Raw genomic sequence first — 49401 nt, forward strand, 5'->3', positions numbered from 1 at the left:
GTCATATTTGTTCTGCGCTCAGATCCGTCCGATCCAAGCGAAGCCGAATACTATGAGCCGCGCTTCAGCCAAACAAGTCTTAACTTCGACCAAATAAAATTCAAAGCGACGCTGCACAAGCTCCGCAAACGAGGAAAAGCCGCCCAAAGGCGGCTTTTCTGCTGTTCCCAACCCGTGGAACACCGCGGAACCGGCTTAGCCAGGCCGCTGGTGTTGCCCCCGGTCAGGGGGTGGAGAGCGACACGAAGTGCGCGAGCCTGGGGGCGAGCTTATTTCTTTTCGCGGTACTTGCGCAAAGCAGCAAGTTGAGCAGCCATCACGGCCAGTTCGGACTGGGCCATCGCGATGTCGATGTCCGTCTTCGCGTTTTTCAATGCTTCCTCGGCGGCAGCCTTGGCGACGTTCGCCTTCTCGTCGTCGAGGTCCTTGCCGCGAATCGCGGTGTCGGACAGCACGGTCACCGAGGTAGGCTGCACTTCGAGAATGCCGCCGGCAACGAAGACGAATTCCTCGCCGCCATCGGCCGTCTCGATGCGCACGGCGCCGGGGCGGATGCGCGTGATCAGCGGCGTGTGGCGCGGGTAGATGCCGAGCTCACCGACTTCGCCGGGGAGCGCGACGAACTTGGCCTCGCCGGAGAAGATGGACTCTTCGGCGCTGACCACGTCCACGTGAATGGTGCCTGCCATGGTGATTCCTTAAGCCTTAAGCGACCTTCTTGGCCTTCTCGAACGCTTCGTCGATGCCGCCAACCATGTAGAAAGCTTGTTCCGGCAGGTGGTCGGCTTCGCCGTTCACGATCATCTTGAAGCCGCGGATGGTCTCCGACAGCGGCACGTACTTGCCGGGCGAGCCCGTGAACACTTCCGCGACGTGGAAGGGCTGCGACAGGAATCGCTGGATCTTCCGAGCGCGGGCCACGGCCAGCTTGTCTTCCGGCGCCAGTTCGTCCATGCCCAGAATCGCGATGATGTCGCGCAGCTCCTTGTAGCGCTGCAGCGTACCTTGCACCGAACGCGCGACGTTGTAGTGCTCTTCACCAACGACGTTCGGGTCGAGCTGGCGGGAGGTCGAGTCCAGCGGGTCCACGGCAGGGTAGATACCGAGCGAAGCGATGTCACGCGACAACACGACGGTGGAGTCCAAGTGGGCAAAGGTCGTTGCGGGCGAAGGGTCGGTCAAGTCATCGGCCGGCACGTACACAGCCTGGATCGACGTGATCGAGCCGACCTTGGTCGACGTGATCCGCTCCTGCAGACGACCCATTTCTTCGGCCAGCGTCGGCTGGTAACCCACGGCGGAAGGCATGCGACCCAGCAGCGCGGACACTTCGGTACCGGCGAGCGTGTAGCGATAGATGTTGTCCACGAAGAACAGCACGTCACGGCCTTCGTCGCGGAACGACTCGGCGATGGTCAGGCCGGTCAACGCCACGCGCAGACGATTGCCCGGGGGCTCGTTCATCTGGCCGTAGACCATGGCCACTTTCGACTCGCCGAGGTTCTCCAGATTCACGACGCCGGAATCGGCCATCTCGTGATAGAAGTCGTTCCCTTCGCGGGTGCGCTCACCGACGCCGGCAAACACGGACAGACCCGAGTGCGCCTTTGCGATGTTGTTGATGAGCTCCATCATGTTCACGGTCTTGCCGACGCCGGCGCCACCGAACAGACCCACCTTGCCGCCCTTGGCGAATGGGCAGACCAGGTCGATCACCTTGATGCCGGTTTCGAGCAGGTCTTGCGAGGGCGAAAGTTCGTCGTAGGCGGGTGCCTTGCGGTGGATCGAAGCGGTGAGTTCCTGGCTCACTTCGCCGCGCTCGTCGATCGGGCGGCCCAGCACGTCCATGATCCGGCCCAACGTTGCCTTGCCGACGGGCACCGTGATCGGCGCGCCGGTGTTGGTCACGATCAGGCCGCGGCGCAGGCCGTCCGACGAGCCGAGCGCAATCGTGCGCACCACGCCGTCGCCGAGCTGCTGCTGCACTTCGAGGGTCAGTCCGCCGCCTTCGAACTTCAAGGCGTCGTACACCTTGGGCATGCGGTCACGCGGGAATTCCACGTCGACAACGGCGCCAATACATTGAACGATCTTGCCTTGAACTGCGTTTTCTTGAGCCATCATCTGCTCCGATAAAAATTTAAATCTGTTGAGGTCGAGCGACTGGCCGACTTAGACGCCAGCGGCCGCCGCGGCGCCCGAAACGATCTCCGACAGCTCTTTGGTGATGCCTGCCTGGCGGGTCTTGTTGTAGACCAGCTTGAGCTCGTTGATCACGTTGCCGGCGTTGTCCGTGGCGGACTTCATCGCAACCATCCGTGCCGACTGCTCCGAAGCCATGTTCTCGGCGACTGCCTGGTACACCAGCGATTCCACGTAGCGCACCAGAAGTTCGTCGATGACGCTCTGCGCATCGGGCTCGTAGATGTAGTCCCACGAATGCTGGCCCTTTTCGACCTTCAGCGAGTCCGCCGCGAGCGGCAGCAGCTGCTCGACCACGGACTCCTGGCGCATCGTGTTGATGAACTTGGTGTAGCAGAGATAGACGGCGCTGAGCTTGCCCTCGGCATAGGCGTCGAGCAACACCTTGACCGGGCCGATCAGCTTGTCAAGGTGTGGCGTGTCGCCCAGTTGGGTGACATGCGATACGACGCGCGCGCCGACGCGATTCAGAAAGCCGAGGCCCTTGTTGCCAATGGCGACCGCTTCGATCCCCACGCCTGCGGACTGCAACTCGCGCATCTTGGTGGTCAATGCACGCAACACGTTGGTGTTCATGCCGCCGCACAGACCCTTGTCCGTCGTGACCAGGATGAAGCCCGTCGCCTTCGTATCGTTCGTCTTCATGAACGCGTGCGTGTACTCCGGGTTCGCGTGGCCGAGGTTGGCCGCGATGTTGCGGATCTTCTCGCTGTAGGGGCGGGCGGCGCGCATGCGTTCCTGCGCCTTGCGCATCTTTGACGCGGCCACCATTTCCATGGCCTTGGTGATCTTCTTGGTGTTTTCCACCGATTTGATCTTGCCGCGGATTTCCTTACCAGCTGCCATTGGGACTCCTTGCGTCGCCGATCAGGCGAACGACTTCTTGAACGACGTGACGGCTGCGGTCAGCTCGGCCTCGGCATCCTTGTCGATCGCCTTGGCTTGTTCGATCTTGTCGAGCAGCGCGCCATGGCTGGACTTGAGGAACTGATGCAGGCCATGTTCAAACGGCAGCACCTTCTTCACCTCGAGGTCATCCATGAAGCCCTTGTTCACTGCGAACAGCGACGCGCCCATCAGCGAGATGGGCAGAGGGCTGTACTGCGCCTGCTTCAGCAGCTCGGTCACGCGTGCACCGCGGTCGAGCTGCTTGCGGGTCGCTTCGTCGAGGTCGGAAGCGAACTGCGCAAAGGCGGCGAGCTCGCGGTACTGCGCCAGATCAGTACGAATACCGCCGGACAGGCCCTTGATGACCTTGGTCTGCGCCGACGAACCCACGCGGGACACCGAGATACCGGCGTTGATGGCGGGGCGGATGCCGGCGTTGAACAGGTTCGTTTCCAGGAAGATCTGGCCGTCGGTGATCGAAATCACATTCGTCGGAACGAAGGCGGACACGTCGCCGGCTTGCGTTTCGATGATCGGCAGTGCGGTCAGCGAACCCGTCTTGCCCTTGACTTCACCCTTGGTGAAAGCTTCGACGTAGTCAGCGTTCACCCGAGCTGCGCGCTCGAGCAGACGGCTGTGAAGATAGAACACGTCGCCAGGGTAGGCTTCACGGCCTGGTGGGCGGCGCAGCAGCAGAGACACCTGGCGGTAAGCCACGGCTTGCTTGGACAGATCGTCATAGACGATCAGCGCGTCCTGGCCGCGATCGCGGAAGTATTCGCCCATCGTGCAGCCCGAATAGGCGGACACGTATTGCATGGCAGCCGATTCCGAAGCGGAGGCTGCGACGACGATGGTGTATTCCATCGCACCGGCTTGTTCCAGAGCGCGAACCACGTTCTTGATCGACGAAGCCTTCTGGCCGATCGCGACGTAGACGCAGGTCATGTTTTGACCCTTCTGGTTGATGATCGCGTCGATAGCCACTGCCGTCTTGCCGGTCTGGCGGTCGCCGATGATCAGCTCGCGCTGACCGCGGCCGATCGGCACCATCGAATCGATGGACTTCAGGCCGGACTGCATGGGCTGGTCGACCGACTTGCGGGCGATCACGCCTGGAGCGACCTTTTCGATCACGTCCGTCATCTTGGCGTTGATGGGACCCTTGCCGTCGATCGGCTGGCCCAGTGCATTCACCACACGGCCGATGAGTTCGGGTCCGACCGGCACTTCAAGAATGCGGCCCGTGCACTTGACGGTATCGCCTTCGGAAATGTGCTCGTACTCGCCCAAGATCACGGCGCCGACGGAGTCGCGCTCGAGGTTCAGCGCGAGGCCGTATGACGGCGTGCCGTCCGGCGTGGGTGGGAACTCGAGCATTTCGCCTTGCATCGCATCCGACAAGCCGTGCACGCGCACGATGCCGTCGGTCACGGACACCACGGTGCCTTCATTGCGAATGTTCGCGCTGACCCCGAGACCCTCGATGCGGCTCTTGATCAGTTCGGAAATTTCTGCGGGATTGAGTTGCATGACTCTTTCCTTCTTTCGTTAAGGGGGCTGGCGGCCTCAGGCTGCCAGCGCAACTTTCATTTGTTCAAGACGCGCTTTGACGGAGGTGTCGAGCACTTCGTCGCCGACCACCACGCGGACGCCGCCGATCAGCGACGGATCCTGCTGGACCGAGACCTGCAGCTTGCGGCCGAAGCGCTTTTCGAGCGCGGCAGACACGTTACCCAACGCGGCTGCATCAATGGGGAAGGCGCTGTACACCACCGCATCGGACGAACCGCTCTGCGCATTCGCCAGACTCCGGAACTGCTTGGCGATTTCGGGCAGCGCGGTGAAGCGTCCGTTCTCGAGCAGCGCCGTCAGGAAGTTGTGCGCGGCGGGCGGCAGCGGTGATCCGAAGGCACCGGAGACGACGCTCAATACCTGTTCTGCCGTGACCTTCGGGTTGTCGGCGAACTGCTGGAGCTCGGCGCTGGCGGCAATGGCCGCAACCTTCTCGAGCCAGGCGCCGGCGCCGGACAGGTCCGATGAGGACGCCTTGAAGAGCGCTTCGGCGTAAGGACGTGCAATGGTGGCGAGTTCTGCCATGGCTTCGATCAGAGTTCGGTCTGCAGGCGGGACAGCAAATCGGCATGGACAGCCGGGTTCACTTCCTTCCGCAGGATCTGCTCGGCGCCCTTGACGGCCAGTGCAGCCACTTGCTCGCGAAGGACTTCACGTGCCTTCATGGCTTGCTGCTCGGCTTCGACGCGAGCGGCCGCAACAATCTTGTTGCCTTCTTCCGTGGCACGGGCCTTGGCCTCTTCAACGATGGCCTGCGCACGACGTTCGGCATCTGCAAGGCGCTGCGCGGACTCGTTGCGAGCCTGCCCGAGTTCGGCTTCCACGCGCTTGTTGGCGGCAGTCAGCTCGGACTTGGCCTTGTCGGCTGCGGCAAGGCCTTCGGCGATCTTCTGGGCACGATCGTCCAGCGCCTTGGCGATAGGCGGCCACACAAATTTCATCGTGAACCCGACAAGAATCAGGAACACGATCATCTGGATGATCAGGGTACCGGTAATGCTCACTTTTCACCCTCTCTTTGGGAATGAATCCAACGCCATTCAGCGAAAGAACGACATGGGTTCGACGAGAAAGCCTGAATCCGATTACTTCGGCAGGTTGGCGATTTGCGAGAGGAACGGGTTGGCGGTAGCGAACCACAGCGCAATACCAGTACCAATGATGAACGCGGCGTCGATCAGACCGGCAAGCAGGAACATCTTGGTTTGGAGTTCGCCCATCAGCTCAGGTTGACGCGCAGCCGACTCGAGGTACTTGCTACCCATGATGCCGATACCGATACAAGCGCCAACAGCACCCAGACCGATGATCAGGCCGGCGGCCAGTGCGACAAAGCTAATAACTTCCATGATGACTCCTAGAGGACTTTGGTTGAAGAGAAAAGAAAAAAACGAGATCGAAAGCAGCGGCTCAGTGTTTATCGTGAGCCTGGCCCACATACACGAGCGTCAGCATCATGAACACGAAGGCCTGCAAGATGATGATCAGGATGTGGAAGATGGCCCAGGCAGTGCCCGCGATGATGTGGCCGATGGCCAGCAAAATGCCGGTTGCAGACAGGGTCCAGGCACCGCCCATCAAGGCGATCAGCAGGAAGATCAGTTCGCCGGCGTACATGTTGCCGAATAACCGCATGCCGTGCGAGACGGTCTTGGCGATGAACTCGATCATCTGCATCGCGAAGTTGAACGGATACAGCGCCCAGTGGTTGCCGAAGGGGGCCGTGAAGAGTTCGTGAACCCAGCCGCCCAGACCCTTGATCTTGATGTTGTAGTAGAGGCAGATGAGCAGCACCGAGACCGAGAGACCCATGGCCACCGAGAGATCAGCCGTCGGGACCACACGCAGGTAGGCGTGGTGCGGATCGCCACCGGCCACGCCGAAGATCTTGGCCCACAGGAACGGCAGCAGGTCGACGGGCAGCAGGTCCATCCCATTGAGCATGACGATCCACAGAAAGACCGTGAGCGCCAGCGGCGAGACGAACTTGCGGCTTTTCGCGTTGTGGACTATGCCCTTGGCTTGCTGGTCGACGACCTCGACCAGGATTTCGACCGCGGCCTGGAAGCGGCCCGGTACGCCCGAGGTGGCCTTGCGAGCCGCCAGCCACAGGAGCCAGCAGCCCAGCACGCCGAGCGCGATCGAAAAGAAAAGCGAATCGAAGTTGAAAACGGTGAAGTCGGCAACCCCTCCAGGTTTGGAGCTCTGAAGATGCGTCAAGTGGTGAACGATGTATTCACCAGCGGTTTGACCATGTTCCGCAGCGTTTTCAGCAGCCATCCGTTACTCGTCTCAAAGTTTCTGGCGCTTGGGGGCAAACATTACCGCCACCCACGCCGCCTTCATTGTCACCACCAGGCCGATCAGCATTGCTGGCCAGCTCAGCGCCACTACAAGTCTTGGCGCGGCGATCAGCATCGCCACCGTCAAGACCATCTTGACCATCTCCCACAAGAAGAATCCGAACACCGCAGTGCCCGCATTCAAGGAAGAAAACCTTCCGGTCAGTCCCCGCGCGAAAACCGCAGCAGGCACAACCACCGCCAGTGCGCCGTACCCGGCGGACCACCCCAGACTTAGCCTCCCTGTCAACCCCCAGGCGGCCAACGCCACCAGGAGCCCCGCCACGACTTGAATTGCGATCACGCGCCATGGCGAGATCGACGGCTTCTTGTCGCGAAGCCGTTGCGCCTCCTCGGCTGTCAACGGCTTGAAGTCGTCTTCTGAATCGAGGGTGTCCTCATGGACCCCTTTGGAGGCATCGCGGGCGATTGTTTTCATTTCGAATGAAGCCCGGATGACGACCCAGAATTTCTACAAAGCCATTGATTATAGGGAGAAAGCTACGGCTTCCCGCCAATTGACCGAGCATGCCGTGGAAATGATCCTTGCGCTCCGGTGTGGAATCGGGTCCGGGTTGGAAAGCCCGGATGAGCCCCCACCATAATTCGATATGCATCCGATCACCGACGCTCTTCCCGATTCAATGTGTTACCTCGACGGCAACTACACGCCGCTGCGCGATGCCAAAGTGAGCGTGCTGGATCGCGGCTTCATCTTCGGCGATGGCGTCTACGAAGTGGTGCCGGTCTACGGCGGTCAGCCGTTCTGTTTCGAAGAGCACATGGCCCGCCTCGATCGCTCGCTGGCCGAGCTGCAGATCAAGAATCCACTGACGGCGCGCCAGTGGCGCACCATTGCGATGCGGCTGATCGATGAGGCCCCGCCGACCGTCCGCAGCGGCATGCAGGGTATCTATATTCAGGTCACGCGTGGCGTCGCACCGCGCGACCATGCGATGCCGCAGGGGCTCACTCCCACAGTCTTCGTGATGGCCAATCCGATGAAGCCAGTGCCGGATTCAGTGCGCACCAAGGGCGTCGCCTGCGTGAGTGCACATGATTTCCGCTGGCAGAAGGCGCACATCAAGAGCACCAGCCTCCTTGGGGCCGTGCTGGCTCGGCAGATCAGCGTCGAAGCCGGCGCGGCGGAGACCATCATGTTTCGCGGCGAGTCGCTGAGCGAGGCGTCCTCGAGCAATGTCTGGGTCGTGAAGGACGGCGCGATCAGCGGTCCGCCCAAGGACGAGCTGGTGCTTGCAGGCATTCGCTACGGGCTGATCGAACGGCTGTGCGCCGATGCCGGCATTCCATTCAGCCTGCGCCGCATCGCGCGCGATGAAGTTTTCGGGGCCGACGAACTTCTGCTTTCGTCTGCCAGCAAGGAGATCCTGCCGGTCGTGACGCTCGATGGGCAAACGATTGGCGAAGGCCGGCCCGGACCCATCTACCAAGCCTTGCATGCCGGCTATCAGCAGGCCAAGGCACGCAGCAAGCAAGACACCGGAGTCGCAGCATGAGCACCATCCCACCCACTGACGGACCGACGGAAACCACAGCCGATGCGCGCAAGGACTCGTTGATCGAGTACCCGTCGAAGTTCCCGATCAAGGTCATGGGCGCGAAGGTCGACGGTTTCGTGCACGTGGTCACGAAGATCGCCGAACAGTTCGACCCGACCTTCGACGCGGCGACCGTCGAACTGCGCAACAGCAAGGCGGGCAATTACCTCGGCGTGACGATCACGGTCACCGCGACCAGCCGCGAGCAGCTCGATGATCTGTACCGGGCGCTTTCCAGTCATCCGATGGTGAAGGTAGTGCTCTGAGCGCTTACCGATGACCGCAGCGCTCCAAGTAACGGTGCTGGGACGCGTCGACTATGCCGCGACCTACAACGCGATGCAGAAGGCAACGCAGGCGCGGACAGCGGAAACGCCCGACCAACTGTGGATCTGTGAGCACGAGCCGGTCTACACGCAAGGTTTGGCCGGAAAGGCGGACCACGTATTGAGCCCTGGACCTGTTCCCGTCATGCAGACCGACCGAGGCGGGCAGGTGACTTACCACGGGCCCGGGCAAGTGGTGGCGTACCCGCTCATCGACCTGCGCCGCGCCGGCTACTACGTCAAGGAATACGTCTACCGGATCGAGGAATCGGTGATCCGCACGTTGGGCCATTTCGGCGTCACCGGCCACCGCGTCGGCGGCGCACCCGGCATCTACGTGCGGCTCGACGACCCGTATTCGCACGCAGCGCTGACCGGCCCCGTTCATCCGGGCGATCCATTTCGAGGTCTCGGCAAGATTGCCGCCCTGGGCATCAAGGTCAGCCGCCATTGCACCTACCACGGCGTCGCACTCAACATCGCGATGGACCTCGAACCCTTTTCCCGCATCAACCCTTGCGGGTACGCGGGGCTGAAAACCGTCGATCTTTCTACAATCGGCGTTCAAACAACCTGGGACGAAGCCGCGCAGGTGCTGGGCAGCAAGCTCAACATCTATCTCGCACCTTGAGCCCCGCCAAAGAGAAGCCATGAGCACACTCAATGTTGTCCGCGACGCGCAGAGCCCCGAGGACTACAACCCTCTCGCCAAGCAGAAAGCGGCGGCCAAGCTGTCGCGCATCCCCGTCAAGGTGGTCCAGGGCGAAGTGCTCAAGAAGCCGGAATGGATTCGCGTCAAGGCAGGCTCCCCCACGACACGCTTCTACGAGATCAAGCAGATCCTTCGCGAAAGCAACCTGCACACCGTCTGCGAAGAGGCTTCGTGCCCCAACATCGGCGAATGCTTCGGCAACGGCACGGCAACTTTCATGATCATGGGCGACAAGTGCACGCGGCGCTGCCCGTTTTGCGATGTCGGCCATGGCCGTCCCGACCCGCTCGACAAGGACGAGCCGCTCAACCTCGCCAAGACCATCGCAAAGCTGCGCCTCAAATATGTGGTGATCACCAGCGTGGACCGCGACGACCTGCGTGACGGCGGCAGCCAGCACTTCGTCGATTGCATCCGCAACATCCGCGAGCTTTCGCCACAGACGCAGATCGAGATCCTGGTGCCAGATTTTCGCGGCCGCGACGATCGTGCCCTCGAGATCCTCAAGGCCGCGCCGCCGGACGTCATGAATCACAATCTCGAGACGGCACCGCGCCTCTACAAGGAAGCGCGGCCTGGCAGCGACTACCAGTTCAGCCTCAACCTGCTCAAGAAGTTCAAGGCGCTGCATCCGGACGTGCCAACAAAGAGCGGCATCATGGTCGGGCTCGGAGAGACCGACGAAGAAATCCTGCAGGTGATGCGCGACATGCGCGCGCACAAGATCGACATGCTGACGATCGGGCAGTACCTCTCGCCCAGTAACAGCCACTTGCCGGTGCGTCGCTACGTGCATCCCGACACGTTCAAGATGTTTGAGGAAGAGGCCTACAAGATGGGCTTCAGCCATGCGGCTGTCGGCGCGATGGTGCGCAGCAGCTACCACGCGGACCAACAGGCGCATGCGGCGGCTTCGCACGCGGCAGACGCTCAGGTGCTGCCGCAAGCCTGATTCCGCAAAAAGGTGGGGCGGTGCTGCTAGCGCGAGCGGCTCAGGACCAGTTGCACCACTACCAGCACGATCGCGAGCAGCAACGCCGTCTCTACGCCCGCGAGCGGAACACTGAGGCCGAGCCCCACCGCGGCGAAGCGCCCGAAACCGCGCTCTCGGCACGCGGTCTGCCAACCGGAACACACCATTCGCCATCCCACCAGCGCGAGCGTGCCCGCGATCGCGGCGTGAGTCACATGGGCGAGCGCCGGCGAGGCGATCCACGCCAGCAGCAGCATGAACAAAGACGACAGCACCGCAGCCCACCGCGTCAGCGCGCCGGCTTCAATGTGAGCCGAGGTCCGATTGAAAGACCCGGAGCAAGCGAAACTGTTGGTGAAGGATGCGGACAGGTTCGAGCAACCCTGCGCCAACAATTCGCGGCGGCAGGCCCGGTGATCGGCCTCCGGCACCACGGAGCGAAGAATGATCACGGACTGAAGGCTTGCGACAATCGCGATGCCGGCCGCGCTCAGCACCAACTGCTTGAGGGTGTAGAGCTCGCCTGAATCGAACGCGGGCCGTCGAAGCACGTCCCATGTCAATTGCAGATGTCCCACTCGATCGAGGCGTGTCGGCTCCACGCCGATCAGGAGGTCCAGCACGCCACCTGTGATGGCGCCGAAGAGCATCGCGGCCACCAGCGACGGCATCCAGGGCCTGCGCCATCGCGCAAAGAACTGCCCCGCGCCAATGGACATCAGGGTCACGAATAACGCCCAAGGATTTGCATCTCCCCAACGCTGCAGATACAACCAGGGCATCGCCCAGGGCGGCAGATCGGGCGCGGACAGCAAGCCCATGGCGGGTGCGATCTGGCTGGCCAGCATGAGCATGCCGATCCCGATGTTGAGACCTGTCCCGGTGTATTGCGGCAGCAGCGCGAAGAAGCGACCGACACCACACCACGCGCCCGCGAGCTGCATCAACCCAACCATTGCAGTCAGCGTTGCTGCGAACCGGAGGTGGTCTGCACTGCCCGGCACGCCGAGCGGAAGGAGCGCGATGCCCAGCATCATGGCGACGGCCGTGTTCGGGCCGGACAGGAGCACGCCAGACGGCCCCAACAAAGAGGCGACGATGACCGGGATGATCGACGCGTAGATGCCCATTTCCGGTGGCAAGCCCGCGAGCATCGCAAACGCGATCCCTTGCGGCAGCATGATCAACGCCGACACCCATGCAGCCCGGACGTCGCTTCGAGCCGGGAAGTATTTGACGCAACCTTCGAGCACCAGCGGCTAGTTCGCAAGAAGGCCCGGCAACAGGCCCTTGCGGGGATCAGGCCAGCGTTCCTGCAGGCCCATCCACGCCGCAACGTCCAATGCTTCCTGGTCGGTCAGGTTCGCATTGCCGAGCGGCATGTTGGCCTTCAGGAAGCCGGCCAGCAGATCGGTGCGGTGCATTCCCGCACCTTTGTTGAAGCTGCCGAATCCCCACACAGGCGGCGCCGCGTAGGTGCCCTCACGGGCTTGGTAGCCCCGGCCTTCGCCTTGTTCACCATGGCAGCTCGCGCAGCGCTGCGCATACACCTGCTTACCCCGAAGCGGGTTCGGGTCGGAGCCCGTGCGCGGGATCGTCGGGAAACCTCGTCCCTCTTGTTCGACGCCCACGGGGCGATCGATCGCCAGCCATTGCAGATAGGCCATCAAGGCTCGCATCTCGTGGCTGTCCTGCGGAGGAGACAAACCGTTCATGCTGAAGCGGAAACACTGCTGAATGCGTTCTTCGAGAGTGACAACGCGATCGACCTTCGATACATAGGCCGGGTACATGCCGAACGCGGCCCACATGGGCGCCGCATCGGCTTTGCGTCCAGCATCGAGATGGCAACTCGCGCAGGTCAGGCGATTGCCGGTGTAGATGCGTGCCGCCTTCGGCGTTTGCGTGAAGACCCGGTAGCCCTGGTAGACAAGCTCTCCATGCTTGTCCGCGGGGAACTGCGCGCGGGCGCTCGGGTCTGCGACATCGGTCTCGACGTCGGCGCCCGGCTCGACCTCGGCGCGAGGCGCGCAGCCGGCCAGCGCCAGCGCAGCAGCAAGCCAAAGGACGACGCTTTTCATCCAAGCATCAGGGCTTGATGTAGGCGTAGCGTTCGGCGCCTTGAAGGCGAGTCAACTCGACCACCGCGGACGGGACGACCGCGACATTAGCGATGAGAGACGAAGCGGCCACGTTGTTCTTCTTCATCGACATACCGCATGCGACGAAATGCACGCCTTTGCCCTGCAGCTCAGCAATGGCGCTGCCGAAATCTCCCTGGCGATCGCGCTCGCCGCTGACGAGCGAGAAGATGCCCCGCCCATTGGCCAGGAGCGAGATATTGGCGTTGGGGGTGGCCGCCAACTGATTGTTGATGTTGTTGAGCGCCTTGCGCAGGGAGCCGACGTCATCCACGTGATAGACCACACGCAGACCCGCAGGAGCGATGTTCGTGGCAGGAGCGGCATGGGTCTCGGCAAACGCGACAGGAGCGGCGACAAACAGGCAGCCGGCGACGGCCGACAGAAGCAAAGCGCTATTCGATTTCATGAGAATTCCAGGTTCAGGATGAGAGGGACGTGCGAGGGGGCGCCCCCTGCGCCGTCCAGGCGTCGGAAATCCCCAGGGCGCAAAAAACGCCTGAGGTCGCGGAGGCAAACAAGATCGCGTTGCCGCTGCCCACAGCGTGCGGTTGCGCGAAACGCTGCAGAAAGTTCGCGAAGGGATCGCAGCAGAAGACATGGCCGATCTCGCCGATGTTCCGGCTGTGCAGCTTGTGCAGCGGCAAGCCCAGCAGTTGCATCACGCGCTTGAAGGCCGACAGGTTGGCATTCATGGGCAGAATGGCGTCGACGTCACCGGCAGACCAGCCAGATCGACACATCACGTCCGACACCATCCGATGCGCCAACAGGGGATAGTTGAGCACGTAGCGCTGGCCGAGTTCGGCGCTCTTGGCCGTGCCGCGGTAGTAGCGGCTGTCAATCGAATAGGCGATCTGCCCGATACGGTTGAGTGGGTTGTCGCGACGGACCAGCAGGGCCAGCGCGCCATCGCTCTGGATGGCATAGGCCCCGACATTCCGGTAGGGCTCGCCGACGACTTTGTCGGCGCCGACGATCAGCACGTTGTGCAGCGACCGGTGTCGCCACATCAAAGTCCGAATCAGCCGCACGGCGCACATGATCGACGCACAGTTCTGCTGCGAGATCGAATACCCAATTGCTTTGCCCAGCCCGAAGCGCTTCATGATCACTGCGGGGATGCTGGCCGGCGCTGCCATCGTGCTCATGGTCGCGGCATGGCAGAAGATGACCAGGTCGATGTCGCCCGGCACGAAGCCGCCGCCATCCAGCAGCTTCTGCACACCGGCGCAACTGAGTCCCTCGATGTCGAGTTCGGGTGCCACGCGGTAGTTCGCCAATCCGTTCGCGATCATCGTCGGCAGCAGTTTTCTCGCAGCAGGCCCTGCCGCCGCGGCCCATTCATCGAGATGCCTGCTGATAGGCGGCACGTAGCTGGCGCCGGCTGCGATGCCGAACTGCGGGATTGCAGGCGCATTGGCAGTCTTCAGATCGATCGTGTCAGGACGCAGCATGCGAACTCTCCGTTGTTCCCGGTACACCAGGCCAGGATCGGCCGATCGGTTTCGGCCCGCTGCTCCAAGGCCGACAGCCTCACCAGCAGATCGGCCGAAGCGATGTACTCGGCGCGCAAGCCCGAGGGCTTTTCATGGCGCAGAGCACTCAGGCCCGCGGATGCTTGGATTTGCCGTTCCAGGCTGGCGTCAGGGCAAATCGGCAACACCGCACCGAGTTCGTCCGCCGCAAGCCCCGCATGGCTCAGGCAGCCTGCAATGCGCTCAGCGCAAAAGCCTGCGAAGGTATCCAGTTCGCGCTGCGGCCATCTCTGGTGCGATCTGGACTCGGTGGCGAAATGATGAACCGCGACGTGATCCAGTCGCCAACCATCGCGCTTCTCGCGACTGACCACCACGGCGGCGGCCACGTCGCGCCAATGCATTTGCGAGGGCCGGTTGGGTGCCCGTCCATAAAGCAGTTTGTCGGACGCGATCACGAGCACGTTCGATATCGCCTCCGGGCCTTCGATCAGAGCCGCAGCCATGTCCAAGGCAATAAACACCCCGGTGTTGTGCGCCTGGGAAATCGAAAATGGGAAGGCGCTGCGCAACTGCAATTCGAACTGCACGTGTCCGACGCTGGAATCCGTCGGTTCCTCGTCCGACGTCGCGTGGCAGTAGATGATTCCGCCGACGCTCTCCTTGTCGACGTCATCGACCGCTCGACTTGAAACCTGCAGTGCCAACTCCACCGCGCTTTCCTGGCCGGTGCGCTGCCTGGCAAGCGGAATCACCGCAGCGGGGTAGCGCATGGACGACCTGGACAACAGACGTCGAACGACGCTCGGCGCATCGGTGCAGTCGCCCAGGTTGGCACGCCGCGTAATGAGCGCGCGGCGCAAGCCCATGCGCTCGTCGACTCGGCCTTCATGTGAAGCGATTGGGGAAAGATAGACCATGGCGCGCCAGGCATCAGCCGCCGAGGGCGGCCAGACATGCCCCCTCCGGCGAAATCGGTTCGACCCGAGTCCACGGGCCGACTTGCACGCTGCCGATCGCGTAGTAGCCGCTGAAGGCGAAGGAGCCGAGCGTGACGCACTCCGCATCCGTTGGCGCTTGCGCGCGCAGCCGTTCCATGAGGCCGATCCACGGGTCCGCGCCAAAACAATGGCCGTAGTCGGCGTACCGATTGGGCGCGAGGCGGCCCCCGACCGAACGCCTGGCGATGCCGTCGAGGCCATCGGGCATGAACGGCAGGAAGGTGGCGAGAGGCCCAGTGGTCTTCCGGTGGGCACGCAGCGCATGAAGCATGTCGGTAAAGCCATGGTTCGGAAGCGGCCCATCGCAAGTCGGCAGCATCAACCCAGGCGGGAGTTCCAATGCCAGCGTGGTGACGCCATAGCCGATCTTTCCGAGGGTGGCTTCGTACTCGCCCGAGAAGAGCTCGTGCAGATCAGCGTCCAGGATCGTGAGCGTCAAGTTCCGGCAATCCGTATGCAGCGCCGCAAACCGGATTGCATAGCCCCAGCCTGCGCACTGGTAGCCCTGCAGAAAGCCAGAGGGCGACCGGCCGCAGCGCTTCGCCACGGCATCGACAAAGCCATCACGGATGGCGTCCCATCCCGTGGCGATCTTGCTCAGCATCGAGGTGCTGATCAGGTGAATGCAGGAGTCATCGCTCACGCCGCCGCGTACTCGCGCCGCTTGCTCGCCAACTTCGTTACGCAGCCACGTCAGGCGTTCCTCGAACGATGCCCCGACGCCCAGCAACGGCGCGACCACGCGCGCATGCATCATGGCGTGCACCTTCACCAAGGCAAGTTCTTCCATCTTCTGCGTCATGCCGTGGGCGTCTCACCGAGATATTGCAAGCGCAGTCCGCTCAGTCGGTGGACGAAGGAGCAACGCGCGACGAAACGCGAGAACGCCGCCAGCCCCGCTTCTAGCGCGTCGGGTGCAAGCAGTGCAACAGACAGCGAATTGCGCCCGAGCTCGACCCCATCGGCCCGAATGTCATGCTGAACGACCGCGACGTTGCGACGACCGGATTCAAGTACGCTCGTCACCATGTCCGCCGGCCAATGCACCAGAAGAACATCAGGCGCCAAAAGGTCGGCTGGCAACGGGATGTTGAAGTCCGGCCCGTACAAGCGAACCAGAACACACCCCAAGTCAGGGACATGAGCCCGCAGGTCACCCACCACACCGGCCAGCACGGCGTTGCGTTCGCTCAAGGACATCAGCACCGGGGTGTCGCAGCGATGCTCGAACTCTGAGACGTGCGCATAGTCCCCTGCTTCCTTCATCGGCACGCACTGCAACTCCGATTTCTGGTAGTTGCCGGCGAAGGGCGAACGCGCATACACACCGCCGGCGCACCAGCCGCTCAGGGGTCCCAGGTCCGCCAGATGGCTCGTGATCTGGTTCATGTCGCGATGTAGTGCTGGGCCTGACGCAGGCTGAGAAATCCGGTCGGCGAATAGCTGTGATACGCGCCGCAATGGTCGAAGACGAGCATGTCGCCTGGGGCCGGCGATCCGTGGGACTGCAGGAGCCCGATCACATCGGCAGGGCTGCAACTGCTGCCCACTATCTTGTGCGTACGCATCGCGTTCGTGTCTTCGAAGGCGCCACCGGACAATCGCACCAGCACGGGCTGCCGGCGGCGCTTCACGAAATGCTCGGTCTGCGCGAGGCTGAAACACTGCGCCATCCCGCCATCGCACACGACGACTGGCTCGCCCTGCAGTTCCTTGGTAGCGACCACGCGCGCAACGAAGCGGCCGGCGCGAGAAAAGACGGAACGCCCGGCTTCGTGCAGCACGCGCACGCGTGTTTGCAGCTTCCGGACACTTTCGCGATAGCTGGGGAAATCGAGGCCGGTGTCGCGATCGGCTTGCCAGTCCGCGGGGAGACCGGCGCCGATCAGTGTCAACTGAAGATCCACTGCGGCGTACCTGTCGATGTGCTCGACAAGTGCCGTCAACCGCTTCACGACCACGTTGGCGCTGCGGGCAAAGCTATTCGATCCCGCGAATACGTGCAGCCCTATGACCTTGAGCTTGGTGCCGCCCTCCGACAGCCGCGCGAGTTCACGGTGCAGCGCGGCCACCTCCATGCCGAAGTGATCCGCCGCCGGACCTTGCTGTTCGAGCAGGCTGGCAGCGTTCACGCGCAGCACGATACCGAGCGGCGCGCGTTGCGCGGCCTTGCGCTCTTCGAGAACTTGCTCGATCAGTCGGATCTGGTGCGGGCTGTCCGCCACCAGTGTGGCTCGACAAGCCATTGCGGCAGCCGCCAGATGACTGTCCAGCGCTGGCGTGTTGACAAAGCGCGGGACACTCATCCGGCCCATCGTGAGGTTCAATTCGCCGATGGAGGCGACCTCTATCCCGCCATTGAGGGCATGGCTGCAACGAACCAGCAGATCGAGAACCGGGCAGGCCTTGAGCGAAACGACGACTTCAGTGCCCAGTTCTCGCTGCAGTTGATTCAGGTCATCGATCACGATGGACGGATCGAAGAGATAGCAAGGCGTCTCGAGTTTGGCCAGCTGGGCGGGGTCCAACGAGTTCAGCGCATTGCGGGCGAGGTCAGGCGTCATCACTCCTGCTCGCTCGCCCGAAGTGCCTGGGCACGAAACTGCGAATCGATCTCTCGCAAGGTCGTGTATTGCGTCAGCTCCATGGACTCCGCATCGATGGTGGTGCCATAGACCTGGTCGCAGATCATGATGAGCTCGACGACACGCATCGAGTCGAAGCCCAGTTCGCCGATGGCAACGTCGGGATCGATGGTGTCCCGCCCCATTGTTTCCTTGAGGTGACCGGCCAGCAGGCCGAGAGTGTCTTGTTCGATCATTTCGTCATTCCCTGAAAGTAAGTGGTCGCGGAGGCGATCGTGGATCCGGATCTATTGCTCGTGCCAGCGGAAGGTGAGCGACGCGACCAGCGCGAAGAGGCCGGTCCAGCCTGCCATCTCGGCCAGGCTGCGCAGATGCTGGCCGAAGTCGTCGCCCTGGATGAAGACATGGCGCAACACGTCCACCAGCAGTGCTGGCGGCAGGTGAGCCATCACCGCGCTGACCGCCGGGGGCATCGCATTCATGGGCATGGTCAGGTCGCACAGGAAGAGCAGCGCGATATAGACCAGGCCCGTGGTGAAGGTCGCGGCGGAGAGCGTCGCGAGGCGCGCACCCATGGCAGTGCCCAACGCGAGCAGCATGATCCCGCCGAAGAACATGACCACGCCGCCTCGAAGTACCTGGCCCGCGCCGAGCGACAGCGGAACATCGAAGAAAAAGTGCGCCCCCGCGACCAGCCCGCAGGAGGCCAGCATCAGCAGCAGCAAGCGCGACAGCAGCATGCCCAGCAAGAAGGTGAACGCATTCACCGGCATGCACGCGAGCATCTTGAAGCCGCTGCGCTCCCGGCGATACGCCAGCGAGTTGCAGATGGAGTTCATGCCGGCGGCAAGCATCGCCATCACCATCGTCCCTGTCAGGACGTAATGCACGAAGGACAGCGCCGGCAGCGCGCCGCGCGGATCGTCTCTGACTTCGATCAGCGGCGGATCGTCACGGACATCGCCCTCGAACTTGAGCGTCAGCGCGCGCATGACACGAACGACCAACTGCGCGGGCAATCCATCCTGTGCAAAGGTGACGTCGACCGGAACCGGCCGTCGATTCTCGACATACCGGCCGAAGCCTTCCGGAATGGTCACGCGAGACGCACGATCCGCCACCGGCGCTTCATCCTCTGCCATGCGCAGTTCGGCCGGTATCGATTCGCCACCGGAGAACGTGCGCCGCATCTCGCCGATGTATCGCCGGGAGAGCGTCGTGTCGTCCAGATCGACGATCTCGACGATCTGCTGCGGGAGATTTCCCTCGCGACCGAATGCGAACAACATCATGAACATGAAAAAGAACGGGAACAGGAAGATCCAGAACAAGGCGGAAGAATCTCTCGTCAGGATCTTCAGTTCGTGCACGATCAATCGGGGCAGCGTCCAGCTCATTCCGATGCCTTCGCGCAATAGCGCAACAGGTCGGCCAGGTGGCTGCGACCGACTTCGACGGCCAATGCGTCGGGATGGCTCATGAGGGCGTTCGCCAGATCCGCCAACGGCGTGGACGATGCCAGGCTCAGGGTCTGCTGCTCAATGACGGGCGGGCGCTCGACGTCAAAGTTGCATTGCACGTGCATTGAGAGCTGCCGCGCGCTTTGCGCGTCCTTGCATTGCACCGTCAACTTGAATGCGCCGACCAGATCGCGGCGCAGCGACTCGGTGGGTTGGTGACGCACGATGCCCTCGCGGCTCAACCAGGTGGTGTGCGAGGCAAGTGCGAGTTCTTCGACCGTGTGACAACACATCACGAGCGTGGTGTCCGGCATTTCGCTCAGCAGCTCGCGAAGCCGATGCGCGAACTGCGGATCCAGACCCGTGAATGGCTCGTCGAGAAAGAGGATGCGCGGCCCGTGCGCCAGGGCGAGGAATAACTCGACGCGCTGCGTTTCGCCCCTCGAGAGAAACTCGTACAGCCGCCGGGACAAAGCCGGAATACCCAGTGCATTCATCACACGCTCGGATGTCTTGGGATAGAGGTTTCGGTGCAGGGTGACGATTTCGCTCACGCGCGGTCGGCCGGGAAAGAACGCCCGCTGCAGCTGGACGCCCAGCTGTCGGCGCAGCAAGGGGCGGCGTTTCCACTGCTGGAGTGCAACGCCGAGCATGTCGCCCTCCGCCACGGCCGTCGCGCGAAGGCCGAGGATCGCTTCCATCAGGCTGGTCTTGCCCGCGCCGTTGCGGCCGATGATCGCGACCTTTTCGCCAGCCTGAACCCGCCAGTCGTCCACCTGCAGGTCGCGTTGCGGCAAGGGTACGGCGAGGCGGCGCACATGCAGATCCGAGGACAAGGTTGCGGTGCTCACACGCCCCCTCCGCTGTGCAAGTCTGCGCACAGCCTGCGCAGTTGCGGCCGGTCGATCTTTCCGTTGACCGAGCGCGGCAGCTCAGACAAAAGCACGAGCTGCGGCACCATGTAGGAAGGCAGGATTTTTCGGCACTGCGCTTCGAGGCTGCTCTTCAGATGCTCCAGCCCGCCGCTGTCGGCGGATGCGACGACAGCCGCATAGATCGCATCGCCCAAGTTGCCTGCGGGTACTCCCAACACGGCCACTTCGCGAACCTCTGGCAAGGCGATGATGAGGCTCTCTATTTCCGTCGGGCTTATGCGGTAGCCGCTCGACTTGATCATTTCGTCTCGCCGACCGACGAAGTAGAGGAATCCTTCGGCGTCACGTGTGACGATGTCACCCGACCAGACCGCGTATTCCGGAGTCAAGCCACTGCACAGGCGGCTGGGGACCGGACGAAAACGCTCGGCCGTCTGCGCCGGCGCGTTCCAGTAGCCCAGCGTGACCAGCGCCCCGCGATGCACCAGTTCGCCAGGTTCCCCGACTGCGCAAATTTCTCCCTCGGGATCCACCACGAGGATTTCAGCGCCCGGGATAGCCTTGCCGATGGAGCCGGCGCGGCGATCGACTTCCGAGGGGTCGAGATATGTTGACCTGAAGGCCTCCGTCAGCCCATACATGAGGAAGGGCCGCGCAGCAGGAAAGATCGCCCTCAACTGCGCCAGGAGGCTTGCGTTCATGTGCCCGCCCGTGTTGGCGAACAGACGAACGCAACGGGTATCGACCTGGTCCCAGTGGGCCTGCGTCAATAAGGACCAGAGCGGCGGTACTGCCGTGATCATCGTCACGCCCTGGCTGGCAACGAGCCGTGCAACGGCGGGTGCAAGCATCGGTGAGTGAAGCACAACGCGCGCGCCTGCAGCCAGCCCAGTGGTGAGTTGGCTCAAGCCAGCGTCGAAGCTGATCGGCAGCAGCGCCAGAACGACGTCGTCTTCCTTGGTGCCCAGATAGCTGTTGACCGCGCTGCATCCGGCGATCAAATTGCCGTGCGAAACCACGACGCCCTTCGGCTGGCCCGTCGAACCCGAGGTGTAGAGCAGCGCCGCTGGGTCCGTGGCGATGCTGGGATGCAGAGTCGCCTTTCCGTGCACGATCTTGGGCAGCGAGCCTGGCTGGTCGCAAAGGACCACGCGAATTTCGAGATCGTCGATGCTTCCGCCCAATTCTTCGTGGCGCGCGGTGGTGGTGAAAAGCAACTCGGCCATGCAGTCGACCAGCACGTGTCGCAGTTGCTGCTGCTTCAGTTTGGGATTGAGCGGCACGACGATGCCGCCCGCGTGCATGGCGGCCAGGATGAGCGCGCAGGCGTCGATCGACTTGTCCATGAACACAGCGACGCGGCCCTTGTCGCGCAACCCGAGCGCAATCATTGCGTGCGCGAAGTCCTCGACCCGCTGAGCCAGCGCGGCATAGCTGATTTCACTGCGCTCATCGACGAGGGCAATCTTTTCCGGCCGGCGCGCCGCGGAATCGAGCAGTTGGGCGACGACCGTCTCCATCAGTAGATCCCCCTCAGGGTGGCGCCGGAGAGCACGTGTGCGCACAGGCATGCGCGAGCCTCGATGAATTCGCTCATGACAGGAGAGTGGGCTAAAGGAAGTGAGTGATGCTGAGAAGAAGCGCCCGCCGGACCGGATCGGTGCCATACAGGCTGTCCGCGCTGCCGCCCGTGGCGACCCACATGCCACGCAGCCGGGTGGCCGGCGTCAGCCTGTACTCCAAGGCGGTCTGGAAGACCCATGACTGGTCGTCAAGGCTCCGGTTGACGAAGGCGCTGAAATACAGGTCGCGAAATCCGAGCTGGTCCCACTGCGCGCGCAGAAAGACGCTGCGCTGCGAAAGAGGCTCCTGCATGGCCTGCGCGTAGTTCCTGACATACCAGGCAAGCGCAGCACCGTCTTTGCTGGAAGAACCCATGGCGAGCCAGCGCTGCCACTCGGCCGAATCGAGCCCCGCCTCGTGATAGTTGAATTGACCGCTGAAGCTCAGCCCGGAGCTGCCGGCCCACGTGGCGCCGATTGCCGCATCGTTCTGCCAGGAGTCGCCCGGCCGCACCTGAGCCGAACTCAATGCCCGCGCCGGCAAATCGCCAAGGGCTGCCCCGCTGCGCAACGCCTGCCGCATGAGCGAAGCGCCACGCCCGCCGGAATACTCGAGGAACATCGTGGTGTTCCGACCGAGGTTCTGCGTAAGGTTGCTTCCCAGACGCCATCCTCGCGAATCACGGAAGGCCAGCACTTCGGGGCTCCAGAACGAAGGCGCATCGAACGCTGCCTTGAAGAGCACGCGCTGTTCGCTGTTGGTGTCGGCCAAGCGCAGCCGCTCGGTGGGCGGCTTGAAGGCCAACGCTTCGGGGCGGGTCAGCTTCGGCGCTACCGCCACGCTGATTGCGCTGTGCGAATCGATCCGCTGGGCGGACAGCATGACTGTCCCGAGGCGATTGTTTCGCTGCACCTCGGGGTCGCGGGTGCTGTTGTCGACGGCAGAGCGGGACTTGAAGTAGTCGGTCGGGTTGTAGCCGACCGCGGCACCATTGCGGACATTGATGCGTCCCACTTCGAACAGGTCACGATCGTCGGCTCGCCATTGCACTGCGGCTTCGCGCGGGTCGAGATGCTCGTCACGCGAAACGGCTCCGTCGTGCGTGCGCGAAAGCCCGGCGCGCGCGCTCGCACGAGCGCTCAGCGAGGGCCCCAATTGCCACTCGCCCCTGGCATCGACGATGCCGCGCGCGATGTTGCGGGTGAGCGCAGTCGAGGCGATGGGCACCCTGGGCGTTCGCCTGTCGACCGTCTCCGCGTTCAGCTCTACAAAGGCCGCCCCGATGCGAGGCGGCATCGGCAATGGTCCGTCGTCATCGAGCAGCACGGCAGACGGAATCCGATCGGCATCATCGGCCACATGCTGCGCAGCAAGGCTGACGTGAGGCGCGAGCGCACACACGCACGCACTCATAGCGAGCAACTTCACGGTCGAGCGCCTCCGCCGTTGTCGCGCAACTTGGGCAGGTATCCGCGGTTGAACCAGTTGTCCGGAATCTCCCGGGCGGCGTAGCCGCTGAGCACGAGCTTGGTGACCACGCTCTTGTCCACTTCGTCCAGGATGACGACTTCGCCCGGCCGCAATTCCCCGAGCTGCCGGCTGAACTTGCGATAGAACGCCAGCTTGAGCGCCCGGCCACTGTCGACGAAGAACCGCGCCTTCACTGGCTGATAGCTATCTCGCTCGATCCAGTACTCGATGCGCATGTAGACCGCCGCCGGCGTTGCGGCGTCGAGTTCGATGCGCCAGGTCTTGCGCTCGGCGTTGTCGGCGTCCCTGACGGTCTCTTCGCCCACCATGCGCGGCGTGTAGTCGAGCCCGAAATTCACGCTCATCACGTCGCCGTTGGCCGCTTGCCCGACGAGGCGCTGCTGCGGCGAGATTCGTATGCTGGCGGAAGAGGCAGGGTCGTAGAACCAGTAGGCCTCGTCTTCCATGAGGATGGCCTTTCCGTGGTCCGCAGCGGGTTCTACATAGCGCGCCAGGTTGCGAAAGCGGCCGGTTCGGGTGTCCGGCTTCGAGTGAAGCACCAGGGTTGCCGAGTCGCGCGCCCGGCCGTTGCGGTATTCGGTCAGCCTCATCTGCGCCCGAAAGGATTGCTGTGGATTGCGAATCTGGTCGGCGCGCGCAACGGCACGCCGAGCGAGATTCGCGTCCTGCGCAATGGCACCGAGAGGAGAGATCGCAATCGACGATGCCGGAACCACCTTCAGTAGCAGGCGACGGCTAAACATGGCGGAGTGCATCGACGATCGGCATGCGTGATGCGCGGTGCGCTGGGAGCCATGCCGCCACTGCGGCAACGAAGATCAGCAACAACCAGGTGGCGCCGATCATGACGGGGCTGCCAAACAGGTAGAGCTTGAAGGGCAGGACGCCCGAGGTGGTCGGTGGGCTCCAGACGAGGCCACTTCGATTGACCACGAAGACGATGAAGGCAGCGAGCAGAACGCCAACAGTGACGCCGAGCAGCCCTTGCAGCGCGCCTTCGACAATGAACAGGTTCCTCAAGCTGCTGCGCTGCACGCCCAATGCGCGCGCCGTCCCTATTTCACTGAAGCGCTCCATCACGCTCATGCTCATGGTGTTCATGATGGTGAAGAGGACGATGGCTCCGATGACCAGCGCAACGAAACCAAACAGGAAGGAAAAGAACGCCTGGGTCTGCGCGTAAAGGGAGTTGAGTTCGACGAAGTCGCGGACTTCGAGATCCAGTCCGCGCTCTGTGAAAAGCCGCTCCAGCGCCGCCCGGGCCGCAGGAACATCTTCGGTGCGCTGAAGCTGAATATTGATGGCGGTTGCTCGCCGCTCGCCGCGGCCATAGACCAGCCGCTGGGCGTTGCCCAGTTGCATGACGATCAGGTTGTCGTTGAGCTCCTTCACGCCGTGGGCATCGACCCGCTCCACAGCACCCGACACCACGTTGGGCGCGCCGTCCGCAGTCGCAGTCAGGAGCTCGATGCGTGGCACATCGTCCGCGGGAGCGCCGTCGGTGTCCGCATGCTCGCGCTGGCTCAGCAGAACGAGTTCTTGCGCCTCGACATCGCTCTCGATCTCGCCCCCGCCCTTGCTCCCGACAGCCGGCACCGCAGCTTGCGTGCGCACCTTGGGGTGGCGCGGGCAATCGCCTGAGCCTTCCCCGGCGCACAAATGCAGGATGCGGGCCATGCCCTTTCCCACCGCGACACCGTCTTCGCGAGCCAGCGGTGAATGGGTCTTCGGGCCAATGCCTTCGAGCCCATGCTGGTTCCAGCCCTGCATGCGAAGCCGGTCCTCCGGTACCACGCCCTGACCGAAAAAGGTCTTGGAGACGCCCGCCGAGTAGTTTCCCGCCACGCCGGCAATCATCTGCGCCGGCGTCGCGACCCGAAGCAGCGGTCGCATGTCCGGGTCGCTGCGGATGTCGTCCATCAGCGCGGCGTAGTCCTTGATGCCATAGGCGGCAGGATTGCCTGCGCCGTACAGGAAGTAGCCGCTCTGGAAAACGGCAACGTGTCCGCTGCGCCGCACCGTCGCGGTCTGAAATTCCAGCACGATGTAGTTCATGAGCGCGCCGAGCAGCAACAGTGCCGCCGCACCCAGGGCAATGGTCATCGAGGTGATGCCCGTACGGCGCCGATTGCGCCGCACGTTCCGCCACGCGAGGGACAGGTTCAGCATGCGGCCACACCCCCCGATTGCGGGGGGGCCTCATTGCAGGTCACTCGACCATCATTGGCATAGAGCACCTGGTCCGCATGGTCCAGCAGCATCGGGTCATGCGTGGAAAAGATGAAGCTGGTGTCGAACTGTCTCTGCATGTGGCGCATCAGTTCGACGATCGCGAGGCCATTTGACGAATCCAGGTTGGCCGTCGGCTCGTCGGCCAGAACCAGCGCCGGTCGCTTGACCAGCGCACGAGCGATCGCGACTCGCTGGCGCTGCCCTCCGCTCAACTGGTTCGGACGGTGCCCGCGATGCGCTGTCAGCCCTACGGCGTCGAGGAGTTCGCCGGTGCGTGCGCGCCGCTGCGATTTGGGCATGCCGGTCTGCAGCAACGCGTACTCGATGTTTTCCTGGGCAGTCAGCACCGGCATGAGGTTGAAGGACTGGAAGATGAAGCCGATGCGCTCGGCCCGGAAGCGCGTGAGTTCGCGGTCCGGAAGGCGATTGACGTCTTGTCCTTCGATCACGATACGGCCGTGCGTGGGCCGATCGAGAGTTCCGATCAGGTTCAGCAAGGTGGACTTGCCGCTGCCCGACGGGCCGACGATCATGCAGAAGCTGGATGCCGGGAAGCGCAGGTTCACGTCTTTCACCGCGCGCAGTTCGATGTCGCCTTCCCGGTACGTCTTGCTGACGCCATGCAGTTCAAGCATCTGTCCGTCGCCCCCGTCAGACCGTCGCTGCGGAAGCAACGGCGATCACCGCGTTGTGTCCACCAAAGGCAAAGGAGTTGCTCAGCGCACAGTCGCCGCGGCCCAGCGGTTGCGCTTCGTTGGGCACGCAGTTCAAGTTGCACTCGGGGTCCGCCTCGAGGTAGTTCAACGTCGGCGGAGCAAAACGCTCCTGCAGGCCCACGAGCGTTGCGAGCAACTCGATCGCTCCGGCCGCACCCAGCGTGTGGCCGTGCATCGACTTGGTGGACGACACCTGCAAGCGATCGACGGTTGCGCCGAGTGACAGCCGCAGCGCGCGCGTTTCGGCGACGTCGTTGGCGGCGGTGGCCGTTCCGTGAGCGTTGATGTAGACGAGATCATCGGCACCCATCTGCGCATCGCGGAGGCAATTCCGGACCGCGTCGGCTTGGCCATCGATCGACGGGCTCAGGATGTGGTGTGCATCGGAGGTGAGTGCGCAGCCGCGAACCTCGCCGAAGATGGGCGCGCCGCGGAGACGCGCATGTGCAAGCGACTCCATGACCAGCATGGCCGCGCCTTCGCCCAAGACCAGCCCGCGACGCTCCCTGGAAAAAGGCCGGCAGGTGTCAGGCGCCAGGACGCGCAGCGACTCCCAGCCCTTGAGATTGCCATCGACAAGGCTGGCCTCGCTGCCGCCGACGATCGCAACGTCTACCGCGCGGGATCGAATCAGCTGCAGCCCCAGGCCGATCGCGTACGCAGAGGACGCACAGGCGGTAGACACGACGAACGCCGGACCGGTCACGCCGAATTCCATGCTGATGTGGCAGGCCGGCGAATTGGCCATGATCTTCGGCACGGTGAATGGCGGCAGCCGCCGGCGTCCCTCGACCAAACTCAGCCGGTATGACTCGTCGATGCTGCAGATATTGCCGGAAGCTGCACCCACGATCACAGCCGCACGCGCGCCCAGCCCGGCAGAAATATCCAGACCGCTTTCAGCCAAAGCCTCTCTCGCAGTCAATAAGGCGAATTGCGCCGATCTGTCCAGAAACGCCAATTCCCCCGCGCCGAATTCCATCGAAGGTTCGAACCCGGTGACCGGTGCCACCGCTTTGACCGGCAGGTCCGCGACCGTGACGATGCCTTGGGCGCCGGCGCGCAGCGAACGGGAGAACTCAGGCACGCCCCGGCCGATGGCGGAGACCACGCCCCGCCCCGTAACGACCACCCGACTCATGCAGCAACGGCGGGATTGGACTGCTTGGCTTGCACGAGCCCGACCACCTGGTCCATCAACTGCCCCACCGATTCGAAAGCCGCGGCAGAGCGACCTTGTCGACCTTGTTCATTGGCGTTGAACGGGATCGAAATGTCGTACTCGTCCTCGATCGCGAAAATCAGTTCGACCAGACCGAGCGAGTCAATTCCTGTGTCGGCGAGCAACAATTCGGGGCGGAATTGTGCGACGTCGAGCTTGGTCGTACGCACAAAGAGCTCCACAACTCGCTGTTCAATTGATTCACGACTTGTGTCGGTCATTGTCTTTTTAATTTCCTGAGATTCGAAGCGGGCAATATGAAATGGGTGCAGCACTGCCGAAGGGATCGCATTGGACCATAGTGTTCTATCTATTTAGGCAGTCGAAATACTATTCAGACACTTCCGGATATTAAAAAGGAATGTTCCTGAGGTAGGAGATAAATTCCCGTTCGGATTAGGGAATCAGACAATTCGCATGGACTGCGCATTCAAAATGCGCCTGGGGTGCGATACCGCCGCGACACCCTCCGCCCCCGAACAACGCTATGCTTTCGGCGACAAAACGGGTTCCGCACATGAATGAAATCTCGGCGGCGATGGACCGCGACTTCGGCGTGATTGCCGACCTCATACGCCTGCACGCTCGGCAAGCTCACGACAGGCCTGCCCTGATCGATGCGAGCCGCGAAGTCAGCTACGGCGAACTCGACGCTCTGATGGACCGCATTGCCGCCAGCCTGCAGCGCGACGGTTTGCGTGCGGGCGATGCGATCGCGATCTGCGCCGCGTCGAGCGTCAACTACGCGGCCGTGTTCCTGGGTGCCTTGCGCGCAGGTGTCGCGGTTGCTCCGCTGGCACCAGGCTCCCCCTCCGCCAGCCTCGCGCGAATGATCGAAGACGCAGGCGCCCGCATCCTGTTCGTGGACGAGGCCGCAGCCCAGGTGCTAGGGCCTGCGGGCTCCGGCGCCGTTGCGCGAATCGCACTCGACGCCTCCGACGCGGGCGATGATTTCGAAGGATGGGTCGCCCCCGATGGCGCGCGGCCAACCGCTGTGGAACTGCAACCTTCATCGCCTTTCAACATCATCTATTCGTCGGGCACCACCGGGGAGCCCAAGGGGATCGTGCAGGGCCACGGCATGCGATGGGCGCACGTCAGGCGCGGCGCCAAGTACGAATACGGCCCCGACACCGTCACCGTGCTTTCGACGCCGCTCTATTCGAACACCACACTCGTCGTGTTTTTTCCGACCATTGCATTCGGCGGCTGCGTCGTGTTGATGCCCAAGTTCGATGCTGGCGGCTACCTGAAGCTGGCAGAGCATCACCGCGCCACTCACACGATGCTGGTGCCGGTTCAATACCAGCGTCTGATGGCGCATCCCAGATTCGGCGCGCACGATCTTTCGAATTTCCGCTTCAAGTTCAGCACCAGCGCGCCATTCAACGCAGCCTTGAAGGCCGACGTGCTCGCTCGCTGGCCGGGTGGGCTCATCGAGTTCTATGGCATGACCGAAGGCGGCGGCACCTGCATCCTTGAAGCGCATCTCCATCCGGACAAGCTGCACACGGTCGGCCGCCCCGCCGAAGGCAGCGACATCCGGCTGATCGACGAGGCCGGCAACGAGGTCGCCCCCGGCGAGGCTGGGGAAGTCGTGGGCCATTCGGCAGGGATGATGGTCGGCTACCACCGGCAGCCCGGCAAGACACGCGAAGCCGAGTGGTTCGATCGTTCCGGCAAGCGCTTCATCCGCACTGGCGACGTCGGCCGCTTCGATGGCGACGGTTTCCTCACGCTGTTCGACCGCAAGAAGGACATGATCATCAGCGGCGGCTTCAACATCTATCCGAGTGACCTCGAAGCGGTGCTGCGCGGCCATTCGGCGGTGGCCGATGTCGCGGTGATCGGCGTGCCATCCGAGCAATGGGGCGAGACGCCAATCGCTTTCGTCGTGCGGCGCGAGGGTGATGAAACGGCCGCCGAAGCGCTCCTGCAGTGGGCCAACGCACAAGTGGGAAAGACCCAGCGGCTCGCAAGCCTGCAGTTCATCGACGAACTTCCGCGCAGCGCGATCGGCAAGGTGCTCAAGCGCGAACTGCGTGAACTCCACGCCCGCTGACATCGCGCCGGCAGAGCCCGAACACGGCGGCGGCAATGGGCTGCTGTGGGTACTGCTGGTGGCGGCGTTCGTCTTCGCCGTGGTGCGCCCACGCGCGCCGATGGACTATGTGCGGCTCGTGGACTGGCAGACGGTTGGAGCGCTCGCTGGCTTGCTCGCGATCACCCAGGGCGTGGAGCGAAGCGGCATGCTGCAGGCGGCCGCGGCGCGGCTCTTGTCCCGCACGACCGAGTTGCGCAACCTGGTCTTTCTGCTCGCCGCGAGCGCCGCGGTGCTGTCGGCACTGGTGACCAACGACGTGAGCCTGTTTCTGCTCGTGCCACTCACGCGCGTGCTGGCAACGCAGGCGCACCTGCCATTGGCCAGGCTGGTGGTCATCGAAGCAATGGCGGTGAATGCGGGCTCCGCACTGACGCCGATCGGCAATCCGCAGAATCTCTTCCTCTGGCATCGGTCTGGCGAAAGCTTCATCGGATTCATGAGCATGATGGCGCCGACTGTGGCGGTGATGCTCTTCTGGCTGTTCGCGGCGATCCGGTTCCTGGTGCCTCGCGCTCCGATCATGCTGAAGCCCTCCGGCGAAACTGCGCCGCTCCAGCCGCGACTGCTTGTCCTGTCGGGCGTGCTCTTCATCGGTTTTGTCATCGCGCTCGACCGGCACTGGTTGCTTGCAGGCCTGACGGGGGTCTTCGGGGCTTTCCTGCTATTGCGCCCGCGGGTGTTGCTCGGCGTGGACTGGGCCTTGCTCGCGATCATCGCGCTGATGTTCGTCGATCTGCGCCAAATGGCCGAACTGCCTGCTATCGCGGCGCTGCTGGGTCGCTTGCCGATCGGCGAGGGATGGCGCGCGTATCTCGCGGCCATCTTCACGTCGCAGGTCATCAGCAATGTGCCGGCCACCATTCTGCTAGACGGTTTCGTGAAAGACCTGCCTGCGCTCGCGGCCGGCGTGAGCGTCGGTGGATTCGGCTGCGTGCTGGGATCATTGGCCAACCTGATCGCATTGCGACTCGCGAAGGTGCCGAACGGATTGCGCGAATTCCATCGCATCAGCATTCCGTTCCTGCTGGTCTGCGGCACGACGGCGCTGCTCCTTCGACTCGCGTGACATCGACGGCAATGCACCCGCTTAAGCTCGGCGGCATGTCTTCCACGCTGAACGCTCTCGCCGCCATTGCACTCTGGGCCACGCTGGCATCGCTGGGCACTTCGCTGTCTCATCTGCCTCCTTTTCTGCTGACGGGGCTGGCGCTCATGATCGGCAGTGCCCTGAGTTGGCCGCTCGTCTTGCGCAATCGCCGCGCATGGGCCGTGCCGCCACGCACATTGGCGCTCGGCGTCTACGGCCTGTTTGGTTTTCACTTCCTGTTGTTCATCGCGCTGCGGCACGCGCCTCCGGTAGAAGCAAACCTCGTCAACTATCTCTGGCCTTTGTTCATGGTGGTGCTGGCGCCGGTGCTTCTGCGGGGCGTGTCGCTGCGGCCACTGCACGTGATTGCGGCACTGCTGGGCTTTGCGGGCGCGGCCATCGCAATCCTCGGCGCGCGCAGCGGGACTTCAGCCGATGCAGCTAGCAGCTATTGGGGCTTCCTGCCGGCGCTTGGCTCTGCGTTCATCTGGGCCAGCTATTCGCTGTGGACGCGGCGCGTGCCCGCCTTTCCCACGAGCGCCATCGGTCTCTTCGGGCTCGTCTCGGGCGCGCTTTCGCTGGCGTGCCACGCACTGCTGGAGCCGTCCGTCGCGCTCTCGCCGCGCGACTGGCTGCTCGTGGTCTTGTGCGGCCTCGGCCCGCTGGGCGCAGCGTTTTTCTTCTGGGACGTGGCGCTCAAGCGCGGCGACGCACGACAGATCGGCATCCTGAGCTACATCACGCCGTTGACATCGACCGCATTGCTGCTGGTCGTGACGCAACGCCCGCTGAGCTGGACCATCGCGCTCGCCGCGGTTCTCATCATCTCGGCCGCAGTGATGGGGACGCGAGCGCGAGGCTGATCAGTCGGCGACCTTGAGCACCAGCTTGCCGAAGTTCTCGCCCGTGAAGAGCTTCGTCAGCGCTTCCGGGAAAGTCTCGATCCCTTCGACGACGTCTTCGCGGCTCTTCATGCGGCCATCCTTGAGATAGCCCGACATCTCGGCGATCGCCACGTGATATCGGTCTGCGTAGTCGAACACGACCATGCCCTGCATGCGAGCACGGTTCACCAGCAGGCTGAGGTAGTTCTTCGGCCCCTGAACGGGCGTGGTGTTGTTGTATTGACTGATGGCGCCGCAGATGATGATGCGGGCACCGCGTGCGAGCTTGGCCAACGCCGCATCGAGGATCTCGCCGCCGACGTTGTCGAAATAGATGTCGACGCCCTTCGGGCAATGCGTCTTCAGGCCCTCGCGCAAGGCGGCCGGCCCGGCCTTGTAGTCGATGCATGCATCGAAGCCGAGCTCCTTCACCACCCACTTACACTTGGCCTGGCCACCCGCAATGCCCACTGCGCAGCAGCCCTTGATTTTCGCGAGCTGCCCGACAGTCTGGCCGACAGCACCGGTGGCGCCGGAGACGAGCACCGTCTCGCCCGGCTTGGGTTCGCCGATGTCCATCAGGCCGAAATAGCCGGTCATGCCGGGCATGCCCAGCACGTTGAGCCATTGAGTGATCGAACCGGCGTTCAAGTCGATCTTCGTGAGCCCATTGCGCTTGATTTCCTCTTGGGGGATCAGCGCGTATTCCTGCACTCCGAGCGTGCCGTAGACGACATCGCCGATCGCGAACGCCGGATTGCGCGAAGCGGCGACACGCCCCACCCCGCCGGCGCGCATGACCGCGCCGATCTCGACCGGCGGGATGTAGCTCTTGCCCTCGTTCATCCACCCGCGCATGGCCGGATCGAGCGAGAGAGACAGCGTCTTGACGAGAACGCCACCTTCGGCCGGTTCGCCTGCAGGCTCGTTGGTGAACTGCCAGTTGTCGCGCGTTGCCATGCCGTCAGGGCGCTTGGCGAGTCGGACTTGGCGATTGGTAGGGGGATTGCTCATGCTCGTGTCTCCTGGAGGGCTTGCTGGGGCAAGCGCATCGTAGTGCCGCTCCGCCGGCGCGTTGTTAGCGAAGGCGACAGCGATCATCGGCCGTCGATGGTCGAACCTCGACGCCGGGCCCTGCAGCTTCAGCTGAGAAGCACCGTGACGGACAGCCCCGGTTCCGCATTCTTCACGGTGAGCTTGCCGCCATGCGCCTCGGCCACCAGACGGCACAGGTACATGCCCAGCCCCACGCCGCCGGTCGCCCGCTGGCGCGCGCTGTCGGTTCGATAGAAGGGCTCGACCAACCGCTGCAATTGCGCCGCATCGACGCCCGGGCCGAAATCGCGCACCTCCAGTTCCACGCCTGGGCCAGACCTGCGCAGCCTCACGCGAGGAGGCGCGGCACCCTCCGCGCCGTGGCGCAGCGCGTTGTCCAGCAGGTTTCGCACGAGCAGACGAACGCGCGCCTTGTCGAGCGAAAGCAACGGCAGATCCGGCTGGGTTTCCACGGCAACCTGCTCTCCGCCGGGAAGCTCGCCAGCCACCTCACGTACCAGGGCCGGGAAATCGACCTGCTCGCGATGGAGCGCGGCGTGCGGACTGGCAAGCCGCTCGCTTTCGAGCAGGTCGCTGATGAGGTCGCGCATTTCGGCCAGATCGCGCAACAGCGCTGCTCGTTCGGCAGCGCCTTCGGGCGTGGCGGGCAGTAGTTCGGCATTGAGACGCGCCCGCGTCAGCGGCGAACGCAGCTCATGGCTGAGTGCGAGCAGCAGGGCGCGCTTGGCATCAAGCATCCCCTGGATGTCGTGGGCCATGGTGTTGATGCGAAGGGCAAGGTCACCCAGTTCGTCTCGGCGACGCACCGGGATCGGCTCTTCGAAGGCCCCTTGCCCGAAGCGCTCGGCGCCCGCCCGGATATCGTCCAGCGGCCGCAGCAGTCGCCGAACGTACGCATACGCCACAGCGATGAGCGCCAGCAACAGCCCGAGCGTGATCCACCCGATACCCTGCGGCTCACGCTCCCACGGCAGCGTTGCAATCCCGAAACTGATGCGATGACCATCAGCAGTCGTGCGGCTGAGCCAGTCGCCTCGTGGACCGAAGCCATGCTGATGGCGCTCCGGATGCGAATCCCAATTCACCACCGGCCCCTCGATGCGGATCGAGATCGGCAATCGGGCAACCAGCGCCTCGGCGCGCGCCACGTCGGGCGGCGTGCCGAGTTCGGCCACGATGCGGTCCATGTAGTCGGCCACCAGTGGCCGGGCGGCATCGCGCCACCCGCCCGAAAAGGCCCGCTGCATGCCGCCGAGGAACACCGCCGCCATCGCCAGCGCAAGCAGCACGAAGACGATGATCAGCCGCACACGCAACGAGTGGCCCCAGCGATGGCGCCAGCCCTGGCGTGCTCGCCGCGTCCTCATGGCCCGCTCTTGCCGACAGCGAGCGCATAGCCCGCATTGCGCAGCGTCTTGATGCAGTCGAGTGGCTCGAGCTTCTTGCGCAACCGGCTCACGACGATGTCGACGGCCCGGGTGTAGAGCTCGGCTTCATGGCCGCGCAGACGGTTGAGGATTTCATCCCGGCTCCAGACTTTGCCCGGCTGGTCGGCCAGCAGGGCCAGAAGTTCGAATTCGGTCCCGGTCAGGTCCACGCGCTCGCCCTGTCGCAGCACTTCCCGCCTGTCGAGGTCGATCGACAGGCCCTCGAACTCGCGGCGCTGGGATGAGGCAGCAGGCGCCGCTGCCCTTTGCCGGCGCAGGATCGTCTGCACACGTGCCACCAATTCGCGCGGCTCGAATGGCTTCGGCAAATAGTCATCGGCGCCGAGTTCGAGACCGACCACGCGGTCCATGACGTCGCCGCGGGCTGTCAGCATCACGATCGGAATGTCGCTTTCCTTGCGGATTTCGCGGCACAGGGCAAAGCCGTCCATCTCGGGCAGCATCACGTCCAGGATGGCGGCATCGTAGGTTGCTCCACGCAGCTTCGCCAACCCTTCGCTTGGCCGCGTGGTGCTCTCCAGCACGTAGTCGAAGCGCGCGAAGTAGCTGGCGAGCGGCGCGCCCAGGTGCTCGTCATCGTCGATCAGCAGGATGCGGGGCATTCGGGCATTGTGCATACGCGCGAAAAGTAGGCTGTTCGCCAGGCCTGCGGGCATGGTCAGCGGGCGTTCATCCCCTCCTCCAGCGCCGGCCTCTGTCCATGAATTCGCGCACCTTCTGTTGCTGGGCAGGATTCAGGTTGTCGAAGAAGTCGGCCGCCGCCGCGATCACTTCAGGGCTGCCAGCCTGCACGGCAGCCGTCTTGTCGGCCACCAGCTTTCTCGCGCGCTCCTGGTCGAGCTTTGCGCCGGCGAACAATGCGCGGAATTCCGAGCGAGGATCACCGCCGCCACGCAATGCTGCGCGTTGGGCTTGTATCTTTTCGCTCAGCACCTGCAGTTTCTGCTTCTGCGTTGCGTCGAGTTCGAGCTTGCTGCTGACGCGCTCGACCATTCGCGCCCTGAATTCAGCCCGGTCTTGCTCGGAGCCGCCACCCCAGCCGGGGCGGTGGCCGCAACCTGCCAAGCTGCCTGCGAGCAGTGCAGCACCGGCAATACCGAAGAGCGAACGTTTGAACCAGCGTTTCATGAGAGTCTTCCTTGGATGTGATCGGATGTCGATCAGGAGACTCGATGGTGCTTTGGCATCGCCGTGAAGTCCTTTCGCGGCGGTTTCGGCATGTTTCGTTTTATTGCGGTGCGCCCGCGATCGGCCCCAGCGCGGCGGCGGGTTCCTCGGACTCGATCACAGCCTGCGCCCAGGGCTCCAGCTTTCTGGTGTCGGCGCGCAGCACTTCCTGCTTGACTGCCAGGATCTGCGAAGGATGCATCGAAAAGCTGCGCAGACCCAAGCCAAGCAGCAAGCGGGTGAACATGACGTCGCCCGCCATTTCGCCGCACACACTGACGCTCTTGCCCTGGCGCCGGCACTCGGCAATCGTGTCGGCCACCAAGCGCAGCACGGCCGGATGCGCGGGGTCGTAGAGATGCGCCACCGATTCGTCCGCCCGGTCTATGGCGAGCGTGTACTGGATGAGGTCGTTGGTGCCGATCGACAGGAAATCGAAGTACTTCAGGAAGGTCTTCAGCGTGAGCGCGGCGGCCGGGATTTCGATCATGGCGCCGAGCTTTACGTTGCCATGCACCATCCCGCGGTTGTCCAGTTCAGCCCGCGCGAAATCGATGAGCGACAGGGTCTGGCGGATTTCGCTCACGTGCGCCAGCATGGGGATCAGCAGGTGAATCTCACCATGCGCCGCAGCGCGCAGGATGGCGCGCAACTGGGTCAGGAACATCGCCGGATCGGCCAGGCTCCAGCGGATCGCGCGCAGACCCAAGGCAGGATTCAGGTGGGAGTCCTCTCGGAGGGCTTTGCCGTCCAGCGGCTTGTCCGCGCCGACGTCAATCGTCCTGATGGTCACGGGCATGCCCTGCATGCCCTCGACCGCATTCCGGTACGCCCGGTATTGCTCTTCCTCGTCGGGCAGGCGCGTCATCCGCTGCGCTTCGCGGCCCATGAAAAGGAATTCGCTCCGGAACAGCCCCACACCGACAGCGCCGGCCCGGACCGCGCCTACCGTGTCTTCGGGCATTTCGATGTTGGCGAGCAACTCGACGCGCTGGCCGTCGAGCGTCACGGCGGGCTTGTGCCGCAGCCGGGACAGACGTCCGCGTTCGAGGTCGCCTTGCCGCTGCTTGAAGCCGTACTCGGCCAGGATGATCGGCGAAGGATCGACGATCACCACGCCAGCATCGCCATCGATGATGACCCAATCGTCCTGCCGCACCAGTTGGCTCGCACTGCGTGCGCCCACCACGGCGGGGATGTTCATGCTGCGGGCAACGATCGCCGTGTGCGAGGTGCGTCCGCCGACGTCGGTCACGAAGCCTGCGAACACGCTCTTCTTGAACTGCAGCATGTCCGCCGGCGAAAGGTCATGCGCAATCAGCACCAGCGGCACGTCGATACCGTCGCCGGCGGTCGGGTCCGGATGCTCATCGTCATCGGATGAGCGCTTGCGCCGCGGCGGTGTGGGTGCGAGCACCGCCGCCGTCCCTTTCATGCGATGCAACAGTCGCTCGACGACCTGCTCCAGATCGGCCTTGCGTTCGCGGAGGTACTCGTCCTCCATCTCGTCGAACTGGCGCGCGACGACTTCGAGTTGCGTGGTGAGCGCCCATTCGGCGTTGTACAGGCGCTCCACGATCCAGTGCTTGACGCCGCCGGTGAGTACCTCGTCCTGCAACAGCATCTGGTGCACATCAAGAAGCGCGGAGAGTTCGTGCGGCGCGTCATTGGGACCCATCAATGCGACGCTGGCCTGAAGCTTGTGTAGCTCCTCCGCCACTGCGTTTCGAGCGACACGCACCCGGTCGATCTCGGCATCGATTTCCTCGGGCTTGATGAAATAGTGGGCGACGTCGATTCGGCTCGAAACGACGAGCACGGCGCGGCCGATGGCAATGCCACGGGCAACCGGGAGACCGTGGATCGCGAATGTCACTGTCTACTCCCCCAAGTGCGCCATCTATTCACCTCCCCTATTCACCTTCCCCGAACTTGTCGTTCATGAGGGCCACGATCGCGTTCAGCGCCTCTTCCTCGCGTTCGCCGATCGTCTCCACTTCCACCGTGACGCCAATGCCTGCCGCGAGCATCATCACGCCCATGATGCTCTTTGCGTTCACCCGGCGGTCGCCGCGTGCAAGCCAGACCTCGCAGGGATAGCTCCCGGCAAGCTTGGTGAGTTTGGCCGATGCCCGCGCGTGCAGGCCCAGCTTATTGCTGATGGTCACGGATGTCTTGGTCACTATGCTTTCTTCTTGCCTGATTCTGGGGAGCGGTCACGGCCACCTGCATCACGCCCGCAGTTCCGCCGGTGAGTGCGCGCTGCACGAGAGTATCAAGGGGTTCATTTCGATAGCTCACGGCGCGCAGCAACATCGGCAGGTTGACGCCGGCGACGAGCCGGGATCGGGCGCCGTCGACGAGCTTCTGAGCCACATTGCATGGTGTTGCACCAAAAACGTCGGCCAGCACGAGCACTTGCGAACGCGGAGTGCGCTGGAGCTGGGCAAGCGTGATGCGCGCGGCGGCGAGGGTTTCGTCGGGTGATACGTTGGGCAAGACGTCGAGCGCCGCCACGGCGTGCTCGGAATCGGGAAACACATGCAGCGCGCACTGCCGTAACGCCTGCGCAAGCGGCGAGTGGGCAATGATGAAAATGCTGTTCATGGATTTCGGCGGGCAGTCTGGCAATTATGAGGGGCCATCCGTCCAGGTGTAGAAACAAGGCAAGGCGGCAGTCGGCTCACGGAACGCGGATTCCTTCAAAAAACGTCGCCAGCGCTTCTGGGGATGACGGGGAACCCAGGACGGTCGCCTGATAGATCGCCATTCCATCCGGCCGCTGCTGCGCGAACCAGATGACGTGCGCACCTTCTCCCTTGCTTTCCCCCGGCGTGCCCTGGGTGTCGCCCTGGGTATCGAGCCGCGCCGGGGCGGGTGAAGCAGCGGCGCGCAGCACGGAGGCGGGGGCTTCGACGATCTGGGCATTCGAGAGCTGGGTCCGGGTGGCAGCCCGCCATGCCCGAATCCAGCTTTCCGCCTGTTCGGCGCTGCCGGCTGAAGCGTGCGCAATGGCGAAGGTTGCGCCTCCAGTCTTGCAGCCGGCCATGTCGACGGAAACCATGTCGGTCCCGAGCGGCAGCTGGCGCGTGGCTCGATCCGGCTTGCAAGGCAGCAGGACGACCACGTCGGCGTCTCCCACAGGAACCTCTCGCCAGTTGAAGGTGGGGCTGCACGCGGCAAGCACGATTGCGGTCACGACCAAGGTCGCGCGACCGAAGCGCAGAAAGGACAGGATCGGCATGGAACATCGATTATCGAACGCCCCTTCGACCGTTCCGGGCGGCCGGCACGACTCTGCGTTGCGATCTAAAATTCGCGGACTCCTCTGTCCTTCCATGAAAAAAGTCATCTACGCCGCCGCAACCGCGCTCGCCCTGGCCGTCGGGGTTGGCGTTTACCTGAACACGGGGGTTTCCGCTGCGCCGGCATCGACCTTCGTGCTTCTCGACGGAACGCGAAAGAGCACCGAGGACCTAAAGGGCAAGGTCACGCTCGTCAATTTCTGGGCAACGAGCTGCGTCACCTGCGTGGGAGAGATGCCGAAGGTCATCGCGACCTATGACAAGTACAAGAACCAGGGCTACGACACCCTCGCCGTGGCAATGAGCTACGACCCGCCAGCATACGTCGTCAATTACGCCGAGACACGCAAGCTGCCGTTCAAGGTGGCTATCGACAATACAGGTGCGGTTGCCAAGGCATGGGGTGACGTCCAGCTGACGCCAACCACCTACGTGGTCAACAAGCGCGGTGAGATCGTGAAGCGCTATGTCGGCGAGCCCGACTTCGCCGAACTGCACAAGTTGATCGAAAAGCTGCTCGCCGAAGCGTAGATGGGGCCGCCGCCGTGCTAGGCGCGAGTCGGCTGGTCCGGATCACCTGCTCCTGAAGGTGTCGTGGCAAGCCTTGCAGGTTTCGCCAAGCGACCCCATTGCGGTCTTCAGTGAGTCGACGTTCCCGGCTTTGGCGGCGACAAGGAGGTTGTCGGTTCCGGCCATCAGCCGATCGCTCAGATCCTTGAACTTGGCCTGCTCCTTCCAAATCTCCGGCTTTGCCTTTCCGCCCTCCGTGCCAGGACCGAAGGCAGGCCACGGAAGCCTCGATATCTGCGCGACCACCTCCGCGTTGGCAACGGCGGCGGTCGCATCGTACGGCACGCGGCCGCTGGCCATGGCGCCCAGGCGGCCCACGTGCTGGCTCTGGATAAACATTGCACTCTGGCGGTACTTGATCGCATCTTCGGGTTTGGCGAACTGGGCGCTAGTCGAAACAGAAAAGGCCGCGCAAACGGCGGCCAGGGCAAGGCTGACGAGAGATTTCATCGTGGATCCTTTTTTTGCTCGCGCATCGCGGAGTACGGCGCCGTGGCAGTTTAGAGACTCGGCGCCATCGGGGACTAGTGACAACCCGCAAGTCACCTTTGCGCCGAAGTTTGCTAATCTGCGCTTCCCGCATCTTGCGTCAAGCCATCGATGACTGCCCCTTTCGAGCCCACGACGCGCCGCGCGAAGCCGGGTGATCCTGGCGCCATAGCGACCCGTGTCTGGGATTTGCCGACGCGGGTTTTTCACTGGCTGTTGGCACTGACCGTGATCGGCCTGATCGCGACCGGCCTTTCGGGGGTCATGGAATGGCATTTCCGCCTCGGCTACGCCGCGCTGTCGCTCCTGCTTTTTCGGCTGTTTTGGGGATTTGTCGGCGGGCGGTGGTCGCGCTTCTCCGCTTTCATCTACGCGCCGCGGTCCGTCGTCTCGTATCTGCGGGGCCGCGCGCACCCGGACCAGCTCATCGGTCACTCGCCTTTGGGCGCGCTATCGGTGTTCGCCGTTCTTGGGCTGCTTCTGGTGCAAGTCGGGACGGGGCTGGTTGCCGATGACGAGATCTCCGCGTCGGGGCCGCTGACAAGCTTCGTTCCCGGTTCGCTGGTGAGTGCCGCGACAAAGTGGCACGCGGCGCCAGGCAAGTGGCTCGTCATCACGCTTGTAAGTCTGCACGTGCTCGCCGTTCTGTTTTACGTGATTGTCAAGGGTCGCATGCTGATACGGCCCATGATCTCCGGTGACAAGCCACTCACCGACGGCACCGGCGCGTCAAGCCGCGATGACGCCGCATCAAGGCTTCTGGCGATTGTCGTGTTCGCGGCCTGCGCCGGCTTCGCAGGCTGGATCTCATCATTGCGCGTATGAGCAACTCAATGTCACGTCCCCTGCCCCTGGCAGGCACACCGGAAATCGTGCTTTTGACACCCGATGAGCCGGACGAGATTGAAGCGACGCGGGCGATCTTTCGAGACTATGCGGCTTCACTTGAGATCGATCTCGGTTTTCAGAATTTTGATGATGAACTCGCCGGATTGCCGGGGGACTATGCTGAACCTCGGGGCGCTTTGTTTTTGGCATTGGTCGACACCGACGACACGGCGGTACCCGTGAAGGGGCGGCCATTGCGACGGTCCGATGGAGGTTTCGCGCACGTTGCCGGCTGTTGCGCGCTGCGTCCGTTGGATTCGGCGGACTACTCCAACGCGGCAGAGATGAAGCGCCTGTACGTGCGGCCGGAGTTTCGGGGAGTGGGAGTCGGACGGCAGCTCGCGGAAGCCATCCTCGATGCCGCGCGCGGCGCGGGCTATGCTTGCGTACTGCTGGATACGCTCGACGATATGGAATCCGCGAGGGCACTCTACGAAGAGCTTGGGTTCGCCGAAGTGCCCCCCTATTATCACAACCCGATTGCAGGGTCGCACTATCTCAAGGCGGATCTGTAGCTCAAGCGAGCGTCGGCCACGGGTTGCTACGCAACGCTGCGGGCTTGTGCCAACAGCGTGTCAGCATCACTGACCTCGAACTTGCCCGGATCTTCGACGTTGAGTGTCGCGACCTTGCCGTCTTTCACCAGCATCGAATAGCGATTGCTGCGGACACCCATTCCGCGCGAGGTCAGATCCAGCGTCAGGCCGGTTGCATTCGCAAAAGCGCCGCTGCCGTCCGCCAGCATGCGAACCTTGCTTCCCGTCTTCTGATCACGGGCCCAAGCGCCCATGACGAAGGCATCGTTGACACTCACGCACCAGATTTCGTCCACGCCGGCAGCCTTGAAATCTTCAAAATGCTGGACATACCCCGGAACATGCTTCGCTGAGCACGTGGGTGTAAAAGCCCCAGGCAGAGCGAAGACGGCTATAGTCTTTCCAGCGGCAGCCTTGGTGACGTCTACAGGATTGGGCCCGATGCTGCAGCCCTCACCTTCGACCTCAGAATATTCCTGAAGCGTTGCAGCAGGCAGCGTGTCACCGACATTGATCATTTGAAGTACTCCTGAAAAAGAAAAGCGGCCCACATTGTGGGCCGCTTTTGCTCGGACTGCTTCGGCTGCGATCAGACCAGAACGGCCTTTTCGATCAAACGGGTCACAACCCAGTTCTTCGACTTCGAAATTGGCCGGCTCTCAGTGATCTCAATGGTGTCACCCAGCTTGTATTCGCCCTTTTCGTCATGGGCGTGGTACTTGCTGGTCTTCGCCACGATCTTGCCGTAAAGCTCGTGTTTCACGCGACGCTCAACGAGCACGGTCACGGTCTTTTCACGCTTGTCGCTGACCACCTTGCCAATCAAGGTGCGCTTGAGGGATTTTTTAGCTTCCGTCATGTTCACTCCTTACTTGGCGGCTTGGGCTTCTTGCTGCTTTTGAGCAAGAATGGTCTTGGCGCGCGCAATGTCGCGGCGCGTCACGCGCAGTGTCGACGTATTCGACAGCTGTTGCGTGGCTTTCTGCATGCGCAGGCCGAAATGGGCCTTCTGCAGGTCTTTGATTTCGGCCTGCAGGCCCGCAACGTCCTTGTTGCGCAGCTCGGTGGCCTTTGAAGTCTTGGCCGGGGCCGCGACTTCCTTCTTTTTACGTGTTGCCATGGTGTTCTCCTCGATCAGGCGCCGAGCTGGCGTGCGACGAAGGTCGTACGCAACGGCAGCTTGGCAGCGGCCAGACGGAATGCTTCGCGAGCCAGTTCTTCGGGAACGCCGACGATCTCATAGATCACCTTGCCGGGCTGGATTTCGGCGACGTAGTACTCGGGGTTGCCTTTACCGTTACCCATCCGCACTTCTGCGGGCTTGTGAGAGATCGGCTTGTCCGGGAACACACGAATCCAGATGCGGCCGCCGCGCTTGACGTGACGCGAGATCGCGCGACGTGCGGCTTCGATCTGACGGGCCGTAAGGCGGCCGCGGTCGATCGACTTTAGGCCGAAATCACCGAACGACACCGCATTACCGCGGGTCGCGATGCCGGTGTTGCGGCCCTTTTGTTCCTTTCGGAACTTTCTGCGTGCAGGTTGCAGCATGTTTATTACTCCGTAGTTCTAAGACCGATCACTCGGTCTTGGCACCGTCAGCTGCTGCAGCTGGCGCGGCTTTGCGGACGCGCTTAACGGCGGGTTTCGAGTCTGCACCTGGAGCTGCCGGAGCGGCGCCAGTAGCTTCTGCGGGCTTGTCGCTGCCGTCGGTTGGGGCGACGTTGCCACCAATCGGACCACGAGCGCCGGCGCGCGGACCACGACGGTCAGAGCCCGGACGGTCGCCACCCGGGCGGCCATCACGGCGCGGGCCGCGAGGACGACGCTCTTCGTCAGGGCGTGGCGTTTCGACAGCAGGCAAATCGTTACGTCCCAGCGTATCGCCCTTGTAGACCCAGACCTTGACGCCAATGACGCCGTACGTAGTCTTGGCTTCCGACGTGCCGTAGTCGATATCGGCGCGGAGGGTGTGAAGGGGCACTCGACCTTCGCGGTACCACTCGGTACGTGCGATCTCGATGCCGTTCAGCCGGCCAGCCGACATGATCTTGATGCCTTGAGCACCCAGACGCATGGCGTTCTGCATAGCGCGCTTCATGGCGCGGCGGAACATGATCCGCTTCTCGAGCTGCTGAGTGATGCTGTCGGCGATCAGTTGTGCATCGATTTCGGGCTTGCGTACTTCTTCGATGTTGACAGCGACCGGTACTCCGAGTTGCTTGCCCAATTCGCGCTTGAGATTCTCGATGTCTTCGCCCTTCTTGCCGATGACGACACCCGGGCGCGCCGAGTAGATCGTGATACGTGCATTCTTGGCGGGACGCTCGATCAGCACGCGCGAAACGGACGCGTTCTTGAGCTTCTTCTTCAGGTACTCACGTACCTTGATATCTTCTGCCAGCATGCCGGCGAAGTCGCGGTTGCTTGCGTACCAGCGGCTGGACCAGTTACGGCTGACCGCAAGGCGGAAGCCGGTTGGGTGGATCTTCTGTCCCATATTTCTTCCAGGCCTGTTAGTTGCCAACCGTCACGTACACATGGCACGTGGGCTTGCTGATGCGATTGCCGCGACCCTTGGCGCGCGCGGTGAAGCGCTTGAGCGTGGCGCCCTGTTCGACGTAGATGGTCTTCACCTTCAGTTCGTCGATATCGGCCCCGTCGTTGTGCTCTGCGTTGGCAATTGCCGATTCGAGCACCTTCTTTACGATGACGGCGGCCTTCTTCTGCGTGAATTGCAGAATGTTGAGTGCTTGATCGACTTTCTTTCCGCGGATCAGGTCAGCGACCAGACGGCCCTTGTCGACCGAAAGGCGAACGCCGCGGAGGACTGCACGTGTTTCAGACATGGTCGTTCCTTACTTCTTCTGGACTTTCTTGTCCGCGGGATGCCCCTTGAAAGTGCGCGTGAGCGCAAATTCACCGAGCTTGTGACCAACCATCTGGTCGGTGATGTACACGGGCACGTGCTGTTTGCCGTTGTGCACAGCGATCGTCAGGCCGATGAATTCCGGCAGAACCATTGAGCGACGCGACCAGGTCTTGATCGGCTTCTTGTCCTTGTTCGTCACAGCCTTGTCGGCCTTGGCCACAAGGTGGTGATCCACGAACGGACCCTTTTTGAGAGAGCGAGTCATTTGCTAACCCTTACTTCTTGCGACGCGACACGATGAAGACCTGCGTGCGCTTGTTGTTACGGGTGCGATAACCCTTGGTGAGATTGCCCCAGGGGTCGACAGGATGGCGGCCTTCGCCGGTCTTGCCTTCGCCACCACCGTGCGGGTGGTCCACCGGGTTCATTACCACACCGCGAACGGTCGGGCGGATACCCATCCAACGCTTCACACCGGCCTTGCCGAGTTGGCGCAGGCTGTGTTCTTCGTTGGCGACTTCACCGATGGTCGCGCGGCATTCCACATGCACGCGTCGGACTTCGCCGGAACGCATGCGCACCTGTGCGTAGACGCCTTCACGAGCCAGCAACGTGGCCGAGGTGCCTGCCGAACGCGCGATCTGCGCACCCTTGCCGGGTTGCAACTCGATGCAGTGGATCGTCGAACCCACCGGAATGTTGCGAATAGGCAGCGTGTTGCCGGCACGGATCGGAGCTTCCGAACCGCTCAGCAGCGTTGCACCGGCTTCCAGGCCCCGCGGGGCGATGATGTAGCGGCGCTCGCCGTCGGCGTAGCACACGAGCGCAATGTGAGCAGTACGATTCGGGTCGTACTCGATACGCTCGACCTTGGCCGGAATGCCGTCCTTGTTGCGCACAAAATCCACCACACGATAGTGATGCTTGTGGCCCCCGCCCTTGTGGCGAGTCGTGATGTGGCCGTTGTTGTTACGGCCGGCCTTCTGGAACTGCGGCTCCAGCAAAGCTGCATGCGGCGCACCCTTGTAGAGGTGGTCTCGCGAAATCTTCACCGCGCCGCGTTGGCCCGGCGAAGTGGGTTTCATCTTGATGACGGCCATGATTAAGCGCCTTCCCCGACGAGGTTGAGCTCTTGACCAGCCTTGAGCGTCACGTAGGCCTTGCGAACGTTGTCGCGGCGACCGATGGACTTGCCGAAGCGCTTGGTCTTGCCCTTGGTGTTGAGCACCGACACGCCCTGAACCTCAACCTTGAACATCAGTTCAACGGCGGCTTTGATTTCGGGCTTGGTGGCGTCCTGCAACACCTTAAAGGTGACTGCATTCGACTTTTCGCCGATCATCGTGGCCTTTTCGGACACGATCGGGGCGACCAGCACGTTCATCAGACGACCTTCGTCGAACTGACGTTGTGCGGGAGTAGGGTTCATGCGGCTCATGCGAACATCTCCTTGAGCTTGTCGACGGCACCCTTTGTGACCAACACTTTTTTGTAGTGAACCAGCGACACCGGATCGGCGTACCGCGGCTCGACCACAAGCACGTTGACCAGGTTGCGCGAAGCGAGATACAGGTTCTCATCGACTTCTTCGGCAATCACGAGCACTGACTCGAGATTCATTGCCTTGAACTTGGCGGCCAGCGCCTTGGTCTTCGGCGAGTCAACCTTGATCGAGTCAACCACAGCCAACCGACCTTCGCGCGCGAGTTGCGAGAAGATGGACGCCATGCCAGCGCGATACATCTTCTTGTTGATCTTCTGTGAGAAATTTTCGTCAGGCATGTTCGGGAAAATGCGGCCGCCTCCGCGCCACAGCGGCGAGGAAGTCATACCAGCACGGGCGCGGCCCGTTCCCTTTTGCTTGAACGGCTTTTTGGTCGAATGCTTAACCTGCTCGCGGTCCTTTTGGGCGCGGGTGCCTTGGCGGGCATTGGCCTGGAATGCGACGACGATCTGGTGAACCAGGTCTTCGTTGTAGTCACGGCCGAACACGGTCTCCGGCGCTTCGTACTTCGAGGCAGCCTGGCCTTGTTCGTTCAGGAGTTCGAGTTCCATTACTTCGCTCCTTCAGCGGCTTGCGGCTTGGCCTTGACGGCCGGACGCACGGTGACGAAGCCACCCTTCGAACCCGGAATTGCACCCTTGATCAGGAGCAACTGCCGAGCCTCGTCGATACGGATCACATCGAGGTTCTGGGTTGTTACCGTGACATCGCCGAGATGGCCCGTCATGCGCTTGCCCGGAAATACGCGACCGGGATCCTGCGCCATGCCGATAGAACCCGGCACATTGTGCGAACGGCTATTGCCGTGCGATGCGCGCTGCGAACTCATGTTGTGACGCTTGATGGTGCCAGCGTAGCCCTTACCGATCGAAGTGCCTTGCACGTCGACCTTCTGGCCAACCGCGAACACGCTCGCGGCAGCAATGACGCCGCCAGCCTTGTGCTGACCAGCCGTATCGGCAGTCACGCGGAATTCCTGGATGATCTCGCCTGCCTCGACGCCCGCCTTGGCGAGGTGACCGGCTTCAGGCTTGGTGACGCGCGATGCCTTGCGCGAACCGAACGTCACTTGAACTGCGACGTAGCCATCATTCTCTTGGGTTTTGATCTGGGTCACGCGGTTGTTCGACACATCCACCACCGTGACAGGAACTGCGTCCCCGTCATCAGTGAAGAGACGCATCATCCCCACCTTGCGGCCCAGCAACCCGAGGGAGTTGCTCAGACTCATAGTTTTCTCCAAAACTTCCGCCGCTGCCACTTCAATTGGCGACAGCGTTTGGTTTGCGAAAGAAGGTTAATAAAGCTCTGCGCAAAGAGGCTCGGAGGCGCAATTTGGGCAGAGCCGAAGATTATAGCGCGCATCTCGCAAAGACCGCAACGCTCCCAACAGCCCAGCAGGACGCCTACTTAACTCGATACGATCGGACTGGGTCTCCACCGGGTGTTTGCTTGAGTTCGCCGGCATGCGGTAGGGCAGAAGGGGACGCTCGCGTCTGGATTGGAATCGAAGTTGCGCTGGTCGCGCCGTGCTGCGTCGTGAACACATGTAGGTAGCCAATACCTGCCGCTGCGGGAGTGACGTTGACTGTCAATGACGTCACTTCGCCCGCTGGCAACGTGCGCACCTCTTCGCCACCTGGGAGCCTGAGACCTCCCTCCGTGGTCAACTTAACCACGGCGCCGCTCTGCTGAGTCACCCCGTCGAAAGCCAGCACCACCGGAACAGCAACACCGGGCACGGGCGTGCCGTCGACTCGATACTGAACGATCACCCCCGAGCCGTTCCCCTTCATCGGAGCCGTGCTCATAGTTTTGCTGGGGGCCGGCGCTTTGCGCAGTCCAGTCATGTCCGCCGCAGCAGCCAACGCATTCAAGGAAACGAAAAGCGCCAACGCAAGGGGCGCACTGACGACGGTGCCTTTTCCTTTCGTAGGTCCAGCGATCATTGAATGGTCACTTTGAAACATGTCGAGGCCGATGTGTTGTTGAAGTCGTTGATTACCAGGATGCTCTCTCCCGCTGGGAAATTGACCGATGCCGCCTCACTTTGGCCGAGACCGTCGGCTTCGGCAATCTGTCCGCCGCTGTAAACGACCCAGTCCGGATCGACCGCGCTCGAATCGGCTAGCACTGTGATCGTATGGGTACCCGCCGCCGGTGCGGTGAGCCGGAGATAGGCGTAACTCCCCAGTTTGTTGCCGGCACCCGCCTGATTGGAAACACAGGCCGACTTGACTGCGCCCGCCGCAGCGCTCTGATACATGGGAAGAGCGGCCTGAACTCCGCCATCGTTCATTTCAAGAACGCCGTACGGATCAGAAAAAGCGCTGATCTTCTGCCCCGTCAAAAGCGCGGACAGATTCGAAGCGCCTTCCGGTGCGGTCAAATAGAAGGCAGCGGCGAACGGGTGAATAGAGGTCACAGGCAACCCGCGCTTGAACGGCCCGGTCATGGTGTCGTGGATCGCCTTGAAGCCAACTTGCCCATTCAAGATCCACAGAATTGACTGCACGGAGGCCTCGCGAAACCATCCAGGATCCGAACCGTCCCCGGCTCGGAGATCAACATTGGACCCTTGAGCTTGGCCGGGCCCGACTGAATCGATGTAATTGCTGCGTCCCAGGGCGATGCCTGACCACGCATTGCCCCAACCCTCCGAAAACGCGACCCGCCGATCGAGCCTGTCCGTGATGGCATGGCTGCCCCCAGGGGAATCGTCACGACTGAATGCTGACTGATAGTAGTGACCCCATTCATGGGCAATCACCGATTCATCGTACTCGTCCGAGTCAACGTTCTCCTTGCCCAGAACAAAGATCGTGCGGCCCGCCGTTCCGTTGCCAAAGAAGGTCGTGCCGATTTGCCCCAGAGCTGGATTGCCGCTGGCCGGGACATTGTTAGCACTCCAGAACACACGCAACGCTGGAAAAGCCGTATTGGGCGCGACCGACAACACCTTAGCCTGAGCCGTATAAATCGTATCCAGGAGAGCAAACGGCGCCGCGACACGCATCCCGCTATATCCGGACCCGCCCCACCCGGACGGCGCATGAACGTCACGCGCGAGCACAGCAGCGGTGCCGGAGGCAAACGTAGGCGTCTCCATTGCGTAGATGGCATTGGCCTGGGTGTTGTCGCGGACCGAGACATCCCAACTCGGCCCAGCACCCAGTTGCGACAACTGAGCTTTGACGCGCACTATCAGCGATGTATTCGACGGGACCGCCACCGAGTACAGGCCTTTCTCATCCGTATTGGCGGAGGCAACGATGTTTGATGCGGCGTTCAAGATTTCGACCACTGCTCCTCGAACCGGCTTCGCAACTGTTGCCGCATAGTTCAGAGCGCCCGTGATGTTCGGGACAGAGTCATAGGTAACGGCTCCGCTCAAGCGAACATTGGCTACCGCCACCGACGCGCCAGAGGCGGGCGACGCCGAGGGAGAGACGCCGACGGTTCCGCCACCACCCCCGCCCCCGCAGCCCGCCAGGAGGGCCAGTGCTGCAGATAACACTAATCCTCGCCTTAACACTTCACTTCCCATATCCCGCGCCTCCCTGGCCTTCACAACGGCCTGCCGCCTTGCTTCTAGGATGCCATATCAGGCGCAAAAAAAGCCCGCTGACACAAAGGCCAGCGGGCTTTGAAGTAAGCAAAGGCTCTTATTGCAGCTTGATCTCCACGTCGACGCCTGCGGGCAAGTCGAGCTTCATGAGTGCATCGACCGTCTTGTCGGTTGGGTCAACGATGTCCATCAGACGCTGATGCGTGCGGATTTCGAATTGATCCCGGCTCGTTTTATTGACGTGCGGCGAACGCAGAATGTCGAAGCGCTTCATGCGAGTCGGCAGGGGCACGGGACCCTTGACGATCGCGCCTGTACGCTTGGCCGTGTCCACGATCTCTGCAGCCGATTGGTCGATCAGCTTGTAGTCGAACGCCTTCAGGCGGATGCGAATTTTTTGCTTGGTAGCCATGGTAATTCCTTGGTGCGTTCGATCAGATGTCGAGGATCTTTGCCACGACGCCCGAGCCGACGGTGCGGCCACCTTCGCGAATTGCGAAGCGCAGGCCCTCTTCCATGGCAATCGGGTTGATCAGCTTCACTGTGATCGACACGTTGTCGCCCGGCATGACCATTTCCTTG

At 62.7% G+C, this 49401-nt stretch carries 60 protein-coding genes; 10 read left to right on the forward strand and 50 right to left on the reverse strand.

Translation table 11 applies throughout. From position 1 onward, the window contains the following. Window positions 1-269: 269 nt before the first annotated feature. The 9 genes from AC1DSF_RS02955 to AC1DSF_RS02995 form a co-directional block, all read right to left on the reverse strand. Complete coding sequence (locus AC1DSF_RS02955; protein ID WP_478099104.1) at window positions 270-689, reverse strand: F0F1 ATP synthase subunit epsilon; 420 nt, start codon at window positions 687-689, stop codon at window positions 270-272. A 16-nt stretch (window positions 690-705) separates the two neighbouring features. Continuing rightward, complete coding sequence (gene atpD / locus AC1DSF_RS02960) at window positions 706-2121, reverse strand: F0F1 ATP synthase subunit beta (protein ID WP_478125216.1); 1416 nt, start codon at window positions 2119-2121, stop codon at window positions 706-708. A 51-nt stretch (window positions 2122-2172) separates the two neighbouring features. Next, window positions 2173-3048, reverse strand: coding sequence for a F0F1 ATP synthase subunit gamma (atpG, locus tag AC1DSF_RS02965; RefSeq protein WP_478125217.1), 876 nt, complete (start codon window positions 3046-3048; stop codon window positions 2173-2175). Window positions 3049-3069: 21 nt separating this feature from the next. After that, on the reverse strand, window positions 3070-4623 hold the full coding sequence (gene atpA / locus AC1DSF_RS02970; protein ID WP_478125218.1) for a F0F1 ATP synthase subunit alpha: 1554 nt from the start codon (window positions 4621-4623) through the stop codon (window positions 3070-3072). 36 nt (window positions 4624-4659) lie between these two features. Then, complete coding sequence (locus AC1DSF_RS02975) at window positions 4660-5190, reverse strand: F0F1 ATP synthase subunit delta (RefSeq protein ID WP_478125219.1); 531 nt, start codon at window positions 5188-5190, stop codon at window positions 4660-4662. A gap of 8 nt (window positions 5191-5198) precedes the next feature. Beyond that, complete coding sequence (locus AC1DSF_RS02980) at window positions 5199-5669, reverse strand: F0F1 ATP synthase subunit B (protein WP_478125220.1); 471 nt, start codon at window positions 5667-5669, stop codon at window positions 5199-5201. A gap of 81 nt (window positions 5670-5750) precedes the next feature. Continuing rightward, window positions 5751-6014 (reverse strand): F0F1 ATP synthase subunit C, encoded by a 264-nt coding sequence (gene atpE, locus AC1DSF_RS02985; protein WP_019657641.1) that lies wholly within the window; start codon window positions 6012-6014, stop codon window positions 5751-5753. Window positions 6015-6075: 61 nt separating this feature from the next. Further along, a complete protein-coding gene (atpB, locus tag AC1DSF_RS02990) occupies window positions 6076-6945 on the reverse strand; it encodes a F0F1 ATP synthase subunit A (protein ID WP_478125221.1) in 870 nt (289 codons plus the stop codon). Window positions 6946-6957: 12 nt separating this feature from the next. Next, window positions 6958-7446: an ATP synthase subunit I gene (locus AC1DSF_RS02995; protein ID WP_478125222.1), complete on the reverse strand. Its 489-nt coding sequence runs from the start codon at window positions 7444-7446 to the stop codon at window positions 6958-6960. Window positions 7447-7618: 172 nt separating this feature from the next. Between AC1DSF_RS02995 and AC1DSF_RS03000 the strand changes: the two genes are divergently transcribed. Genes AC1DSF_RS03000 through lipA form a run of 4 tightly spaced genes read left to right on the forward strand, consistent with a single transcriptional unit; the run spans window position 7619 to window position 10556 of the window. Next, complete coding sequence (locus AC1DSF_RS03000) at window positions 7619-8524, forward strand: aminotransferase class IV (RefSeq protein WP_478125223.1); 906 nt, start codon at window positions 7619-7621, stop codon at window positions 8522-8524. Beyond that, on the forward strand, window positions 8521-8832 hold the full coding sequence (locus AC1DSF_RS03005; RefSeq protein WP_478182312.1) for a YbeD family protein: 312 nt from the start codon (window positions 8521-8523) through the stop codon (window positions 8830-8832). The genes AC1DSF_RS03000 and AC1DSF_RS03005 overlap by 4 nt, the downstream gene beginning before the upstream one ends. A 10-nt stretch (window positions 8833-8842) precedes the next feature. Further along, on the forward strand, window positions 8843-9523 hold the full coding sequence (lipB, locus tag AC1DSF_RS03010) for a lipoyl(octanoyl) transferase LipB (RefSeq protein WP_478125225.1): 681 nt from the start codon (window positions 8843-8845) through the stop codon (window positions 9521-9523). A gap of 19 nt (window positions 9524-9542) precedes the next feature. Continuing rightward, window positions 9543-10556 (forward strand): lipoyl synthase, encoded by a 1014-nt coding sequence (lipA, locus tag AC1DSF_RS03015; protein ID WP_478125226.1) that lies wholly within the window; start codon window positions 9543-9545, stop codon window positions 10554-10556. A 26-nt stretch (window positions 10557-10582) separates the two neighbouring features. Here lipA and AC1DSF_RS03020 read toward each other — a convergent pair whose 3' ends face one another. The 18 genes from AC1DSF_RS03020 to AC1DSF_RS03105 form a co-directional block, all read right to left on the reverse strand. After that, complete coding sequence (locus tag AC1DSF_RS03020; RefSeq protein WP_478144273.1) at window positions 10583-11830, reverse strand: SulP family inorganic anion transporter; 1248 nt, start codon at window positions 11828-11830, stop codon at window positions 10583-10585. Window positions 11831-11836: 6 nt separating this feature from the next. Then, window positions 11837-12658: a c-type cytochrome gene (locus tag AC1DSF_RS03025; protein WP_478125228.1), complete on the reverse strand. Its 822-nt coding sequence runs from the start codon at window positions 12656-12658 to the stop codon at window positions 11837-11839. Window positions 12659-12665: 7 nt separating this feature from the next. Continuing rightward, window positions 12666-13127 (reverse strand): DsrE family protein, encoded by a 462-nt coding sequence (locus AC1DSF_RS03030; protein ID WP_478182313.1) that lies wholly within the window; start codon window positions 13125-13127, stop codon window positions 12666-12668. A gap of 13 nt (window positions 13128-13140) precedes the next feature. Beyond that, entirely contained in the window at window positions 13141-14175 is a 1035-nt protein-coding gene (locus AC1DSF_RS03035) for a 3-oxoacyl-[acyl-carrier-protein] synthase III C-terminal domain-containing protein (RefSeq protein ID WP_478182314.1), read from the reverse strand. Next, window positions 14148-15116 carry a hypothetical protein gene (locus AC1DSF_RS03040; protein WP_478125231.1) on the reverse strand — a complete coding sequence of 323 codons (969 nt, stop codon included), beginning with the start codon at window positions 15114-15116 and terminating at the stop codon, window positions 14148-14150. Before AC1DSF_RS03040 ends, AC1DSF_RS03035 begins: the two co-directional genes overlap by 28 nt. Window positions 15117-15129: 13 nt before the next feature. Next, window positions 15130-15999 (reverse strand): hypothetical protein, encoded by an 870-nt coding sequence (locus tag AC1DSF_RS03045; protein WP_478182315.1) that lies wholly within the window; start codon window positions 15997-15999, stop codon window positions 15130-15132. Then, entirely contained in the window at window positions 15996-16586 is a 591-nt protein-coding gene (locus AC1DSF_RS03050) for a hypothetical protein (RefSeq protein WP_478125233.1), read from the reverse strand. Before AC1DSF_RS03050 ends, AC1DSF_RS03045 begins: the two co-directional genes overlap by 4 nt. Continuing rightward, the gene (locus tag AC1DSF_RS03055; protein ID WP_478125234.1) at window positions 16583-17761 is read right to left on the reverse strand and encodes a type III PLP-dependent enzyme domain-containing protein; all 1179 of its coding nucleotides are present in this window, start codon (window positions 17759-17761) and stop codon (window positions 16583-16585) included. The genes AC1DSF_RS03050 and AC1DSF_RS03055 overlap by 4 nt, the downstream gene beginning before the upstream one ends. Then, window positions 17761-18018 carry an acyl carrier protein gene (locus AC1DSF_RS03060; RefSeq protein WP_478125235.1) on the reverse strand — a complete coding sequence of 86 codons (258 nt, stop codon included), beginning with the start codon at window positions 18016-18018 and terminating at the stop codon, window positions 17761-17763. Before AC1DSF_RS03060 ends, AC1DSF_RS03055 begins: the two co-directional genes overlap by 1 nt. Before the next feature lie 51 nt (window positions 18019-18069). Beyond that, on the reverse strand, window positions 18070-19179 hold the full coding sequence (locus tag AC1DSF_RS03065; RefSeq protein WP_478125236.1) for an ABC transporter permease: 1110 nt from the start codon (window positions 19177-19179) through the stop codon (window positions 18070-18072). Then, entirely contained in the window at window positions 19176-20093 is a 918-nt protein-coding gene (locus tag AC1DSF_RS03070; protein ID WP_478182316.1) for an ATP-binding cassette domain-containing protein, read from the reverse strand. Before AC1DSF_RS03070 ends, AC1DSF_RS03065 begins: the two co-directional genes overlap by 4 nt. Continuing rightward, window positions 20090-21637 (reverse strand): acyl-CoA ligase (AMP-forming), exosortase A system-associated, encoded by a 1548-nt coding sequence (locus AC1DSF_RS03075; protein WP_478125238.1) that lies wholly within the window; start codon window positions 21635-21637, stop codon window positions 20090-20092. The genes AC1DSF_RS03070 and AC1DSF_RS03075 overlap by 4 nt, the downstream gene beginning before the upstream one ends. 91 nt (window positions 21638-21728) lie before the next feature. Next, window positions 21729-23108 carry a hypothetical protein gene (locus AC1DSF_RS03080; protein ID WP_478182317.1) on the reverse strand — a complete coding sequence of 460 codons (1380 nt, stop codon included), beginning with the start codon at window positions 23106-23108 and terminating at the stop codon, window positions 21729-21731. Continuing rightward, entirely contained in the window at window positions 23105-23914 is an 810-nt protein-coding gene (locus tag AC1DSF_RS03085; protein ID WP_478125240.1) for an outer membrane lipoprotein-sorting protein, read from the reverse strand. The genes AC1DSF_RS03080 and AC1DSF_RS03085 overlap by 4 nt, the downstream gene beginning before the upstream one ends. Further along, a complete protein-coding gene (locus AC1DSF_RS03090) occupies window positions 23907-25340 on the reverse strand; it encodes an ABC transporter permease (protein WP_478182318.1) in 1434 nt (477 codons plus the stop codon). Before AC1DSF_RS03090 ends, AC1DSF_RS03085 begins: the two co-directional genes overlap by 8 nt. Further along, entirely contained in the window at window positions 25334-26038 is a 705-nt protein-coding gene (locus AC1DSF_RS03095; protein ID WP_478125242.1) for an ABC transporter ATP-binding protein, read from the reverse strand. The genes AC1DSF_RS03090 and AC1DSF_RS03095 overlap by 7 nt, the downstream gene beginning before the upstream one ends. A gap of 16 nt (window positions 26039-26054) precedes the next feature. Next, the gene (locus tag AC1DSF_RS03100) at window positions 26055-27260 is read right to left on the reverse strand and encodes a beta-ketoacyl-[acyl-carrier-protein] synthase family protein (RefSeq protein WP_478125243.1); all 1206 of its coding nucleotides are present in this window, start codon (window positions 27258-27260) and stop codon (window positions 26055-26057) included. Continuing rightward, window positions 27257-27616 (reverse strand): acyl carrier protein, encoded by a 360-nt coding sequence (locus tag AC1DSF_RS03105; RefSeq protein ID WP_478125244.1) that lies wholly within the window; start codon window positions 27614-27616, stop codon window positions 27257-27259. The genes AC1DSF_RS03100 and AC1DSF_RS03105 overlap by 4 nt, the downstream gene beginning before the upstream one ends. A 263-nt stretch (window positions 27617-27879) precedes the next feature. Here AC1DSF_RS03105 and AC1DSF_RS03110 point away from each other — a divergent pair, with 263 nt between their 5' ends. The 3 genes from AC1DSF_RS03110 to AC1DSF_RS03120 are packed head-to-tail and all read left to right on the forward strand — an operon-like array spanning window position 27880 to window position 31395. Beyond that, window positions 27880-29403 (forward strand): class I adenylate-forming enzyme family protein, encoded by a 1524-nt coding sequence (locus tag AC1DSF_RS03110; RefSeq protein WP_478125294.1) that lies wholly within the window; start codon window positions 27880-27882, stop codon window positions 29401-29403. Next, entirely contained in the window at window positions 29384-30511 is a 1128-nt protein-coding gene (locus AC1DSF_RS03115; protein ID WP_478125245.1) for an SLC13 family permease, read from the forward strand. The genes AC1DSF_RS03110 and AC1DSF_RS03115 overlap by 20 nt, the downstream gene beginning before the upstream one ends. Window positions 30512-30546: 35 nt before the next feature. Continuing rightward, window positions 30547-31395 (forward strand): DMT family transporter, encoded by an 849-nt coding sequence (locus AC1DSF_RS03120; RefSeq protein WP_478125246.1) that lies wholly within the window; start codon window positions 30547-30549, stop codon window positions 31393-31395. Here the strand turns inward: AC1DSF_RS03120 and AC1DSF_RS03125 are convergent, their stop codons facing one another. The 8 genes from AC1DSF_RS03125 to AC1DSF_RS03160 all read right to left on the reverse strand — a co-directional run bounded on the left by AC1DSF_RS03125 (window position 31396) and on the right by AC1DSF_RS03160 (window position 38331). After that, the gene (locus tag AC1DSF_RS03125) at window positions 31396-32430 is read right to left on the reverse strand and encodes an NADP-dependent oxidoreductase (RefSeq protein ID WP_478125247.1); all 1035 of its coding nucleotides are present in this window, start codon (window positions 32428-32430) and stop codon (window positions 31396-31398) included. It lies immediately after the preceding gene. A gap of 128 nt (window positions 32431-32558) precedes the next feature. Next, window positions 32559-33839, reverse strand: coding sequence for a HAMP domain-containing sensor histidine kinase (locus AC1DSF_RS03130; RefSeq protein ID WP_478125248.1), 1281 nt, complete (start codon window positions 33837-33839; stop codon window positions 32559-32561). Next, window positions 33836-34522 carry a response regulator transcription factor gene (locus AC1DSF_RS03135; protein WP_478125249.1) on the reverse strand — a complete coding sequence of 229 codons (687 nt, stop codon included), beginning with the start codon at window positions 34520-34522 and terminating at the stop codon, window positions 33836-33838. The genes AC1DSF_RS03130 and AC1DSF_RS03135 overlap by 4 nt, the downstream gene beginning before the upstream one ends. A 67-nt stretch (window positions 34523-34589) precedes the next feature. Continuing rightward, a complete protein-coding gene (locus AC1DSF_RS03140; protein ID WP_478125250.1) occupies window positions 34590-35048 on the reverse strand; it encodes a Spy/CpxP family protein refolding chaperone in 459 nt (152 codons plus the stop codon). A gap of 100 nt (window positions 35049-35148) precedes the next feature. Beyond that, window positions 35149-36963 (reverse strand): phosphoenolpyruvate--protein phosphotransferase, encoded by a 1815-nt coding sequence (gene ptsP / locus AC1DSF_RS03145; protein WP_478144287.1) that lies wholly within the window; start codon window positions 36961-36963, stop codon window positions 35149-35151. A 37-nt stretch (window positions 36964-37000) separates the two neighbouring features. Further along, complete coding sequence (locus tag AC1DSF_RS03150; RefSeq protein ID WP_478125252.1) at window positions 37001-37270, reverse strand: HPr family phosphocarrier protein; 270 nt, start codon at window positions 37268-37270, stop codon at window positions 37001-37003. Then, window positions 37239-37694, reverse strand: coding sequence for a PTS sugar transporter subunit IIA (locus AC1DSF_RS03155; protein WP_478125253.1), 456 nt, complete (start codon window positions 37692-37694; stop codon window positions 37239-37241). Before AC1DSF_RS03155 ends, AC1DSF_RS03150 begins: the two co-directional genes overlap by 32 nt. Before the next feature lie 76 nt (window positions 37695-37770). Then, a complete protein-coding gene (locus AC1DSF_RS03160; RefSeq protein ID WP_478125254.1) occupies window positions 37771-38331 on the reverse strand; it encodes a hypothetical protein in 561 nt (186 codons plus the stop codon). Window positions 38332-38425: 94 nt separating this feature from the next. Here AC1DSF_RS03160 and AC1DSF_RS03165 point away from each other — a divergent pair, with 94 nt between their 5' ends. Then, entirely contained in the window at window positions 38426-38923 is a 498-nt protein-coding gene (locus tag AC1DSF_RS03165; RefSeq protein ID WP_478125255.1) for a TlpA disulfide reductase family protein, read from the forward strand. A gap of 42 nt (window positions 38924-38965) precedes the next feature. Here the strand turns inward: AC1DSF_RS03165 and AC1DSF_RS03170 are convergent, their stop codons facing one another. Next, window positions 38966-39412: a c-type cytochrome gene (locus AC1DSF_RS03170; RefSeq protein ID WP_478125256.1), complete on the reverse strand. Its 447-nt coding sequence runs from the start codon at window positions 39410-39412 to the stop codon at window positions 38966-38968. Window positions 39413-39619: 207 nt separating this feature from the next. Here AC1DSF_RS03170 and AC1DSF_RS03175 point away from each other — a divergent pair, with 207 nt between their 5' ends. Together AC1DSF_RS03175 and AC1DSF_RS03180 are read left to right on the forward strand one after the other, a co-directional pair. After that, complete coding sequence (locus AC1DSF_RS03175) at window positions 39620-40276, forward strand: cytochrome b/b6 domain-containing protein (protein WP_478182327.1); 657 nt, start codon at window positions 39620-39622, stop codon at window positions 40274-40276. Continuing rightward, complete coding sequence (locus AC1DSF_RS03180) at window positions 40273-40854, forward strand: GNAT family N-acetyltransferase (protein WP_478125258.1); 582 nt, start codon at window positions 40273-40275, stop codon at window positions 40852-40854. Before AC1DSF_RS03175 ends, AC1DSF_RS03180 begins: the two co-directional genes overlap by 4 nt. 26 nt (window positions 40855-40880) lie before the next feature. Here the strand turns inward: AC1DSF_RS03180 and AC1DSF_RS03185 are convergent, their stop codons facing one another. The 14 genes from AC1DSF_RS03185 to AC1DSF_RS03250 form a co-directional block, all read right to left on the reverse strand. Beyond that, entirely contained in the window at window positions 40881-41393 is a 513-nt protein-coding gene (locus AC1DSF_RS03185) for a redoxin family protein (protein WP_478125259.1), read from the reverse strand. A gap of 71 nt (window positions 41394-41464) precedes the next feature. After that, window positions 41465-41734, reverse strand: a complete 270-nt coding sequence (rpsQ, locus tag AC1DSF_RS03190) for a 30S ribosomal protein S17 (protein WP_478125260.1) — start codon at window positions 41732-41734, stop codon at window positions 41465-41467. A 9-nt stretch (window positions 41735-41743) separates the two neighbouring features. Next, complete coding sequence (gene rpmC, locus AC1DSF_RS03195; protein ID WP_478125261.1) at window positions 41744-41995, reverse strand: 50S ribosomal protein L29; 252 nt, start codon at window positions 41993-41995, stop codon at window positions 41744-41746. Between the two features lie 14 nt (window positions 41996-42009). After that, a complete protein-coding gene (rplP, locus tag AC1DSF_RS03200; RefSeq protein WP_028250943.1) occupies window positions 42010-42426 on the reverse strand; it encodes a 50S ribosomal protein L16 in 417 nt (138 codons plus the stop codon). A gap of 28 nt (window positions 42427-42454) precedes the next feature. Beyond that, window positions 42455-43375, reverse strand: a complete 921-nt coding sequence (rpsC, locus tag AC1DSF_RS03205; RefSeq protein ID WP_478125262.1) for a 30S ribosomal protein S3 — start codon at window positions 43373-43375, stop codon at window positions 42455-42457. Window positions 43376-43391: 16 nt separating this feature from the next. Beyond that, window positions 43392-43724 (reverse strand): 50S ribosomal protein L22, encoded by a 333-nt coding sequence (gene rplV / locus AC1DSF_RS03210; RefSeq protein WP_019657678.1) that lies wholly within the window; start codon window positions 43722-43724, stop codon window positions 43392-43394. Between the two features lie 9 nt (window positions 43725-43733). Continuing rightward, on the reverse strand, window positions 43734-44012 hold the full coding sequence (gene rpsS, locus AC1DSF_RS03215) for a 30S ribosomal protein S19 (protein ID WP_062478874.1): 279 nt from the start codon (window positions 44010-44012) through the stop codon (window positions 43734-43736). Between the two features lie 10 nt (window positions 44013-44022). Then, complete coding sequence (rplB, locus tag AC1DSF_RS03220; protein WP_028250945.1) at window positions 44023-44847, reverse strand: 50S ribosomal protein L2; 825 nt, start codon at window positions 44845-44847, stop codon at window positions 44023-44025. 2 nt (window positions 44848-44849) lie between these two features. Then, window positions 44850-45185, reverse strand: a complete 336-nt coding sequence (gene rplW, locus AC1DSF_RS03225) for a 50S ribosomal protein L23 (RefSeq protein WP_478125263.1) — start codon at window positions 45183-45185, stop codon at window positions 44850-44852. After that, window positions 45182-45802: a 50S ribosomal protein L4 gene (gene rplD, locus AC1DSF_RS03230; protein ID WP_478125264.1), complete on the reverse strand. Its 621-nt coding sequence runs from the start codon at window positions 45800-45802 to the stop codon at window positions 45182-45184. Before rplD ends, rplW begins: the two co-directional genes overlap by 4 nt. Next, on the reverse strand, window positions 45802-46482 hold the full coding sequence (gene rplC, locus AC1DSF_RS03235) for a 50S ribosomal protein L3 (RefSeq protein ID WP_478144314.1): 681 nt from the start codon (window positions 46480-46482) through the stop codon (window positions 45802-45804). Before rplC ends, rplD begins: the two co-directional genes overlap by 1 nt. A gap of 714 nt (window positions 46483-47196) precedes the next feature. Further along, the gene (locus AC1DSF_RS03240; RefSeq protein WP_478125266.1) at window positions 47197-48768 is read right to left on the reverse strand and encodes a hypothetical protein; all 1572 of its coding nucleotides are present in this window, start codon (window positions 48766-48768) and stop codon (window positions 47197-47199) included. Between the two features lie 148 nt (window positions 48769-48916). Beyond that, window positions 48917-49231, reverse strand: a complete 315-nt coding sequence (rpsJ, locus tag AC1DSF_RS03245; RefSeq protein WP_028250951.1) for a 30S ribosomal protein S10 — start codon at window positions 49229-49231, stop codon at window positions 48917-48919. 22 nt (window positions 49232-49253) lie between these two features. Continuing rightward, on the reverse strand, window positions 49254-49401 hold a 148-nt coding region (locus AC1DSF_RS03250; RefSeq protein ID WP_478099174.1), incomplete at its 5' end, for an EF-Tu C-terminal domain-related protein.

It is taken from the genome of Variovorax sp. 01N429 (assembly GCF_056399425.1).

Coding starts and splice junctions, on each gene's coding strand:
- AC1DSF_RS02955 (WP_478099104.1), bottom strand. CDS start 689: ATGGCAGGCACCATTCACGTGGACGTGGTCAGCGCCGAAGAGTCCATC.
- atpD (WP_478125216.1), bottom strand. CDS start 2,121: ATGGCTCAAGAAAACGCAGTTCAAGGCAAGATCGTTCAATGTATTGGC.
- atpG (WP_478125217.1), bottom strand. CDS start 3,048: ATGGCAGCTGGTAAGGAAATCCGCGGCAAGATCAAATCGGTGGAAAAC.
- atpA (WP_478125218.1), bottom strand. CDS start 4,623: ATGCAACTCAATCCCGCAGAAATTTCCGAACTGATCAAGAGCCGCATC.
- AC1DSF_RS02975 (WP_478125219.1), bottom strand. CDS start 5,190: ATGGCAGAACTCGCCACCATTGCACGTCCTTACGCCGAAGCGCTCTTC.
- atpE (WP_019657641.1), bottom strand. CDS start 6,014: ATGGAAGTTATTAGCTTTGTCGCACTGGCCGCCGGCCTGATCATCGGT.
- atpB (WP_478125221.1), bottom strand. CDS start 6,945: ATGGCTGCTGAAAACGCTGCGGAACATGGTCAAACCGCTGGTGAATAC.
- AC1DSF_RS02995 (WP_478125222.1), bottom strand. CDS start 7,446: ATGAAAACAATCGCCCGCGATGCCTCCAAAGGGGTCCATGAGGACACC.
- AC1DSF_RS03000 (WP_478125223.1), top strand. CDS start 7,619: ATGCATCCGATCACCGACGCTCTTCCCGATTCAATGTGTTACCTCGAC.
- AC1DSF_RS03005 (WP_478182312.1), top strand. CDS start 8,521: ATGAGCACCATCCCACCCACTGACGGACCGACGGAAACCACAGCCGAT.
- lipB (WP_478125225.1), top strand. CDS start 8,843: ATGACCGCAGCGCTCCAAGTAACGGTGCTGGGACGCGTCGACTATGCC.
- lipA (WP_478125226.1), top strand. CDS start 9,543: ATGAGCACACTCAATGTTGTCCGCGACGCGCAGAGCCCCGAGGACTAC.
- AC1DSF_RS03025 (WP_478125228.1), bottom strand. CDS start 12,658: ATGAAAAGCGTCGTCCTTTGGCTTGCTGCTGCGCTGGCGCTGGCCGGC.
- AC1DSF_RS03030 (WP_478182313.1), bottom strand. CDS start 13,127: ATGAAATCGAATAGCGCTTTGCTTCTGTCGGCCGTCGCCGGCTGCCTG.
- AC1DSF_RS03035 (WP_478182314.1), bottom strand. CDS start 14,175: ATGCTGCGTCCTGACACGATCGATCTGAAGACTGCCAATGCGCCTGCA.
- AC1DSF_RS03040 (WP_478125231.1), bottom strand. CDS start 15,116: ATGGTCTATCTTTCCCCAATCGCTTCACATGAAGGCCGAGTCGACGAG.
- AC1DSF_RS03045 (WP_478182315.1), bottom strand. CDS start 15,999: ATGACGCAGAAGATGGAAGAACTTGCCTTGGTGAAGGTGCACGCCATG.
- AC1DSF_RS03050 (WP_478125233.1), bottom strand. CDS start 16,586: ATGAACCAGATCACGAGCCATCTGGCGGACCTGGGACCCCTGAGCGGC.
- AC1DSF_RS03055 (WP_478125234.1), bottom strand. CDS start 17,761: ATGACGCCTGACCTCGCCCGCAATGCGCTGAACTCGTTGGACCCCGCC.
- AC1DSF_RS03060 (WP_478125235.1), bottom strand. CDS start 18,018: ATGATCGAACAAGACACTCTCGGCCTGCTGGCCGGTCACCTCAAGGAA.
- AC1DSF_RS03065 (WP_478125236.1), bottom strand. CDS start 19,179: ATGAGCTGGACGCTGCCCCGATTGATCGTGCACGAACTGAAGATCCTG.
- AC1DSF_RS03075 (WP_478125238.1), bottom strand. CDS start 21,637: ATGGAGACGGTCGTCGCCCAACTGCTCGATTCCGCGGCGCGCCGGCCG.
- AC1DSF_RS03085 (WP_478125240.1), bottom strand. CDS start 23,914: ATGTTTAGCCGTCGCCTGCTACTGAAGGTGGTTCCGGCATCGTCGATT.
- AC1DSF_RS03090 (WP_478182318.1), bottom strand. CDS start 25,340: ATGCTGAACCTGTCCCTCGCGTGGCGGAACGTGCGGCGCAATCGGCGC.
- AC1DSF_RS03095 (WP_478125242.1), bottom strand. CDS start 26,038: ATGCTTGAACTGCATGGCGTCAGCAAGACGTACCGGGAAGGCGACATC.
- AC1DSF_RS03100 (WP_478125243.1), bottom strand. CDS start 27,260: ATGAGTCGGGTGGTCGTTACGGGGCGGGGCGTGGTCTCCGCCATCGGC.
- AC1DSF_RS03110 (WP_478125294.1), top strand. CDS start 27,880: ATGGACCGCGACTTCGGCGTGATTGCCGACCTCATACGCCTGCACGCT.
- AC1DSF_RS03120 (WP_478125246.1), top strand. CDS start 30,547: ATGTCTTCCACGCTGAACGCTCTCGCCGCCATTGCACTCTGGGCCACG.
- AC1DSF_RS03125 (WP_478125247.1), bottom strand. CDS start 32,430: ATGAGCAATCCCCCTACCAATCGCCAAGTCCGACTCGCCAAGCGCCCT.
- AC1DSF_RS03130 (WP_478125248.1), bottom strand. CDS start 33,839: ATGAGGACGCGGCGAGCACGCCAGGGCTGGCGCCATCGCTGGGGCCAC.
- AC1DSF_RS03135 (WP_478125249.1), bottom strand. CDS start 34,522: ATGCCCCGCATCCTGCTGATCGACGATGACGAGCACCTGGGCGCGCCG.
- AC1DSF_RS03140 (WP_478125250.1), bottom strand. CDS start 35,048: ATGAAACGCTGGTTCAAACGTTCGCTCTTCGGTATTGCCGGTGCTGCA.
- AC1DSF_RS03155 (WP_478125253.1), bottom strand. CDS start 37,694: ATGAACAGCATTTTCATCATTGCCCACTCGCCGCTTGCGCAGGCGTTA.
- AC1DSF_RS03160 (WP_478125254.1), bottom strand. CDS start 38,331: ATGCCGATCCTGTCCTTTCTGCGCTTCGGTCGCGCGACCTTGGTCGTG.
- AC1DSF_RS03165 (WP_478125255.1), top strand. CDS start 38,426: ATGAAAAAAGTCATCTACGCCGCCGCAACCGCGCTCGCCCTGGCCGTC.
- AC1DSF_RS03170 (WP_478125256.1), bottom strand. CDS start 39,412: ATGAAATCTCTCGTCAGCCTTGCCCTGGCCGCCGTTTGCGCGGCCTTT.
- AC1DSF_RS03180 (WP_478125258.1), top strand. CDS start 40,273: ATGAGCAACTCAATGTCACGTCCCCTGCCCCTGGCAGGCACACCGGAA.
- AC1DSF_RS03185 (WP_478125259.1), bottom strand. CDS start 41,393: ATGATCAATGTCGGTGACACGCTGCCTGCTGCAACGCTTCAGGAATAT.
- rpsQ (WP_478125260.1), bottom strand. CDS start 41,734: ATGACGGAAGCTAAAAAATCCCTCAAGCGCACCTTGATTGGCAAGGTG.
- rpmC (WP_478125261.1), bottom strand. CDS start 41,995: ATGGCAACACGTAAAAAGAAGGAAGTCGCGGCCCCGGCCAAGACTTCA.
- rplP (WP_028250943.1), bottom strand. CDS start 42,426: ATGCTGCAACCTGCACGCAGAAAGTTCCGAAAGGAACAAAAGGGCCGC.
- rpsC (WP_478125262.1), bottom strand. CDS start 43,375: ATGGGACAGAAGATCCACCCAACCGGCTTCCGCCTTGCGGTCAGCCGT.
- rplV (WP_019657678.1), bottom strand. CDS start 43,724: ATGTCTGAAACACGTGCAGTCCTCCGCGGCGTTCGCCTTTCGGTCGAC.
- rpsS (WP_062478874.1), bottom strand. CDS start 44,012: ATGACTCGCTCTCTCAAAAAGGGTCCGTTCGTGGATCACCACCTTGTG.
- rplB (WP_028250945.1), bottom strand. CDS start 44,847: ATGGCCGTCATCAAGATGAAACCCACTTCGCCGGGCCAACGCGGCGCG.
- rplW (WP_478125263.1), bottom strand. CDS start 45,185: ATGAGCCGCATGAACCCTACTCCCGCACAACGTCAGTTCGACGAAGGT.
- rplD (WP_478125264.1), bottom strand. CDS start 45,802: ATGGAACTCGAACTCCTGAACGAACAAGGCCAGGCTGCCTCGAAGTAC.
- rplC (WP_478144314.1), bottom strand. CDS start 46,482: ATGAGTCTGAGCAACTCCCTCGGGTTGCTGGGCCGCAAGGTGGGGATG.
- rpsJ (WP_028250951.1), bottom strand. CDS start 49,231: ATGGCTACCAAGCAAAAAATTCGCATCCGCCTGAAGGCGTTCGACTAC.